Here is a 48,600-nt window from a genome sequence, read left to right on the forward strand (position 1 = left end):
GCGTCGCAAATCAAAAAACGCATGGACCAAAAATATTATGGCCGTTGGTGATTTCAATTTACCCCATGCAACGGATGGCGACCCGATTTTTGCGGCATTGTTGGATCGTGGTTTGCGATTGCCCCAACATGAAACGCGAATCCCCACGAATGTTTCGGATTCGCATGATTACGATCAAATCGCGGTCACGCCCGGTTTGGTGCAACAAACGATTGATACTGGTGTTTTTGATTTTGATGCGGTGGTTTTTGGTGAAATTTGGAACGCAAGTGCACCATCATATTGGCGGACCTGTGCAAAATATTATATATCCGATCACCGCCCGTTGTGGATGTTGCTTCAGTTTTGAACAGTTGCCCAATATTTAGGACATTATTACGGATTACACGCAGTGCGTGTAAAAGATCGATAAAATTTTGACGTAACGAAATCAGAGACTTGCCTTATCGCGAAACTTCGTTACCCTCTGCGCATGCTGTTATGATAGCATGATGACGAAGCTGCGAGGAACGCAAAATGTTCCCGTATCCTAGGGAGGAATTTAATGGAACGTCGGAAATTTTTAACGGGCGCTGCTGTTGCTGGCGCCGCAACAACTCTTGCTGCACCATCCGTGGCGCAAGGCAAAATCGAGATGGCTTTGGTATCTACATGGCCACGTGATTTTCCAGGTTTGGGTCTGCCAGCGCAACGTTTTGCTGCACGTATTCAAGAACTGACAGATGGTGAAATTCAAGTAACATATTACGCCGCTGGCGAACGTGTTGGTGCATTTGATAGCTTTGACGAAGTTGCCTCTGGTAACGCACAAGGTTACATCGGTGCGGACTACTACTGGAAAGGTAAACACCCTGGTTTTGCGGCGTTTACGGCAATTCCATTTGGTTTGACATACACAGAAATGGACGCATGGACGCGTTATGCGGGTGGTCAAGAATTGTGGGATGAATTGGGCGCGGAATTTGGCGTTAAAGCTCTCGCAATGGGTAACACCGGCGTTCAAATGGGCGGTTGGTTCAACAAAGAAATCAACAGCCTTGATGACATGAAGGGCCTGAAAATGCGTATGCCTGGTTTGGGCGGCGATGTTTTGGCCAAAATTGGCGCATCACCTGTTTCATTGCCTGGTGGTCAAATCTATGAAAACCTTGTTTCTGGCGCGATTGATGCGACAGAGTGGGTTGGCCCATTCAATGACTACTTCATGAAGTTTTATGAAGCTGCGAAATATTACTATTTCCCAGGGATGCACGAGCCGGGCGCACAGTTGTGTGTTGGCTTTAACAAAGCGTTCTGGGATGGTTTGTCAGATAATCACAAGGCGATTATCACGGCTGCGGCAGCAGAAGAAAACACCCAAACAATGGCAGAAACAAATGCCAACAACGGTGCGTATTTGACACGTTTGATCAATGATCACGGTGTTGAGCTTCGTGAATTTAACGATGACGTTTACGAAGGCTTTGGCGAAGCAGCAGAAGAAGTGATCGAAGAAGCACGTGATCACTCTGATCTGTCGAAACGCATTTACGACAGCCACCTTAAGGCGCGCGCCGAAATCGGTGCTTGGACTGCGTTGTCTGACACGGCGTATGTTCAAAAACGTAACCGCGTTTTGAACCGCTAGGTTTTTAGATTAGTGAAATCTGGGCCGAGACAGGAAACTGTCTCGGCCTGTTTTCGAAACGCAATCAACTCTGTTGTGAATCAGGAGTGTTTTATGGCGACGACAACGTCACCTGTTTCGACAGGACTTTTTTCTAACCCTTTGTTTATTCGTGCGCTTGGCTGGTCAAATTTGGCGGTCATGTTTGCGTTTTTGGCAAATACATTTGCAACCTTTTGGATCGGATTGCCTGGTTCATCGTTTAGCGGTGGTGCCGTGGCGATCATGCAAATGTTGCTTTACCCCGCGGCCGTGATCATCGCGATCATGTTGGTGCTGCGCAGTTCTGATCGCACCCTGCGCCAAGACAGTTTTCGCATATCCGACATGAATGTATTTTTCATTCGTGCAGCATTCTGGATTGTCTTGTTGATCGGACTGGTCGATTCCGTAATCTCGTTCTTACGGATCGAAGAATTGTTGCTGCCACTTGTTGGCGAAGAGTTAGAAAAAAACCTTATCCGTCCACTGTTTCGCGGCCCATACGTGCATGTGCCGTTGATGGTTTTGGGTATAATCATCGCAATGTTTACCAAAACCAAAGGGTTTCATTGGTTGGCATTGCTGATCGTGGTCGCTGAATTATTGATCGTTATCTTTCGCTTTATCTTTTCCTATGAACAAGCATTCATGGCCGATTTGGTGCGGTTCTGGTACGGCGCATTTTTCCTGTTTGCCAGTGCGTTTACGTTGCTGGAAGAGGGACATGTTCGCGTCGATATTTTTTATGCAGGTATGGCGGAAAAAACCAAGGGTTGGATCAACGCGATTGGATCGATGTTTCTGGGCATGACATTGTGCTGGACGATCTTGATTTTGGGCATGGCGCAAAAGACATCCATCATCAACAGCCCGATTTTGCGGTTTGAAACGACACAATCTGGGTACGGGCTATATGTAAAATATCTGATGGCCGGATTTTTGGCGGTATTCGCGATTTCGATGATGATTCAATTTGTCAGTTATCTGATGGGGGCCGTTGCGGATTATCGCGGCGAAGAAGGTAAATACGAACCAAACGGTTCAGGAGCACACTAATGGAACTGTTTTTCCTACTTATTTTGGTTGTATTAATGGCAACGGCGCTTGGCTCTGGCTATCCCGTTGCGTTCGCATTACCGGGGTCTTCGATCATTACGATCATGTTGGCGGCGGCGTCTGGATATTTGTTTACAGGTGATTCAACCGCCTATTTCGATCAAGGTGGCGCGTCACAATGGCTATCCGCTGGGGTCACAAACCTGCGCGGGGTTTATTGGGAACCTGAACGCGATACGTTGATCGCGATCCCGCTGTTTATTTTCATGGGGATCATGTTGCAACGATCCAAAATCGCCGAGGATTTGTTGATCACAATGGCCAATCTGTTTGGCCCCGTTCCAGGTGGTTTGGGCATTTCGGTTGTGTTTGTTGGCGCGCTTTTGGCGGCGACAACGGGGATTGTTGGTGCAACAGTTGTGGCAATGGGCCTGATTTCATTGCCCGCAATGTTGCGCAATAACTATTCACAAAGCTTGGCCACGGGGACAATCGCGGCTTCGGGCACATTGGGGCAAATTATTCCGCCCTCAATCGTGTTGATTATCCTTGCCGACCAGCTGGCATCAGCCGCTGATCAGGGTTCGAACCTGCGCAAAGCACTATACAAGGCAAACACGGGTGATCCCGCAATGCCAACCAGTTTTGATGTGGTGTCGACATCCGCGGGTGAAATGTTCCTTGGTGCGTTTATCCCAGGCTTGGTTCTGGTTGGGCTTTATATGTTGTATATTCTGGTCGCGGCTTGGCTGCGCCCCAACATTGCGCCACCCGTTGAATACACGGGCAAATATGATCGTGCATTTGCGTTCAAGGTTGTAATTACCTTGGTGCCACCTTTGTTGTTGATCTTCTTGGTTTTGGGTTCGATTATGGCAGGGATTGCCACGGTGAACCAAGCGGGTGCGATTGGTGCTGCGGGTGCATTGGTCATGTCTGGCTATCGCTTGCAAGAGGGTAAATCGCGCGCATATTGGCCTGCAATCATTTCTGTTGTCAGCATTGTTGCGATTTCACTTATCGTATCCAACTTTGACACCAATATCAAAAATATCAAATCATCCGCCGATATGCTCGGTGTTACCTTGGCGATTATTGCGACCATTGGTTTGATCACTGGTTTGGTCTGGAGCGGTTATCGCGCGTTGGTTACCGAAAACACTCTCGAAGGTGTGATGATCGAAACAGCCAAAGCAACATCATTGGTGTTTATCATCCTGTTGGGTGCGGCCATTTTGACGGCGGCATTTCGTGCCTTTGGTGGTGAACATCTGGTGCGCGAATTTTTAGAAGGCCTGCCAGGCGGGTTCTGGACAAAATTCGTGATCGTCATGGCGGTTATCTTTGTACTGGGCTTTTTCCTTGATTTCATCGAAATCGCGGTGGTTGTAGTGCCAATCGTTGCACCAATCCTGTTGGCCGATCCATCGGCGAATGTAACGGCCGTTTGGTTGGGTGTTATGATCGGTTTGAACATTCAAACATCATTCCTCACGCCTCCATTCGGTTTTGCGCTGTTCTATTTGCGCGGTGTGGCACCGGCTGTGGTGAAAACCATCAATATGTACAAGGGGGTAATCCCTTATATCCTGTTGCAAATTTTGGCGCTGATCATTGTATCTGCGGCACCACCATTGGTGAACTATCTGCCAAACCGCGTGGCGCTATTGTCGGAAAACGCACCACCCCCACGTAACCCCAAGCTAAACTATTGTGTTGATCAATACGTCAGCAGCGAAATCGCAACATCGGGTGATGCAATTTTGGCAAGCGTTGAAAGCGCACGTCAAATTGATCTGACGGCATTGCCACAAAGCATGCAAAAAGATATCGGCGATAGCTTTGATAGCGTCACAGAGGCGATCGCAAAATTGGGTGAGGCTGAAACGATTTCAACAACCGTAGCGTCCGCATCCGATGGTTTCCGCCCATTGCATTCAGAGGTTCGTGCAATCGAACGTGACATGCGCAGTTTCGACAATGAAATTGACGAAATTAATGGACGCATGCGTCGTCTAGACGATGAAGATCGCAAGGCAGTGCTACAACACGAAATCGATGAATTGGCAAAGGAACGCGATGCGTTGGCGCAAACCATTCCATCGGATTGGGATGCCAAGCTGAAAGAATTCCGTGATCTACAAAAGACGGAAACGAGCGCCTATCGCGGATATTCATCTGCGGCGAACAAAGGGTACGAGCCGATTGCCCAATTGATGGTTATTTTAGAAGGTAACGAAGATTTCGCCGCGTTGAAACCCGCACTAGAAGACTTGCAAAAACGTGTTGGTGTGGATGCGCCAGATGACTTGGTCGATCCCCTAAAAGATCTCTCAAGTGAGTTTAACGCGGTCGAGGGTGCATCTGATGTTGCTCGCGCAATTTCCAATGCACGCAGCGCTTTGCGTAAACGGACGCCCGAGGTTGAAGATGCGATTGAAGATATGCAAACTGCGATGGCAGAGTTCGAAACCCAGATCGTGTGGCGTGCCAGTGCCAAAGAGAAAATTGCACCACAACTTGCCAGTTACGAGGACAGTTTACGCAGCACAATCGGCATTCGGAATCAGGCTGATTTCACCCGTGATCAAGCGTTATTCGTAGCAGGGTGTCAGGCGCATCACCGTGATATTTCTTTGAACTTCTAACTGGAAAACTTGGGCGATGAAAAAGTCTGTAAAATCGATCCTCAACGGTTTGGTTGTGCCTATCCTGATCGTTGATGGAAAGATGCGTATTTCATATATGAATGCCGCGTCTATGGCGCATTTCCGTGATGCCAAGGCCGACATGTTAATGAGTGATATTATTGAAAATCAACGCTGTCTTACGGCGACCAAACGTGTGTTGGATGGCGATCCTGAAACACAAGTCGAAGTGACGTTACAAGGTGTGGTTCCTACGTCATTTCGCGTGAATGTGGCACCGATGACCGTTGAAAGCGAAAAGGATGGGCTGCACGCGATCCTGAGCTTTGAAGACATTTCGCATATTCGCGAAGCGGAACAAATGCGCCACGATTTTGTTGCCAATGTGAGCCATGAACTCCGCTCGCCACTGACCGCACTGGTCGGGTTTATTGAAACATTGCAAGGGCCAGCCAAGGGTGATGCCAACGCCGCAGAGCGGTTTTTGGGCATGATGGAACGTGAATCTGATCGGATGGCACGCCTGATTAATGACCTGTTGTCATTGTCCAAATTACAAGCGCGCGAACGCGATGTTCCATCTGCGATTGTCGATATTGCTGATGTGATCAATGAAATCGTTATCTCATTTGGCGGTGCGAACGATCATTTGCGTGAACGCATCAAAGTGTCCATTACCAAGGGTGAAACAATGGTTGTTGGGGATAAAAATGAGTTGGGGCAGGTGTTTCAAAACCTGATTGAAAATGCGGTGAAATACAGCCCCGATGGATCAAATGTTGTGGTTACCGCCTCTTTTTCCGAAAAATCGGATGATTATGTATGTGTCTGTGTGACCGATCAGGGTGATGGAATCGACCCTGTACATATTCCGCGCCTGACCGAACGGTTTTATCGCATCGACAAAGGACGGTCGCGCGCGATTGGGGGCACGGGGCTTGGGCTGGCGATTGTGAAACACATTTTAATTCATCATCGCGGATCGCTCAAAATCAAAAGCAAACTGGGTGAGGGCAGCACGTTTTCGGTTTACCTCCCCGCGGCCAAGAACAGATAAAGTTTTCCACAACTCGCATAATTTTGTTGTTCTGATGTTACATCAACAGGTTATTCGCTGATGCATACAGGGATAAAATCCCACAATGGCAAAGGCGGAATAGATGAGTGAGTCAGCCAAACAATTGGTATTGGTGGTCGAAGACGAACCCGCACAGGCGGAATTGTTGCGATACAATCTGGAAAAAAACGGTTGGCGCGTGGTTTGCGTTGATAGCGGTGATGATGCACTGTTGATGTACCGCGAAACCATGCCTGATCTGGTTATCTTGGATTGGATGTTGCCACATCTGTCTGGGATCGAGGTTTGTTCTGAAATTCGTAAAACCGAAAATGGCATACGGGTGCCGATTTTGATGCTAACCGCGCGTGGGCAGGAAGAGGATCGCCTGCGCGGCATTGATGTCGGCGCAGACGATTTTATTGTGAAACCTTATTCAGTGGCCGATTTGATGGAACGTGTGGCGCGCAATTTGATTGTGAATTAACCCTTGCTCTGCCCCTTGATGAATGCGGCAGCTTCGGCCGCTGTTTCAAAAATATTTGGGCTTAACGCACGCGCTTTTAAATCTTGGCCCATTTTTTGACGCAAGAATGCACTGGTGGTATATCGCGCGGCATCCAAGAAATATTGTTTTTCCAATTCGGCCTGAAAATCCGCATATGCGGCACGCAGTTTTGGTGCGATTGTACGTCCGTCAAAATTGGAAATGATGTTTACCTTTTTGCCCAATGCACCGAAAAATTTATGCATCACAGTGTAATGTTCATCCAAATCTTCGCGTGTGTTAATCGCGGTGCCAGCCAAGTTGATGAATACCGTATTTGTGGACGCGTCATATGTTAAACGATCCTCCATCCGTACATTGATCAATGTATTTTTCAGCTTCATCCGACGTTCATCGAATATCTCTGGGTCCATGGTTTTGGGATTGTTTACAATGGGTCTGAACGCCATATGCGCAAGGATATCGCGTTCAATATCGATGCCTGGGGCGACCTCTGACAATTCCAAACCATCAACTGTCATGCGGAACACACACCGCTCGGTGACATATAATACCTGTTGGCCCATCTGCGCGGCGTATTTGCCGTTGAATGTAATTTGTTCCACCTGATCGATGAATTTGGGCATTTGGCCTTCGGCGGTGATCGACAATTCGCGATCCTTGCAATCGACACGTAAACCGCGTGCGGTGAATGTGCCAACAAACACTAATTTACGCGCGTTCTGGCTAATGTTGATAAACCCGCCAGCGCCGGCAAAGCGATCTTTGAAGCGGCTGACGTTAACGTTGCCGTGGCGATCTACCTCGGCCATGCCAAGAACGGCCAGATCCAACCCGCCGCCATCATAAAAATCAAACATCTGGTTGGTTTGGGTTATCGCGTTTGCGTTGATCGCAGCGCCAAAATCCAAACCCGATTGGGGAACGCCGCCCATCACACCCGCTTCGGTGGTGAGGGTGATATGATCGAGAATTTCCTCTTCGTTGGCAACGGCGCCAACGCCCTCTGGCATGCCAATGCCAAGGTTTACCACACCATTGATCGGTAATTCCATTGCAGCGCGACGTGCGATGATTTTGCGATCGGAAAATGGCATTGGTGTCAATTCATCAACAACACCGCGCAAACGCCCCGTGAACGAATGATTATATGGCGTGTCATAGGTTTGCAAATGCTCACTTGCATCCGCGACCACCACACAATCCACCAGATTACCGGGCACGACAACCTCGCGCGGGTTCATCGAACCCTCGGCGCAGATGCGTTCAACCTGTGCAATCACCAAGCCACCACTGTTTTTGGCAGCCTGCGCAATGGACAACATGTCCAACGTCAATGCTTCGCGTTCCATTGTGATATTGCCAGCCTTGTCGGCGGTCGTACCACGGATGAACGCCACATCAATTGGGATTGAACGATAGAAAAGCCATTCTTCGCCGTCCAATTCCATCAATTCCACTAGTTTTTCTGTCGAACTTTCGTTGATTGCACCGCCAATTTGGCGTGGATCAACAAATGTGTTCAGGCCAACTTTGGAAAACATGCCCGGTTTGCCCGCCGCGATGTCGCGGTACAGTTGTGAAATACAGCCCAACGGCAAATTATAGGCCGCGATTTTATTGGCCACCGCCAGTTGCCCCAATTTAGGAACCAGGGACCAATGTCCACCGATGGCGCGTTTCACCAATCCAGGTGCAGACAGACGGTTCAACCCGCGATCCTTGCCATCACCGGGTGCGGCTGCAAACAAAAGAGATATATCCTTGGGCTCGGCCTGTTTGTCATAACGTTCGGCAAGACCGCGCAACAATGCCTCTGGCGTGCCGATGCCCACAAAACCAGACACGCAAATTGTGTCTGAATCCGCGATTACCGCGACGGCATCCTCAAGGCTTACGATCTTGTCAACCATTTGTATTTCCTCCCAGAAATTTATTTCTTCTTCTTTTTTATCTGCGTTTTATTGACCCAATCGACAAAACCTTGGGCAACAACGCCTTGTGCTTTGCGGCTTACGAAAACACCGACATGGCCACCTGGAAATCCGATTTCAGTGTATTTTTTTGGTTTGATGTAATTGGATAATGGTTTGGTACAGCTCACAGGAACGATATGATCTTGGAGCGCGTAAATATTCAAGACAGGGCAGGCGATGTTTTGCAAATCAACCACGTCCCCATCCAACGAAAACTTACCGTTTACCAATTGGTTTTCACGGTAAAATTTATTGAACCATTCCTTGGCTGCAACACCGGGGTGATCGGGGCGATCGGCGATCCATTTTTCCATACGCAGAAAATTAAGCGTTGCATCCGCGTCGCCATCAAGACGTTGCAAGCCAAGACTATATTTCGTCATGGAATTCATAGGAGTCAGCGCGGAAAACATCGCACCCGTAAGTGCGCCTGGCATATTGCCATGGGTATCGACCAGATTATTCACATCATCTTCGCTAAAGTTTGCAAGCCATTGGTTTAAAAAACCTTCGCCGCGCCAGAAATTTTCGGGATCGCCCTTAAAATCAATGGGTGTGATCGTGAGCGCAAGCCCTGCAAATAATTCGGGATGTGTTGCAGCCAAACAGGTGGCGAATGTACCGCCTTCGCAGATACCAAACATGGTAATCGGACCACCTGATTTTTCGACCAGAAATTCGATGCAATCACGCAGCCAGCCATTAATCATGTCGTCCAAGCTGATGAATTGATCCGCACGTGTGGGGTTGCCCCAATCCACAACATATACATCCAAACCTGCCATCAACAAATTGCGCACCAATGAACGATCCTCTTGCAGATCAATCATGGTTTGGCGGCCAAACATGCCGTAAGAAATCAAAACGGGGGGCGCATCGATTGGGTTGTCGTTCAGTGGCCGATAGCGGCTGACGGTGACTTTATCGACTTGAAACACAACATCGGATGGGGTTTGTGCAATTTGCACATCATCCTTGTTGATATTGCGCAACATGTCACTGGAACGAAACGATTTTATTCCAGCCTCCATCATCTGCGCCATCGCGTATTGATAGGCTTGCATGAATTCTTCGGGTTGGGATGTATCAGACATTTTTATTTCTTTTGAGCCAATTCGCGTTTCAGGTTACGAATTTCACGTTTCAATTCGGTGACGGTTTTTGTTAAATCGTCAACTTCTGATCGGGTGGGCATTTGATAGGCATCTGACCATGCCTCGGCCAATTTGGCCTGTCGTTGTTTTAATCCGTTCGACGCCAATATCATGTTGCGCTGTGCATCCATAAATTTTTGCGTGGATTGTGTATCTAACAATTCTTCGTTTGCGGTTTTCACCCATGCATCCAATGCTTTTTGCACATTGCCAGATTTCAAATCCTCGACGCTGAATTTTTCGCTATAGCTTTTATAGGCACGTTGCCATGCTTCGTGCATGACCTTTGCGAAATCGGTCGTGGCTTCTTGGAAATCCAGATATTCCTGCCATTGTTCGGCGCCTTCCGCTTGTGGTGCGGCCATGTCTGCGAATTTGGGGAATTGCACAACGCTTTCCAGAATGGATCGCAATTGATCGGGTGCCTTGCTCATCCATGATGATGGATCATACATGGCATAAAACGCGGCGGGGTTGTTGGGCATATAGGATGGGTTTTTCATCATTGCCGATGGATCCCAACCCGGTGCCCATGCTTTGACGAAATCTTGCCATGCTTCGTATGATTGTGTCATCGGGTCTTTGGGTTTGGGGGCAAAGGCGCGGCCAAAAGTTTCGGCCATTTCTTTTTGTGCGTCTAAGAACGCGTCTTGGCTATTTTGCCAGAACTTCATAATTTGATCCATTCCGTCATTTTTATCGGCCATAACGCGTTCTCCTTTTGTTATTTTATAATGCTGCTGTGTAAATCGCCAACGCATCGTCATATGTGACTTCGCGTGGGTTGTTTACCAACAGACGGGTTTGTTTCATGGAATCCTCGGCCAATAGGGGTAGATCGTTGTGATTAACGCCGACCTCTTTTAACGTTGATTTCATGCCAAGCTCTGGTCCCAAATCCTTGAACCCTTGGACCATGCCAGCACAGATTTCTGCGTTTGATTTACCTGCAAGTTCTGGGAAAATGATCGGTGCGATTTCGGCGTATTGTGATGCGCCCAATTCGTCCGCCATGTTGAATTCCAAAACATGTGGCAATACCAGTGCGTTGGACAAACCGTGTGGCACGTGAAAATGACCACCGAGCGGATAGGCAAGAGCGTGCACCGCTGCCACGGGGGCGTTGGCAAATGACATGCCTGCAAGCATGGAGCCAAGCAACATTTCTGAACGTGCTTCACGGTTTTGTCCGTCTGTACAAGCCGTGCGAATGGAACCGCCCAACAATTCAAGCGCTTGTCTTGCCAGTGTATCGGACAGGATGTTTTTGGCGTGTTTGGTTGTATATGCCTCGATCGCATGAACCATCGCATCGATACCTGTCGCCGCTGTAACATGTGCGGGCAAACCTACGGTCAATTCCGCATCCAACACCGCCCAGTCAGGGTAAAGCTGTGGTGAAACCACGCCTTTTTTCTCGGATGCACCTGTGGTGACGATAGAAATTGGTGTGACCTCGGAACCCGTACCTGCCGTGGTTGGGGCAAGGATCAGGGGCAGGCGACCACCCTTGACCAAACCAACGCCATACATTTCGCTAATGGGTTGTGTTGAATTACACAAAACGGCGATCAATTTGGCCGTGTCCATTGAGGAGCCACCACCAACAGAAACAACGCCATCAATGCCAGCTTTTTTGGCTTCTTCAACCGCTGTCAGGATCATTTTTTCAGGCGGATCGGCAACAACATCGTCGATCACATGCACACCAAGGCCTGCGTCTTTGATGCCTTTGAGTGCTGCATCAGCAAGACCAAGTTCAAGGATGATTTTATCGGTCACAAAGGCCACGTTTTTACAGCCCATGTCGGCCATCAATTGGCCAATTTTTTGGGTTGAACCAACCTCAGAGAGGATGGAACTGGTTGTTTGAAATTTAAACGGCTTCATTTTGATTTTCCTTCGAGGGGGGATTCTAGGGTTTTCAAGCGCGCTGTCAGTTTCATATTTTCGGAATAATCAACTGGACAATCGATGATTGAAACGGTGCCATCATTCATTGCGGTTTTCAACACGTCTTGCAAATCTTCTGCTCGTTTCACGTAATAACCCTTGGCGCCAAAGCTTTCGGCGAATTTCACAAAATCAGGGTTGGTGACGTCGATATGTGATGAACGCCCATATTCACGCATTTGATGCCATTCGATCAGGCCGTATTTATTGTCGTTGAAAATGATAATCGTGATGTTCAATTTCAAACGCAGCGCTGTTTCGATTTCCTGATTATTCATCATGAAACCGCTGTCGCCAGCAACGGCCAAAATGTTGCGCTCTGGGTAAACCAGTTTCGCAGCAATCGCACCGGGCAGGGCGATGCCCATGGATGCAAAACCGTTCGAGATGATACAGGTGTTTGGGCGTTCTGCTTGGAACATCCGCGCCATCCACATTTTGTGCGCACCCACGTCGGAAATTACGATGTCTTCTGGTTCCATCACTTTGCGCAGATCACAGATGATTTTTTGTGGCTTCACGGGGAAACCAGTGTCGTCTGCATGCGCACAAAGCTCTGCTTTGATGCTGTGATGCAAATCGGTAATTGTGTTATCAGTATGTGCATTTGCGCGTTTTGCTAAACGTGACAGGCTGTCTTTGATATCGCCAACCATGCCGATGTCTGGAATGAAATGCGTATCCACTTCGGCAGGGGATGCATCAATGCTGACGATACGGATATCGGCATTTGGGTTCCAGAAGCTCGGCGTGTATTCAACCATATCAAGGCCGATACAGATCACCAGATCGCTTTCTTCGATGCCAAAGGCGACCAAATCATGTGCTTTCATACCCACGGTGCCAATTGACAACGGATGGGATGATGGAATTGCACCTTTGGCCATAAAGCTGGTTGCAACCGGTGCGTTCGCAGCCTCTGCAAATGCCAGCAATTCGTCACATGCATCGAAACGGATCACGCCGTTACCCGCGATGATCACAGGGTTTTTCGCTTCTGACAACGCTTTCAGAACCCGTTTTGCGCTGCCAAGTGGGGCAACGGGGTGCTGTGGTGATTGCACCTTTAGTGGTTCAATATATTCATGTTCCATATCCGCGACATTTTCGGGGAAATCGATGAAAGCGGCACCTGGTTTTTCGGCCTGTGCGTTTTTAAACGCTTTGCGCACCACTTCGGGAACGATTTCGGGTTCAAGAATTTGCACGGAATATTTTGTGATTGGATCAAACAGGTTCACCAGATCTAAAATTTGGTGGCTTTCTTTGTGAAGACGTGTTGTCGCCCCTTGACCCGCTATCGCAACGATGGGTGCGCGATCCATATTCGCATCTGCTACGCCAGTCACAAGGTTGGTTGCACCTGGTCCCAATGTGGACATGCAAACGCCTGCACGGCCGGTCAAGCGTCCATAAACATCGGCCATAAACGCGGCACCTTGTTCGTGGCGAGTGGTGATGAATTTGATTTTGCTAGAGAGCAGTGCATCCATGATGCCAATATTTTCTTCGCCTGGAATTCCGAAAATATATTCAACACCTTCATGCTCCAAACATTTGACCATCTGTTGTGCTGCGTTCAACGTATTCTTCGACATTCTTGTTCCCTTCATGTCTTGGTGGGCATTGCGCCCAAGTATCCCAATTACAATCATAACACGAAACATGTTGCCGCGACATCAGGCAGTTTTTGCATATCTGCCATTTGTTTTGCGTATTTCGTGTGCATTGCCGCATTTATAAGCAGTATCTAGCATGAAATTGTGCACTGCACAAATCCAAAATGACGCACTGCACAAAAAATATATTGCAATGCACAAAAATCGTGTTATGTAGGGTGTACAAATTAACAGAATCACAATGTGGTTCACCCGAAACGCGTTACTCCTCCCGTGGCGCATCAGAAAAGGAAAATACAATGGCTAATAAAGTTGACGGCGCAGAAGCAGTATCAAAAGCAACAAACACTGCGATCGAAAAAACACAAGAAATCTTTGCAAAATCTACAGCAGCGTCTGAAAAATTTGTTGAAGGTTTGATCGAAGTAAACGCATCTGCATTTAAAGGCGCAGAAGTTGTCGCGAAAAAAGCATATGACAACTATGTTTCAAACGTAACAACATCATTTGACGATGCAAAAGCATTGGCAAAATCTGCTGACGTAGCTGAATTTGTAAAAATCGCATCTTCTACTGCTACCAAATCTGCTGAAAAATATTCAGCACAAGGTAAAGAGCTTGCTGAATTGTCACAAAAGATTTTCAAAGACAACTTGGAAATCAGCAAAAAATTCTACGCATCTGCGTTCAAAGCTGCTTAACAACTCACTACAACTTTAGTTGTAGTTTTGGACGCCGCCCTTATCAAAGGGCGGCGTTTTTTGTGCGGTTGCGTAAAAAACGTTGCTGCGAAGAGGAATATTTGAACTATTGTGGGTTCTATTTCCAAAATCTATCGTCTAATCTTTTGCAGTTGCACAAAGCAGGAAGATGAAATGACAGCGGATAAGACAAAAAAACAAACGAGTCCCGATTCGTCTGATTCTACCGATCAGACGGATAAGCCGATTGTGATAAAGAAATATTCCAATCGGCGTTTGTATAATACGGCTGACAGTAAATACATCGTCCAACAAGACGTGATTGATCTGATCAATGAAGGCGTGAATTTCAAAGTTGAAGACGCCAAAAGCGGCGAAGACATCACGCGTGCCATCCTGAACCAAATTATCTTTGAGCAAGAAACCCAACACCAAGAGTTTTTGTTCCCGTTAGAGTTTCAGAAACAATTGATCCGTATGTATAACGACACATATCGCCATATGGTTCCTGGGTTTTTAACGCAATCAATCAACTATTTCACCCAAGAACGCTCGCAAATGTCGCAAGCTTGGCAACAGATGATGACCCACAATGCGGGTGCATTTGTGAAACAGTCACAGGACATGGCAAAGCAAAACATGGAAATGTTTCGCAAAACATGGGACGTTTTTGGGTTGATGAAGACCACCCAAGAAGATGATGCGCCGCCAGAGCAAGAAGAAGCCCCCGAAGGTGATCGCAATGATGCCTTGGAGCAAATGCAAAAACAGATTGATGCATTACAGTCGCAAATCAAGTCGATCAAATAGCAGGGAAAAGTGATGTTGAAGACCAACACGCAAACATACGTACAAGATCATGTTATGGGGCTGAATTTTAACGGTTTTCACCGAATAAAATACCTTGATTGGGGAAATCACGATGACGGTGCAGATACGTTGGTCTGTGTGCACGGTGTGACCCGAAATGGACACGATTTTGATAATCTTGCGGAAAGATTGTGTAAGAAATACCGCGTGATTTGCCCAGATGTGGTGGGGCGCGGTGAAAGCGATCATTTGATCAACGGCGAGGGGTACGATTATCTGCAATATAATGCGGATATGAATGTGTTGCTTGCGCGATTGAATGCGCCCAAGGTTGACTGGTTGGGCACATCAATGGGCGGGATCATCGGCATGGTTTTGGCAAGTCTGCCACAAACCCCCATCCGTCGTTTGATTTTAAACGACATTGGCCCCGAAATCCGCCGTGATTCACTGGTGGAAATTGGCGAATATATCGGCCGTTCTGGTGAATTTCGCAATCGTAAGGATTTGGAAAATTATATGCGTAAGATTTACGCAGAATTTCATCCCATGTCCGATGATGATTGGGCGCATATGGTCGAACACGCCAGCGTGCGCACGCGCACAGGTAAATACCGTCTGCGTATGGATCCCGCAATTGGTGATGCGTTTCGCAGCCAAATTTCGCTGTTTGATTTGGATATGTGGGACACATGGGAAAAAATCCAATGTCCTGTTCTGATCCTGCGCGGGGAAAATTCGAAATTCTTTTCCAAAGATACTGCGGAAAAAATGTTGGAACGTCACCCGAATGCATCATTGGTTGAATTTGCGGATGCTGGACACACGCCAACATTGCGCAACAAGGAACAGATGGATGTGATCGAAAAATGGTTGAAAGACACCAAATTTTGATAAAACAGTTAACACTGTTAATTAGTTCTTCCCAAACGCGATATCGCGAGCTAGGCTTGCGATATGAAGCTATTTTCCGACAAAAATCGACCCGCACATTTGGGGCCCTATCCGCTTGAACGTCTGAAACGTGGGGCAATGCCCGATCTTGGACAGGTGAACTCGTCACAACGACTTTCTTTTCACCGCGAAACAGATCCTGTGTCCATTGTGAATGCGATGGGAGAATATCAGGCGATGCTGGACGCCATTCGCATTGGGATCATTGCGAAAGTTCAATCTGAAATCCCGGCGAACCGGAACGAACGTAGCAACCATTTGAAATCATTTGGATATTTTTCAGATGCGTCAATGGTTGGGGTCTGTGCATTACCCGATATTGCACGGCTCGAAACGCCCATGCGCAACCCAGGTATTGATCATTTGGCGGCGGATTTGAAAACCCGACAAGTGAAAACACTGGCGTCTGGCGTTGACGTCATCATGGCCGATCTGAAAGAAACCATGATGGCACCCGCCAGTTCCATTGATGCGCATAAATTTGGCATTGTTTTTGCATATGACATGCCGCGCGATCCAGAACATGATGAACAGGGCGCAGATTGGATACAAGATGCACAGGCGCATCGCGCAGCACTACGCGCCAATGAAACCGCCTGTGTTATTGCCAATTATCTGCGCATTTTGGGTTTCGATGCACGCGCACACAGCGCATCATGCGCGGATGTTGATCTGAATAAAATGGCTGTAGCTGCGGGAATTGCCACCATGGACGGGCAGGGGCAGGTGATTGTGCCCTATCTGGGGCAGAAATTTGGGTTAGCCGCGGTCACAACAGAATTAGAATTGGCACCCGATGCACCCTTGGCGCCACTTGATGAGCAAAACACGCAAAGCTGGGCATGGCGTTTGGGCATTGGGTCGCAAAAAAACGGGCGCAATTTCACCGCATTTTCCAAGCGTAAATTCAAAGACGGGGATCATCCGTTTGAAACACTGAAACGCGTGGATGAACCCACAACATTTATCGACGAACCACGCATTCCACGGGTTCCCAAACGCACCGATATGTTCGCGCGTGCGTTGCTGGGTGACATGGGCAAAAAGGTACAAGATGGTGCGCGAAACGGTCACTATGCGCGCAAGGCGGCACCATCCGCCGCACAGCGCCGCGCATTGGGTGCATTCATTCCGTTGCAGGACGGCGACCATGCGCCAACGATTAACAAAACCACGCAAAGCGCCAATAAAAACGCTGATAATATCAAGGCCGCATGTTATTTTTTAGGTGTTGATGCAGTTGGTTTATCGCGCTGTCCAGATTGGGTTTGGTATTCCCACGATGCACGGGGCAACGAAATTGTTCCACCTCATGATCAGGCGATCAATATGGTGATCGATCAAGGGTACGAAACAATGGAAGGCGCATCGGGTGATGATTGGATTGCCTGTGCACAATCGATGCGAGCATATCTGCGTTTTTCTCTGCTTGGCGGGGTAATCGCACAACATATTCGCAACCTTGGATATCCGGCCAAGGCGCACACGGTTATGGACGGTGAAGTCTTGCAACCACCGTTGTTATTGCTGTCTGGGCTGGGCGAAGTCAGCCGTATTGGCGAAGTGATTTTGAACCCCTTTTTAGGGCCGCGATTGAAATCGGGTGTTGTGACCACAACCATGCCGATGACCCATGACAAACCGATTGATTTTGGCCTGCAAACATTTTGTGAATCTTGCAATAAATGCGCGCGTGAATGTCCATCTGGTGCCATTACGGCGGGGCCAAAATTGATGTTCAACGGTTATGAAACGTGGAAATCAGACAGCCAAAAATGTACAACTTATCGCATTACCAATATGGCAGGGGCGATGTGTGGGCGGTGTATGAAAACCTGTCCGTGGAACCTTGAGGGCATTTTCAAAGAACGCCCATTCCGCTGGTTGGCGATGAATATGCCAAAGGCCGCGCCATTGCTTGCACGTCTTGACGACGCTGTTGATAACGGCACCATGAACAGCACCAAAAAATGGTGGTGGGATTTGGAATGGTGTGATGATGGCGCGTATCGCCCAACAACAAATGGTGTGAATGAGCGTGACTTGCAAAAAGATTTGGATTTGAAATTTGAGGATCAAACGCTCGCGGTGTATCCTGCGAACCTTGCGCCTATTCATTTGCCATATCCCGATCCGATGAACCGTGAACAAGGCATTGCAGCCTATAACGCGATGATTACCGCAGAACATTACAAAATTAAATTGGCAAACGGTGAAACCGATTTGGCACCACAATATCGCGTATCATCCGATTTACCCGTAATCGAGGTTGTCGTCAGCCACGTCGAAGAAACCGCACAAGATGTGGTCAAATATGAATTTAGCAGCATCGATGGAACTGCGCTTCCGGAATGGACAGCGGGTGCGCATATTGACATCGTTGTCGCGCCAGAATTCTTGCGCCAATATTCGTTATCTGGAAATCCCGCCCAACGTGACAAATATCAAATTGCTGTTTTGCGCGAAGATATGGGCAAGGGTGGTTCGGTTTTGATGCAACGCATATTTACCGTTGGGCGGCGCGTGTTCATTTCAAAACCGATCAACCATTTTCCATTGATCGAAACTGCCAAAAAGACATTTTTGATGGGCGGGGGTATTGGTGTGACGCCAATGATTGCAATGGCACACCGCGCCCATACACTCGGGCTTGATTTTGAATTGCACTATTGCGCGACATCACGCAAGACGGCTGGTTTTTTGAACGATTTGCCAACATTTCCATGGGCGGATCGGGTGCATTATCATTTTTCTGATGAAAACACGCGTGCCGATCTGGATGCGGTGCTGAGCGGATACCAAGATGGCTGGCAAGTTTACACATGCGGCCCAGATCGGTTCATGGATGGGGTTATGACTAGTGCTATCAACCAAGGTTTTACGGATGATGCGCGCCATTTGGAATATTTTGCGCTGCCAGAAACGCCTGAATATGTGAACCATGATTTCACGCTGCGATTGGCAAAATCGAACCGCGAAATCCATGTTCGCGCTGATCAAACCGCCACGGATGCCTTGATCGAGGCAGGAGTTCACATTGATGTAAAATGTTCGGATGGAATTTGTGGGGTGTGCAAATGTGGATTATTGAGCGGCGAGGTTGAGCATCGCGATTTTGTGCTGTCTAACAAACAGCGCGAAGATGCTGTAATTTTGTGCCAATCACGCGCTGCGAAACACAATGCAACAATCGAAGTTGATCTATAACGATTTTCAATCCTATAGTGAAATTAGGATAATAGGAGGCGTATATGTCTGGTTCAAACGTCACCCCAAGAGGCATGCGCGATGCGCTTTCTAATTTTGCAACGGGCGTCACAATCGTGACGGCGGTTGATCAAAACAACAATCCGATTGGCATGACCGCCAGCAGCTTTAATTCCGTATCAATGGATCCACCTCTTATTTTATGGAGCGTTACGAAAACCGCGCTGTCGGCGCAGGGGTTTCATGATGCGAGCCATTTTGGCGTACATGTATTGGACGCGGGGCAAACCGATTTATCCAACACGTTCGCGCGCAGCGGCGAAGATAAATTTGCGAATATTGATTTCAATCTATCGGCGCAAAATATCCCGCAAATTCCTGGTGCGCTTACGCGTTTTGATTGCGAAACTTATGCAATTTACGAAGGTGGCGATCACTGGATTATCGTTGGTAAAGTGTTGGATATTACAACCACCAAGGGTCAAGGATTGGTGTTTAGCCAAGGGTCATACGCGACAGCCAGCCCCATTCAGATGCACAATCAATCTGGTGATGGCCGTGCGCCAGAAAACGGCGAAATCGATCAGCTGCTTTTGTATCATCTGTCACGTGCGTATCACCAATTATCGCAAGATTTCTATGTAGCTGTGCGCGAAAGCGGAATATCTGTGCCAGAATGGCGTGTGCTCGCATCACTTCATGGGCGGGCAACGCATGAATTGGCAGAACTGTCCGCACGGACTTTTGTTGATAATTTGCCGTTGCAAGATTTGGTACTTAAAATGCAAGACGAACAGTTGTGTACGGTTCAAGGCCGCGGTGCAAAAATGAAGGTTACGGGCACAGAATACGGTCAATCACGCGTGGAACATTTGTTTGAACTGGCAAAACAACAAGAAGCAATAGCCGTAGGAGTGGACAATCCCGCGGGTGTTGGCGCGCTGAGCGAATTGTTGATGACCCTTGTGCGTAACACCAATCGTTAGCTTACCCAATTCACTAAAATTGAATCGATAACATCACTGCTGAATTGGCGGTGAAGAGGTTTTGTTAATGTGTTTTTGGTTCAATCAGTCGGAATGAATTGTCGAAATTCCAAATCCGAGGTTGAACATGAATACACTAAAGTTGCACCCAAACGCGAGTAAGATTAATTTGGCGAAATGGGGTTTGAAAGCGTTATGCTCCGCGTCGCTAATTGCGCTTTCAACAGTTCAGGCACAGGCCGATATTCAACTTGTATTCGGCACATATGCTGCGGACAAACCAACCGAAACGGTACGAAAATTCAAGCCTTTCCTAACTTATTTGGGCAATGAATTAACCACATCACTTGGTGAGCCCGTATCGATCAAAATGCACATCGCGCCAAGTTATGACGATGGCATCAATGACTTGGTTGAAGGCAACGTTGATTTTTCTCGCTTTGGTCCCGCGTCATATGTGGCTGCCAAAGAAAGCAATCCAAATGTTAAAATCATCGCGATGGAATCTGAAAAGGGATCAAAAACATTCAAAGGTGTGATCGCCATCCACAATGATAGCGATATCACTGAACTGGCCGATCTCGCAGGGCATCATTTCGCATTTGGTGATCCGCTATCCACCATCGGCCGGTATTTGGCACAAAGCAATTTAATGGAACACGGCGTTTATGGGAAAGACTTGAAAGGTTACGAATTTTTGGGTCGCCACGATCGTGTTGGCGCTGCCGTTGGAACCAAAAAATTCGATGCCGGTGCTCTCAAAATTGGGACATTTGACAAACTCGTTGCAAAAGGTGTGCAAATTAAAATTCTGTTTGATTTTGATAATGTGACTAAGCCGTGGATTGCGAAATCTGAATTGGACCCACGCGTGTTATCCGCGATGCGACAAGTGTTTATGGATGCCAAAGATCCCAAAGTTTTGAAAAACATCTCGAAATCTGGGTTTCTGATGGGCGACGACTCTGATTTTTCCCCCATTCGCGCGGCAATCCAGAACAGCACTAAGTTCGACTAATCAAGGTTAAAGAATTTGCGAAACCTTCGTCTATCGTTTCAAATAGCCATGTCATTGTTTTTGGCCGCAATCTTCATCGGATTTGTTGCGGGTGAATGGGAGCGGCGAGTCGCCACGAGCCAATTACAAGATAATTTGGCACGCCAAGCGGATTTAACCGTTAGCTTGATGAATGGCTTGATGTTGGAGGCAATCATTGTAGAAGACATCCCGTTAATTAACACAGCGTTGGAACAAGCGGTGACGCGCATTCCAACGCTGCTTGCAATTGCGGTATTCAATGAGACGGGGCAAAAAATTACCAATTATCCATTGGACCCTATCACGACCAATGATGACACGACCAAATTCGAACAGGCCGTTACGTTTGAGGGCGAAAAATTTGGAAGCATGGAAATTTTGTGGTCAACAAGAGAGGGAAAAATCGCGGTCGCAAAAAAAGTTCAACAAACACATCGTATTATGACACTTACGATTTTTTGCTTGGCATCACTGATCTTGTTTTTAGTTTCACGCATGGCGATGCGCCCCCTTTCAATTATACATCAACGCATGCAGGCAACCATTGCACGTGAACGGGTGAATGAGTTGAAACTGCCCGGTTATGCCGCACAAGAATTCAAGGAATTGGATGGCTCCGTTGGTATGCTGGAATTGGTGCTGAGCGAGCGTGACGAGCGCGAAACCGCTCTTAATTTCGCCAAGGATCGCGCAAATGCGGCGAGCAAGGCAAAGTCAGAATTTTTGGCAACAATGAGCCATGAAATTCGCACTCCCATGAATGGTGTAATTGGCATGGCAGAGCTTCTGCTAGAAACGAAACTGTCGAAAATCCAACGAGATTACGTCGATACAATTTCTGGATCGAGTGCAAATTTGATGGCGATTATTAATGATATCCTCGATTTTTCAAAAATCGAAGCAGGCCGATTAGAATTGCTTGAAGAACCTTTCGTATTAGAGGAAATGGTCAATGGTATTATTCGCACGATGCTTCCGGTTGCAGCCAAGAAAAACATCGAAGTCATTTTGCAAATAGACCCCGATTTACCAACGGTTTTCGAAGGCGATAAGGTGCGCATGCAACAGATTCTGACGAATGTTATCGGAAATGCTGTGAAATTCACGGCAAAAGGACACGTCATGGTTCACATTTCAGGAGAGCCAAATGATGATCTGATAAACGTTACATTCGTTGTAAAAGACTCAGGGGTTGGAATACCCGAACATAAGCTGGATATAATATTTGACGCATTTCAGCAGGTTGATGGAGCAGAAAACCGCGCGTTTGATGGAACTGGGCTTGGGCTCGCGATTACACAAAGGCTTGTCCAACAAATGAACGGCATAGTTTGCGTAACATCTGAGGTTGGGGTCGGAACACAATTTAGTTTATCCATCCCGCTTCCAATCAGCGATCAATCTGTCACAAAAACCATATTGCCGGTACAACTGAACGAACATAAAAAAATACTTGTAGTGGATGATTTGGACATCAATTGCACGATATTATCTGAACGTTTGCGATCAATTGGGTATGAAAGCTCTTCTTTTTTATTGGCCAGTGATGCTTTGCGTGAAATGAAATCGAATAGAGAATTTGATCTCGCAATTTTGGACAATAAAATGCCAGAAATGTCTGGGTATGAGTTGGCCCAAAAAATACGTAAAATTCCAGATTATGAAACGCTGCCGATTATGATCCTATCATCTGCCGATGATTTGTCATCGCTGAACGATGCGAAAGACCTTCAAATTCAGGACGTGTTGTTAAAGCCGGTTCAGTTGAATGTCCTTCGTCAATCTATTCAGGATCTGTTTGCAGTGTCGGCCGCAAATATTTTGTCGTCAAAATCAGAGCCGGCAACAACGCCTTCGCAATATACGTCCACAGATTTAAGCAATAGCCACATTTTAATCGCCGAAGACAACAAAACAAATCAGACGGTAATTAAGACCATTTTGAAGAAAACAAAATGCAAGGTAAGTATTGCAAAAAATGGTAAAATTGCGCGTGACATGTATTTGTCATGTGCGCCGGATTTTGTGTTAATGGATGTCTCGATGCCGGAAATGGATGGTTTACAAGCCACCAGTGAAATTAGGCGACTTGAACGGGAAAACGCAATTCGAAGACGCCCAATTGTGGCACTTACCGCAAATGCGATGCCAGGGGATCGGGAGCGATGCCTTGACGCAGGTATGGATGATTATCTTACGAAACCTGTGCGTAAAGGTGTATTATATGAATGCTTGGATAAATGGCTCGCCGATAGACCAGCCTAGGCCTGTTTATTGATTGCAGTTTTTAAATCGTTAGATGTGATGCAAAGCTCGCCCGTTATGTGAACAGATACCTCGGTTCCCGTTTCTATTTCGGGAGCTGTTTGGCAATCTACCAACATTGTGATGTTTTTTTCCCGTGCCACAATTGACATGTGGCTGAGCCAACCGCCCACTTCACAAACGACACCACCTGAACGCAGCACATAGTTGAGCCATGCTGGATGTAGTATGGTACAGATTAATATGTCTCCGTCGTGAAATCCATCAAGTGCCTCGCCACTTTCGCTTTGGTGTGATGTGGCAACATATGCGCGGCCCAACATATCCTTGTCACCGGCGACACAAACCCCGAAATTCAATTCCCGGTTTTGAATGGAACCAAATTTTTCGCCCAAAGAAGCAATCTCGCAATCGAATAAAGACAGTCTTACAGGTCTTAGCGGGGTTTCTTTAAGTTTTTTCAGATGTTTCTGTCGCGCTTTCGCCTTTGAAATGTGTTCGTCTTGGATACGCACCCCAGAATTGCAGATTTCATCAATCTCGAAATCAAAAATTATTCCCTCAATTTCAGAACGTTTTGAAATGTTCAACAATAGTTTGCGAAGCAATGAAAACTGCTTGAGCGCCTCGTGCTTTGCGTGTTCTTTCAGGGCTTGTAATTGAAATACCTGTGTCCACTCATTTAGTAATGATTTTGGCTGTTCATGTTGTTGTTCACCCTGCGCCGCAAGGGTGCCCTTAACAAAACGATTTAGCAATTTTGGCGTTTCATGATACCTTGGCGTGCTGATTTCATAGTCAAACAAAGCACGGTGCCCGAGATTTTGCGCCACGAATTCAGCGCGGTCACGTTTTGCAATTCGCTGGCCTTGTGCGATCCATCCACTCGGTGAATATGGTGATTCAGGTTGTTGTTGTGTTATGCTGGATTCAGTTTTGTTTAGCCGCGCTTGGCTGGTTATAAAACTGGTTAAAATGTTTATGGTTTCAATCCAAACATATGTGTCTTGGATGAAATCTGAATAAATCTCCTTCAGCAATTCGACGCATTGGCGATGATTTAACCGATCTAGCTCGATGGCATCCCAGCGCGCGATTTTGTCGACAAAATCGGGTAAAAACACAGATTGAAATTCTGTTTCAATCGTATTTGCTGCGTTCAACAATCGTTTTTGAGAAGATTTATTTAGGGTTAATGCCGTCACAGATTTGATAGCAACATCGCAATATGTTTTGCCAAACAACAAAGCCAATGAGCCAGGGGTATTTTCGGGAACATCATATCGCAATCCAAGCTGGCGACATGCTATATCAACGGGTCCACCAGCGCACCAAATTCGTGACATTATGGAAAATGACATTGGTGTCGGGCGTAGCAATAATTCTGACATCTCGTCTTGTTCGAATATTATTTCATGCGGATCATCGACGTCGATCAGTTCAAAAATGCGGTTCCATTCACCAAACGCGACGGATTTAACATCATCACCCAATACACGCGCGGTAATGTCCCGGCTTTGAACGATGTAAAATCGGTTATCTGCATAGGCCCATTCGATGTCCTGTGGTTGACCAAAGAGCTTTTCAATCTGCTGTCCCATTTTCACCAAGGGCTGCAAATCAATTGGCGCGGTTTCATCCCCAACGGGTGTGGTTGAAAATCGCCCAAAGCGAAAACACAATGGTGTTTTGCGCCCCGAAACCAGATCGTCACCCGTGCCTGCGACCATTTCCACCATGGCGATACCTGCAGCTGTTGGGTCTTGGGTAAACAGAACACCTGCATATTCAGCACCAATCATTTGTTGGATCAATATATTCCCATCATTGTTACCATCAGTGTTGAAATCATAAAGATCGGTATGGGATGCGGAAAATGATGCAACCACTTGGTCAAGCGCTATGGGTAGATTTTTACGCGTTACGTTCAGAACGCTTTCGAAGACCCCGGCAAAGCTTTGATTGCTGCTGTCTTCTTTCGCGGCGGAGCTTCGCACAGCACTGGTTTTTTGTGATACGAGGTTCCATATTTTATCGCAGAATTCTGATTTATTGCGAACAGAAAGATTGAGATACGCGCGAATGGTATCTGTGCGCAAAACAACACCATCTGGAACGGGAAAACCGTGGTATTTTAACAATGAGAGCCGATACGCTTTGTTCCCGCTCAATTGTAGTTGGTCACTATATGACAGGGGGCAAATATCACGATAGAAATAGCGAATTTTAAAATTTCGAAACAGATTTTGCGCGCGTGCAAAAACGCGTTTATGCACGTTGACGACATACGCTCGTTGGATCAACAAAAACAATATCGCAAGGTTGAGATAAATATTGCCTGCCGCGCTGATTTTGGCGGTAAGCGCGAATAGGGCAGGTGCGGCAATAAACCAACACAACATCAAATGGAGACGTGTTCTTGCCATCGAAAATTGCAGGTATGCACCAGCCAGTATTGCAAAAATGAGTGGCAATAAATAGCGAGGATCTGGTGTGGAAAGTGACAAAACCCACAAAAAATCAGTTTCAAAATGCACCGCAGATTGTTCCACGGATTGCAAGCCAAGCGCCATTAAAGGCAAAAACAGTAATGCCAACATATTGCGAAACGGTGTCAGGCCCAGATCGCGTTGAAACTTTCGCATCGCGCGGGCGCGCCGTTCGGGATGATCGGCCAGATCCGTTTTTATCTTGGCAAGTGTTTTTGCGTTTTTTGCTGATAAAATCTGATCTCTTTCAGATTTCAGCGCGATGGGCAGCACTGCGATACGCGACAACATTGCAAGTAGTGCGATGGCGATCATGAAATGGGTGCGATCGGCAACCCAAACAAGAGCGTTTGAAATTCCCGCGACCATCTGTTGCCAATATGATGTGTTTTGATCAACCAGCCATGCCTGAACATGTGGTTTTGGGGGCGTGGGGATGAAATAATCCCACGGAGTGGTGTAGCGCCCCAAAAATGGTATGCCATGGCGTGACAATTCGTATCCCAAAACCTGTCCCATAAAACAACTTCGCCGATCATAGCAGGCGGCGATGGTTGGTGTATTGCTCAGTGCGTTTATCTTGCTTTGTAATGTGTCGCTTGGTAATGCGCGCAACGGGATGTTGATAGCATTTGGTAAATGTGAAACGGCAAAATCTGCGGGGTATCGCGCATCGATAATTTGCAACTCGCCCTGCGTAACAAGGGTTTGAAATGTGTTGGTATCAATCAATTTATCCTTGTTCGGATAATCTGGAATGGCGCGCAAGTCATGCAAGCCGCGTACATCTGAATTGGAAAATACGCGCCCTTCGACGATCCACTTTTCGATGCCCCCTGCGATGAAGCGACAATCAATTCCTAGCGCAGCCAGCTTGGCACAAGTTTCGGAGCTTCGATTGCCGTTATGACAATATAGCACGACAGATTTATCCTGAAACTGTTCCAAATTTTCGGCGATATCGGGGAATCGGATGTGGCTGGAATTTGGCAAGCGTCCCATCTGTGTTTCCGCCGTTTCGCGGATATCCAAAAATAATGTATCGGTGCTTTCCAACAACTGGTTTGCATCAGTGGTGTTAATCGCTAACGGATTTGTTGATTGGTTTTTATAAGGTGTTTCAATCAATGTGGCGTCTTGAATTTTTGTGCCGTCAAATTGGGCGGGACGCAAAAGCGTTGCTTGCAATCGGGTTTTTTGCGCCTGCTTTTGTGTTGTATATTGCCAAATATTTGCCCCCGCCAACACGACACATGCCCCAAATAATCCAAACATTATCCAACCGGTTATTTTGGAGTTTTGTTTACGTTTTTTACGCATTCCATATGCGGCACTGCCACCGGTAAGCATGGCAAATCCGACCGCAAAGAGTTGTGTAAGTGATGAAACCGACCCGATGACCAATTCGGGCGAGGGGATTGCAACCGCAGGTGTCGAGCTACAAAAAATAACGCTGAATAAGACCAAAGTGAAAATGAAGCGGTGAAAATCAAAATTAATTTGCATAGTCGGACTTTCATATTGGGTGGCCAACGCTGGGGCATGGCTCACGGCAGTATGATGAACAACTGGTTAACAAAGCCTGAAGCAGTTTAGTAAAAATTAACGGTTTCAAGGGATCGGCGAAAATCGGCGGGTGAAAAATTTGTGTTTTGGTATTTGAAATAATCTTGGCTACATTGATCGAAGTAAGAGTAGGGGTGATTATGCGGTGCATTTTGTTGGTGATGTTATTCTTGGCCGCCTGTGGTGGGCGTGCCCCCGAACCCGTCAACGCACCGTTACAGCCAAATGGAACCCGATTTGCGGATGCCGATCCCCACGATTGGCAAGGAAGAAAGCCGTGGCAATATACAGTGCATGGTATCGACGTTTCCAAATACCAAGGGACGATTGATTGGCGAACGGTGCGCCGATCCGGGATAAAATTCGCCTATATCAAGGCAACCGAAGGTGGCGATCATCTGGATGAAAAATTCAATGAAAACTGGCGAGGTGCTGCGCGCGCTGGTGTAAAACGCGGCGCATATCATTTTTACTACTTCTGTCGCCCGGCGTATCAACAGGCGAATTGGTTCATTCAAAATGTGCCAAAATCGCGCGGGGCATTGCCACCTGTTTTGGACATGGAATGGAACCATCGTTCACCGACTTGTCGTTTTCGCCCAGAACCAGCAAAGGTACGCAGCGAAATGCGGGTATTTTTGGATCGGGTTGGCACGGCATATGGCCAGCGCCCAGTGATCTATGCCACCGTAGATTTTTATCATCGAAACGAGCTGTGGCGCGTGCGTGGATATGAATTCTGGTTGCGTTCCGTCGCAGCACACCCATCCAAAATCTATCCCAACCGGCCTTGGGCATTTTGGCAATACACAGGATCAGGAATTGTGCCCGGTGTGCCGCGCCCGACGGATATAAACGTCTTCTCTGGCGGCACACAGGCTTGGTCAAGTTGGGTTGTGCGAAACGCGCGTTAACGCGCGCCTTATTCGGCTGCGTCTTGGTATTCATCCATTGGCGGGCAAGAGCAGATCAAGTTACGATCACCAAACGCATTGTCCACACGGTTCACAGGCGCCCAGTATTTATCCACCTTGAATGATCCAGGAGGGAAGCAACCCTGTTCACGTGAATAGGGGCGATCCCAATCGCTAACCAAATCGCGCATGGTGTGTGGGGCATTGTGCAACGGGTTATTGTCGGCTGGGTATTTGCCAGATTTCACATCCTGTGCTTCTGCGTGGATGGCAAGCATTGCATCGCAAAAACGATCAAGTTCCGCCTTTGGTTCGGATTCAGTTGGTTCCACCATCAATGTGCCCGAAACGGGGAAAGACATGGTCGGCGCGTGAAATCCGCAATCAACCAAGCGTTTCGCGACATCGTCCACCGTAACACCGTATTCGGCCATGGGGCGGGTGTCCAAAATGCATTCATGCGCCACACGGCCCTTGGGGCCCTTGTAGAGCACATCATATGCACCTTCCAATCGCTTGGCGATGTAATTGGCATTTAAGATTGCGAATTTGGTTGCTTGTGTCAGGCCATCCGCACCCATCATCAAGCAATAGGCCCATGAAATGGGAAGCAAGCTGGGTGAACCATATTGTGCCGCCGATACCGCACCTGACGTGCCTTCGCTGTGATGCCCAGGAAGGTGGGGAATAAGGTGTTTTTTAATGCCGATGGGTCCCATGCCGGGGCCACCACCACCATGTGGAATGCAAAATGTTTTGTGCAGGTTCAGGTGCGAAACATCAGACCCAATTTCACCAGGTTGGGCCAAGCCCACCATCGCGTTCATATTCGCGCCATCCATGTAGACCTGTCCGCCATGTTCATGGGTGATGTCACAGATTTCGCGCACGCGCTCTTCGAATACGCCGTGAGTGGATGGATATGTGATCATGCACGCGGCAAGGTTTTCGGAATGCTGTTCGGCCTTGGCGCGGAAATCATCCACGTCAATATCGCCATTTTCCGCCGTTGCCACGGCGACAACTTTGTAACCCACCATTTGCGCACTGGCAGGGTTGGTGCCGTGTGCCGACATTGGGATCAAACAGATGTCGCGGTGATCATCGCCATTGGCGCGGTGGTATGCAGCGATGGTCAACAACCCAGCATATTCGCCCTGTGCACCAGAGTTAGGTTGCATTGAGATCGCATCGTAACCCGTTATTTCACAAAGCTTTTTCGACAAATCTTTGATCAAAAAATCGTAACCCATGGTTTGCGATTTTGGTGCATAGGGGTGAATATTGGCGAAACCTTTCCATGTGATTGGCATCATTTCCGCCGCCGCGTTGAGCTTCATCGTGCAAGACCCAAGCGGGATCATCGCGCGATCCAATGCCAAATCACGATCGGCAAGACGGCGCATATAACGTGTCATTTCTGCCTCTGATCGGTTCATGTGAAAAATTGGATGGGTCATATATTCAGACGCACGCGCCATACCATCTGGCAGGCAATGTTTCGCATCGGTTGGGAATGCAGCATCATCCAAACCAAAGGCACGCCAAACGGCACCCAACGTTTCATCCGTGGTCATTTCATCCACAGAAATACCAATTTTTGTTTTGCCAACTGCGCGTAAATTCACGCCTTCATTTAATGCGGACTTGATGATGACAGATTGTAATGCGCCAACCTCCACCGCGAATGTGTCAAAAAACTCTGGAGCATCAATGGTAAAGCCAAGCTGGGCAATACCAGATGCCAGTTTTGAGCCCATCAAATGAATACGCTGCGCAATTGCCTTTAACCCCACGGGGCCGTGGAAAACCGCGTACATTGATGCCATCACTGCCAATAATGCTTGGGCGGTACAAACATTGGATGTCGCCTTTTCACGGCGAATATGTTGTTCGCGGGTTTGCAACGCCAAGCGATAGGCCTTGTTGCCACGTGCATCGACAGACACACCGACAATGCGCCCTGGCATGTTGCGTTTAAATGCATCGCGCGTGGACATATATGCCGCGTGCGGGCCGCCATATCCAAGGGGCACGCCAAATCGTTGGCTTGACCCGACACAGATATCAGCACCCATCGCACCCGGTTCTTTGATCAAGGTTAGGGACAATGGATCGGCGGCAACAACACCAATGGCCTTGGCCGCGTGCAGGGCTTCCATTTGTGGTGTGAAATCACGCACATGCCCATGCGTTCCTGGGTATTGGAAAATCGCCCCAAATACTTCGTCTGCGTTCAAATCATCAACTGATCCAACCACAATTTCAATGTTTAGCGGTGCAGCGCGTGTGCGCATCACATCAATGTTTTGCGGGTGACAGTTTTCGTCGATGAAAAACTTGGTCGCTTTGGATTTTGAAACACGTTGCGCCATTGTCATTGCTTCGGCACAGGCGGTGGATTCATCCAGCAGTGATGCGTTGGCCACTTCCATCCCTGTTAGATCAATGATCATGGTTTGATAGTTTAACAATGCTTCCAATCGGCCTTGGGAAATTTCTGGCTGATACGGGGTATATGCCGTGTACCATGCAGGGTTTTCCAAAATGTTGCGCTGAATGGCGGGGGGAGTGAACGTGTCGTAATATCCTTGCCCGATCAAAGAAGTGACAACGCGGTTCATTTTGCCAACATCACGCATATAGCTCAGCAATTGCCATTCTGACATGGGTTCACCCGTATCCAACGCCTTTTTTTGACGAATGCTTTTGGGCACAGTTTCATCAATCAGCGCATCAAGGGACGCAGCCCCCACAACCTTTAGCATTTCTTCTGTTTCTGCGGGCGATGGGCCGATGTGGCGTCGGTTCGCAAAATCATATGCTTTGTAATCTGTCATATCGTAAGTCATAGGGGCATCCTTGGGTTAGCCGATCAACTCTTTGTATTCGTCTTCTTCCATCAACTCGTCCATGTCGGACGGTGTGGTCAGTTTCATTTTGAAAAACCAAGCGGCACCCAATGGGTCTTCGTTTACCAAGGCTGGGTTTTCGACCAAGGCTTCGTTGACCTCAATGATTTCGCCATCAAGTGGGGCCAAAATATCGGATGCAGCTTTTACGCTTTCGATCACGACGACATCGTCACCCTTTGATACATTGATGCCCGCCTCTGGTAATTCAACGAATACCAATTCGCCCAATGCTTCGGCGGCGTGTGGTGTGATGCCAACGATTACGTGGTCGTCATTTGGTTCCAGCCATTCGTGTTCTTCGGTGAATTTCATCTGGGTGTTCTCCTTGTTGATGTGTTTTTTTAGCGTTTGAAATTTGCGGGGGTGAACGGCATTTTTGTGACCGTTGCCGCCATGCGTTTGCCACGTATTTCGGCGAAAATTTCGGTACCGATTGCGGCGAGCCCCGTTGGGACATATCCCATGGACATCGGGCCTTCGATTGTAGGGCCAAATCCACCAGACGTGACCGCACCGATTTGTTCATCGTCTGTTTCGCTGGCAAATAATGGCGTGCCATCGCGCATTGGGGCGCGACCTGCGGGCAGCAATCCAACGCGTTTACGCGCAGTACCGTTTTCCATTTGATCCAAAATAATTTCAGATCCAACAAATCCACCTTCACGTTCGCCACCTTTACGGCGAACTTTTTGAATGGCCCAGTTTAATGCGGCCTCTATCGGGGTGGTTTCGGTATCAATATCGTTTCCATAGAGACATAGCCCTGCCTCCAGACGTAATGAATCGCGCGCACCCAATCCGATGGGTTCCACATCTGCATCCGCCAATAATGCGCGCGCCAATGCGTCGGCGTCGTCTTCGTGTACAGAAATTTCATAACCATCTTCGCCAGTGTAGCCGGATCGCGAAACCACACATTTCGCGCCGTTCAATTCCAACTCGATCACATCCATGAATTTCATGTTTGCCACTTCTGGATTGATTTTGGCCAATGCGGTTTCGGCCTTGGGGCCTTGCAATGCCAATAGTGCCCGATCTGTGATCACCTCGACCATACAATCGGCTGACAGGTTGTCTTGCATGTGCATGATATCGGCGTCTTTGCATGCGGCATTTACCACCAAAAAGATATGATCGCCCAGATTGGTAACCATCAGATCGTCCTGAATTCCGCCCTGATCGTTGGTGAAAAACGCATAGCGTTGGCGCATGGGTTCAAGGCCAAGAACATCAATGGGAACCAATTTTTCCAATGCTAATGCGGCGTCTTTGTATTCTTTGGAACGTGGCCATAACACGACTTGGCCCATATGGCTGACGTCAAATAAACCAGCACCTGTTCGGGTTGCCAAATGTTCCTTCATCACGCCCATCGGATATTGCACGGGCATGTCATACCCCGCAAATGGCACCATTTTGGCACCCAGTTCGACGTGTAGATTATAGAGCGGTGTTTGTTTTAATTCAGCCAATGTTCGTCCCCGTGTTTGGCTGAGTGTTCCCAGCACCATTTAACAAAGCGTGATGCCTTGCGTTGATGCCTCCTCTGTCATGGGTGCCTGAGATCGCTATCCCTTCGGCGGGTGCATTCGCACCACTCTCCAGAGTTTGTGTCCGATACGGTCCTTTTGCCTGAGAGTTTCCGAGGCGGTTGCTCCTTCGGCCTTGATTGGGATCAATGTCTCCCGAACCAGACAGAATCTATTTAGCGTCGATATGCGACGCGATCAATCAAAATTCGACGCATTGCGTTAAATCATCTGTTGCCCGACCTGATCAACCGCTTTTTCAAGGATATCAAACATCAGATTAATTTCATCAATTGTGATGGTGAGCGGGGGCGAAAACACACACATGTTAATCAATGGGCGTACCAACAATCCCATTTCCTCGCAGGCATCATCCAGCATTTGCCCAATCTGGCGTTCATCGGACAATCGCGATCCGTCTTTTGATAATCGCCCCTCGATACAGCCCAGTAATCCCATGCCTCGCACATCGCCGACGATGGGATATTTGCGCAAATCTTGCAGGCGTTTTTGAAAATGCGGGGTCACGGTTTTGACGTGATCCAACAGGTTTTCGCGTTCCATAATTTCAATGTTTTTCAATGCCGCGGCACAGCTGACGGGATGGGCGGAATATGTATATCCATTGGAAAACAGCACGGGATCGTCGCTGGTCATACGTTCCATGACTGAATCGGAAATAATACAAGCACCAAGGGGCATATAGCCTGATGTCAAACCCTTGGCACAGGTGATCATATCGGGCTCAATCCCAAATTCATCATATGATGCAAACCAATGGCCAAGCCGCCCAAAACCTGTAACCACCTCATCAGAGATATAGAGGATGTCGTTCGCACGACAGATATCGAATGTGCGTTTGTGATACCCTTCGGGGGGAATAATCACACCGCCGCTGCATAAAATCGGTTCGGCGATAAATGCCCCGATTTTATCCGCGCCATGCGTATCAATTGCGCTTTGCAAATCCGCAACCTTGGCATCGCACCACTGATCAACCGACATGCCATCAGGGCGATGATATGGGTTCACATCTGGCAAAAAATGCACCAAGTCGCGCGCGGTATCAAACTGGGAAACATCGCGTTCCTTGCCCGTAACGCTGGCCGCCAAATAGGTGGAACCATGATATCCTTTTTCACGCGCCAGAATGATCTTTTTATTTTTGCGCCCAAGGTTGTTATTCATGAAATGCATAGCACGCAACGCGGTATCAACGGCCGTGGAACCACCAGTTGTAAAAAACACATTGTTCAAATCGTTTGGGGCAAAATCCACCAGTTTTTGCGCCAGAATCGCCGCAGGTTCTGTGGCATTTGTGAATGGCGATGCATAGGGTAATTTCATCGCTTGCACTGCAATGGCATCGGCCATTTCTTGGCGTCCATAACCGATCTGAACGCACCACATCCCACCGGGCCCATCAATAAATTTGCGCCCCGTACCATCGTAGAGATAAATTCCATCAGCGGTATCAACCAACATGTTGTCATAGCCGCGCCACGCATCCATCGCATGCCACGGGTGGACAACATGTTCACGATCCAGACGGTGAATTTCATCGAGCGAGGGGGTGTTTGTCATTTTTGCAGCCTTTTAATGTCACCTGATAGAACCATAAAAATGATCTGGCTGCCAAGTGCTGAGGTTGAGATTATGTTTTTGGGGCGACCACGCTTTTGCGTTCAATCAATTCCACGGGGATGATTTCTGATGCACAGCTCATAACCCCATCGTCAATCATGTTCATTACCATTTGCCCCGCATGTTGTCCGATCAATCGGCGGGGCTGGCGAATGGTGGTCAGGGCAGGGGTTAGATGTTCGACCACCTCGATATTGTCAAAGCCAACAACGGATACATCATTTGGGACATCAATGCCCGCATGTTGCAGCGCACCCATGAAACCTGTCGCCATTTCATCGCTGGCACAAAAAACGGCTGTGGGGCGATCATCTAACGCCAACCATTGCTTGGCGGCAAATGTACCTGAATCCATGCTATAATCGCCATTGAATATCCATTCCTTGCGCACAGCAAGCCCAAGCTGTTCCAGCGTGTTTTTCATCCCGTTTAATCGGCTGTCGGCCAACACATTGCCAAGCGGCCCCGTGATATGCCCAATACGCCGATGCCCGTTATCATACAGATGTTGAATGGCGATTTGCGCACCTTTTGCGTTATCAACGCGCACCGATGGCAGATCAAAATCAACCCATTCACAGGCCAATACAATGGGGGGGTGTTGTGGAGGTAACATTTGTTTTTCGGGCAAATGCCCATCAAAAATTACGATCCCATCCGCAAGACCATTTAGGATATAGCTGCGCAATCGTTCCTGTGGGTTGTTATCGGTTTGGGTATCCGCGATCAACAACCCATACCCCGCTGGCGATAACACAGATGAAAGCCCAGCCAAGATTTGGGAAAAAAACGGGTTGGCCAAATTGGGTACAAGCGCAAGGATGCTGCCGCTGCGCTGGCGGCGCAAATTTCGCGCGGCGTGGTTTATCCGGTAACCCGATTCTTCAACGGCGTCCATCACCGCCTTGCGCGTGGATTCGGCGACCAAATCAGGGTTGGATAACGCACGGCTGACGGTGGCGGTTGATACACCCGCAATGCGTGCAACGTCTTGAATTTTCGCTGTTTTTGCCTGCACGGTTCCGCCCATTTGAATTGCAATCTTTTGCCATAACAAAAAAAACTTGTAAACGATTACATTTGAATTATGGTTCCATGTAAACGATTACATTGCAAGTTTCGCAGCGTATTTCGTGTCTTGGAGGAGACTACATTGAAAAAGATTAAAGGCCCTGCGCTATTCTTGGCGCAATTCGCTGGCGATGATGCGCCGTTCAATTCTTGGGATGAAATTACCAAATGGGCGGCCGATTGTGGCTATGCTGGCGTGCAGGTGCCATCGTGGGATGCGCGCTTGATTGATCTGGAACTCGCCGCGTCGTCCAAAGATTATTGCGATACATTTGTCGGCCAAGCATTGGACAACGGTGTGGATGTGACCGAATTGTCTACGCATTTGCAGGGGCAGTTGGTTGCGGTGCATCCAGCCTATGATTTGCCAATGGATGGGTTTGCAGCGCCAAGTGTTCAGGGTGATCCAAAGGCCCGCCAAGAATGGGCCGTCGATCAGGTGAAAAAGGCGTTGAAAGCATCGCAAAACATGGGGATCGGTGCAATGGCATCTTTTTCTGGCGCATTGGCGTGGCCTTATGTTTATCCATGGCCACAACGCCCCGCCGGATTGGTCGAGGCGGCGTTTGACGAATTGGCAAAACGCTGGCGCCCGATCTTGGATTACGCCGATGATTGCGGTGTTGATGTTTGCTACGAAATCCACCCTGGCGAAGATTTGCACGATGGTGTCACGTTTGAGATGTTTTTGGAACGCGTCGATAATCACGCGCGGTGCAACATGTTATACGATCCATCCCATTACGTTCTGCAATGTTTGGATTATCTGGACAATATCGACATCTATGCCGATCGCATCCGCATGTTTCATGTGAAAGATGCGGAATTTAATCCAACGGGACGCCAAGGCGTTTATGGTGGGTATCAGTCATGGGTTGATCGGGCTGGACGCTTCAGAAGTCTTGGCGATGGACAGGTTGATTTTGGTGCCGTGTTTTCCAAACTGACAGCAAATGATTTTGATGGCTGGGCTGTAGTTGAATGGGAGTGTGCGTTGAAACACCCCGAAGACGGCGCACGCGAAGGGGCCGCATTCGTGCGCGATCACATCATTCGCGTGACCGACAAGGCCTTCGATGATTTCGCCGATGGCGGCACGGATGATGCTCAGAACCGCACGATGTTGGGGCTGGATTAATGGGCAAGTTTGAAAACCGTACCGGCAAAATTCGTCTTGGCATGGTCGGTGGGGGCAGCGGCGCATTTATCGGCGGCGTGCATCGCATCGCAAGCCGCATTGACGATAAATATGAATTGGTTGCGGGCGCATTATCATCCACTCCAGAAAAGGCAGCAATTTCTGCGCAAGAAATTGGGCTTCCGAACGATCGCAGCTATGCCAATTATGTGGAAATGGCAAAACGCGAAGCACGGCTTAAGGATGGGATCGAGGCGGTTTCAATCGTCACCCCCAACCACATGCATTTCCCTGTGGCGCGCGAATTTTTAAAACGCGGCATCCACGTGATTTGTGATAAACCGCTCACGTCTACCTTGGCTGATGCCAAGAAAATGGCGGCGGCGGTTGATAAGTCAGACGCATTATTTGTGCTCACGCATAATTACACTGCCTATCCAATGATGCGCCAAGCGCGTGCAATGGTGCGCGATGGCACACTTGGTAAAATCCGTGTGGTACAGGTGGAATATCCCCAAGATTGGATGACCGATCCCGCCGAGGCGGACAATAAACAGGCCGATTGGCGCAATGATCCCGAGCGTAGCGGTGCAGGTGGGGCAACGGGTGATATTGGAACCCATGCCTATAATCTTGCGCGGTTTGTGACGGGGTTGGAACTCGAAAGTCTTGCTGCCGATTTGCAATATTTCGTTGATGGGCGTCTGACGGATGACAATGCGCATGTGATGTTGCGATTTCATGGCGGTGCGCGGGGTATGTTATGGTGCAGCCAAGTTGCCCCTGGCAATGAAAACGGTTTGCGCATTCGTGTGTTTGGCGAAAAGGGCGGGTTGGAATGGGCACAGGAAAACCCAACCAATTTATGGTTCACGCCAAATGGCGATCATAAACGGCTTATCACACGAAATGGTGTCGGCAATCACACCGACGCAATGCGCGTATCACGTACACCTGCGGGCCACCCCGAAGGATTTTTCGAAGCCTTTGCCACGATTTATAGCGAGGCCGCGCGCGCCATCATCGCCCATCGCACAGGGGATGCACCGCCAAGCGATGTGACTTTCCCAACCATTCATGATGGGGTTGAGGGTATGGCATTTATCGATGCCTGCGTGCGTTCGTCCAAACGCGATGCTGCGTGGGTGACTATCAAATGACCACCCCCGTATTAGAAATCCAAAATGTTTCACGCAGCTTTGGCCCCGTTCAGGTGTTGCACGAAATCGATTTTGCGCTGCACGCGGGGCAGGTTCACGCATTGATCGGTGAAAACGGTGCAGGCAAATCAACCACGATGAAAATCCTCGCAGGATATTTGCAACCAAGTGCGGGGCAAGTTTTACTGGGTGGAACGCCTGTGCAATTCGCATCATCACAGGCGGCAGAAGACGCTGGTGTGATTATGATCCATCAGGAATTTAATCTGGCTCAACAGCTTAGCGTGGCGGAAAACATATTTCTTGGACGTGAAATCAAACGCGGCTTATTGCTGGATCACGCCGCCATGCATGACCAAAGCAGGGCATTATTGGAACGTCTGAACTGTCCAATTGATCCGCGCGCGAAAATTTCCGAAATTTCCGTGCCCAACCGCCAGATGGTGGAAATCGCCAAGGCATTGGGGCGCAACGCGCGCGTGTTAATCATGGACGAACCCACCGCCGTTTTAACCAGTCGTGAAACCGATATTTTGCTTGAACAAATTGATCGGCTGCGAGAACAAGGCACGGCGATTTTATATACGTCGCACAAGCTTGATGAAATCGCGCATATCGCGGATTACGTCACCGTTTTGCGTGACGGTCATCAGGTTTTTGCCGATCACGCCAAAGGATTGAGCGAAGATCAAATGGCTGAAACCATGGTCGGGCGCGAATTGTCCAATCTGTTCCCGCCACTGCAAACACCCCAAGATGAAACCGTGTTAAGTGTTGAAAACCTGTCCGTTACGGGCTGGGTTGAAGACATATCATTCACTTTGCACAAGGGCGAGGTTCTGGGCATCGCAGGGCTGGTTGGATCTGGGCGCACCGAAATGATGGAAGGTGTGGTTGGTTTGCGCCACGCCACTGGGCAGGTTGCAATCAACAATAAACCCCTCAAATCAAACTCCGTTTTGGCGGCACGTCAGGCGGGCATGGTTTATTTGACCGAGGATCGCAAGGAAAAGGGTTTGTTGCTGCAAAAAAATCTGCGCGAAAACCTCACGCTGTTAGCACTTGATCAATTGTCTGGATTGTTCATCAACAAGGCCGACGAAGAACGCGCACTTGATACCGCCATCGCTGACTTTGATATTCGTGCGGGGGATCGCGAAATGAATGCGGGCAACCTATCGGGTGGGAACCAGCAAAAACTATTGCTGGCAAAAACTATGTTGGCCGAACCCGATATTGTCATCATCGATGAACCCACACGGGGGATTGATATTGGCACCAAACAACAAATTTACGAATTCATCAATCAACTGGCCGCCAGCGGCAAATCCGTGATCGTGATTTCATCCGAAATGTCAGAGGTGATCGGGTTATCCAACCGCGTGATCGTTATGGCGTCGGGGCGTGTCGCGGGCGAATTAACGGGAGATGATATCAACGAGGGCACGATTGTACGTCTTGCCATGGGCATGACACAAAATAAGGCAACAGCAGCATGACAGATACAACAACCACCGCGCCACAGGCGCAAAAACGCAAATTGAATTTTCATCTGCTTGGGCCATTATTTGCGCTGATCGCGTTGATCATTTTGGGTGCATGTTTGAATTCAAATTTCCTAAGCTACGGTAATGTCACCAATGTTTTGGCGCGCTCTGCATTCATTGGCATCATCGCGGTTGGCATGACATTCGTGATTACATCAGGGGGCATTGATTTGTCTGTTGGATCAATGGCCGCGTTTATTGCGGGTGTGATGATCCTATCGATGAACTCGTTAATCCCAATTATGGGGGTTGGGGTGCCGGTGATTATCATGGGCATGTTGATTGCCGCGATTTCAGGGTTTGCCGCAGGTTGGTTGAATGGGTTTCTCATTGCCAAGGTCAGGATAGAGGCATTCATTGTCACCCTCGGCACAATGGGGATTTATCGATCATTGGTGACATGGCTTGCCGATGGTGGCACGCTATCGCTCAGCTTTGATTTGCGGGGTATTTACCGCCCGGTATATTACGATGGGATTTTTGGCATCAGTTGGCCGATCATCGTCTTTGCGGCCGTGGCCATCATTGGTGAAATCACCATGCGCCACACACGTTTTGGCCGCCATTGTTCGGCCATTGGTGCAAACCAACAAGTCGCCGTTTATTCCGCGATCAAGGTGAACCGTGTGCGTATCGCAACGTATGCATTGCTGGGTGTTTTGGTTGGTCTTGCCACGATTATGTATGTGCCACGTCTGGGTTCCGCATCGGGATCAACGGGTGTTCTTTGGGAACTAGAGGCGATTGCCGCCGTGATTATTGGTGGCACTGCGCTCAAGGGGGGAACAGGGCGTGTTTGGGGCACCGTGATTGGTGTTCTGATCCTTAGCCTCATTGATAATATTTTAAACCTCGCGTCGATCGTATCCCCGTATTTGAACGGCACGATCCAAGGCGTGATTGTCATTCTCGCTGTTGTTTTACAGCGCGAAAAAAAGACCGCTGATTAGCGGTAAACCATGGGAGAAGAAAAATGAAACGCAGAGAATTTCTGACAACAGCCGCGGTTGCGGGTGCGGTTGGCACGGTTGCAAAGACCGCCAACGCACAAGAGATAACGCATCGCATCGGTGTGGCGATCCCTTCGGCCACACACGGGTTTATGGGTGGGTTGAATTTCCACGCCCAAGACACGATTAAACGTGTCAAAGAAACCTATCCTCAGCTTGATTTTGTACTAGCCACGGCGGGTGATGCATCCAAAATGGTCAACGATATCGAAGATATGGTTGCCACACGCGACATTGATGCGCTGGTTGTTTTGCCATTTGAAAGCGAACCACTAACATCACCGGTTCAGGCCGTGGCGGAACAAGGTATTTGGGTTACGGTTGTAGACCGTGGTCTGTCTGTTCCGGGCATCGAGGATTTATACGTCGCTGGTGACAATCCTGGATTTGGCCGTGTTGCGGGTGAATATTTCCGCGAAAATTTGCAATCTGGTCAAAAAATCGTTGTTTTGCGCGGCATTCCAACCACGCTTGATAATGAGCGGGTGGATGCATTCACTGCCGCGCTTGATGGATCTGGTGTTGAAATTTTGGACATGCAGCACGGTAACTGGAACCGCGATGATGCGTTCAACGTGATGCAAGATTTCTTGTCGAAATACAGCGAAATCGACGCGGTCTGGGCGGCGGATGACGATATGGCCATCGGCGTGATGGAGGCAATCGCACAAGCCGGACGTAAAGAGGAAATGTGGATTGTTGGCGGTGCCGGCATGAAAGAAATCATCGGGCGCATCCGTGATGGCGATCCACAGTTACCTGTGAACGTCACATATCCACCTGCGCAAATTTCATCGGCGATTGAAATGACGGCGCTTGGGCTTGTCTCTGCGACACCCGTTTCTGGGCGGTTTATCATCGGGTCACAATTGGTGACACCTGAAAATGCTGCGGATTTCTACTTCCCAGACAGCCCATTTTAATTGGAAAAAAGGGTGTGGCGGTTTTCGCCACACCCGTTCATTATCCGTTGCTTTTGGGATCAAGCAATGCGCCAAGCGCGTCTTGGGCGGTTATCTGACCAATCAATTCCGATCCATCACTGACACAAATACAATCAACACCGCTGGACAATTGCGCCATCACATCGCGCACGGGCGTTTTGCTATCTACGGTGTCTTTGGACGTTTTGCGTTTTGTCGGTTGCATAATATCCGACGCACGCAACACGCCCATCGGATTCATATGGGCCACAAAATCGGCCACATATTCATCCGCAGGGTTGGCGACGATTTCTTGGGGTGTGCCACATTGCACAATGCGCCCGCCCTCCATAATTGCTATGCGATCGCCGATTTTGAACGCTTCGTCCAAATCATGGCTGACAAAAATTATCGTGCGTTTCAGTGTTGCTTGCAATTCCAACAATTCATCCTGCAAACGTGTGCGGATCAACGGGTCAAGTGCAGAAAACGGTTCGTCCATCAATAAAATCGGCGCTTCGGTTGCGAATGCACGGGCCAGCCCAACACGTTGCTGCATGCCCCCTGACAATTCGCCCACCTTGCGATCGGCCCAGTCCGACAGGCCAACCAGATCAAGTTGGTTTTTCACCCGAGTTGCCATTTCGCCCGCATCCATCCCGTCCATTTCCAGGCCAAAACCAACATTTTGCGCAACCGTGCGCCACGGCAACAGACCAAATTGTTGAAACACCATCGCCACACGATGCAGGCGGATTTGGCGCAATGTCGCCTTGTCTGTTTTTGTGACGTCGATCATTTCATCGCCGTTGTTCACATGTACTGCACCGCGCACCACGGGGTTCAACCCATTCACCGCGCGCAGCAATGTGGATTTGCCCGAACCCGACAAACCCATCAGCACCAAAATTTCGCCCGTGCCAACGGTTAATGAACAATTGTGCACGCCCAGTACTTGGTTGGTTTGTTCTTGGATTTCTGCGCGGGTTAAACCTTGGTCCATCAGTGGCAATGCCTGTTCAGGTTTGCCGCCGAATACAATATTTACATTGTCGAAAATGACTGCAGCGCTCATTTTTTCGGCTCCTCTACACGCAACATACGATCAAGCATGATTGCGACGACAACAATGATAAATCCGCTTTCAAACCCAAGTGCGGTGTTCACCGTATTCAACGCGCGCACCACTGGCACGCCTAAACCATCGGCACCAACCAATGCGGCGATCACCACCATCGACAGTGACAACATAATGGTCTGGTTCAACCCCGCCATGATTTGAGGCAGGGCATAGGGTAATTCAACCTTGAACAGCTTTTGTCGCGGTGTTGCGCCAAAACTTTCGGCTGATTCCAACAATGCGGCGGGCGTTGACGATACGCCAAGATGGGTTAAACGAATGGGCGCTGGCAGGACGAAAATCACCGTGGCCATCAATCCTGGCACCATGCCAATACCAAAAAACACAATCGCAGGGATTAGGTAAACGAACGTGGGAAGGGTCTGCATCAAATCCAAAACGGGGCGTGCCCATGCGTATAGTCTGGGGCGGTGTGCCATGGCGATCCCGATGGGAACGCCCACGGCCATACACACCACACAGGCGGATAAAACCAAGGTCAAACTCTCTGTCGTTTCTTCCCAGTAATCTTGGTTCAAAATGAACAAGAACCCGATCAAGATCATCAAACAGGTTTTCCAAGAGCGTTGAAAAATCCAAGTGAGCGCCACAAATGCCAGCACCACCAACAACGGGTGGGGCGTTTGCAAAACCCATAAAATACCATCAATCAATCCTTCGAGAGTGATTGATAAGAAATCGAAAAACCATTCAAGGTTTACTTGTAGCCAGTCGAAAACCGCGCTGGCGGTCTTTCCAACTGGAATTTTGTTATCTGTCAGCCATTCCATGGCGCCACCCCCGCGTGGTTTGCCAAAAACAAACCCCGCCAACTTGGGCGGGGTTTGAAATTTGTAAGTTGTATTATTTAAGCGCTGCTTTCACCGCTTCCATAGCATCGCCACCGTCCATGGTGGTAACACCGTCCAGCCAACCGTCCAACACGCCAGCATTCGCGCTCAGCCAAGCCGTTGCGGCCTCTGCTGGATCAGTGCCATCATTCAGGATCGCGCCCATGATTTCGTTTTCCATGGCCAATGTAAATGTTAGGTTGTTCAATAATGCGCCAACGTTTTTGCATTCATCAACGTAACCCGCACGTGTGTTTGTAAACACGTTTGCGCCACCCAAATTCGGGCCAAAGAAATCATCGCCACCTGTCAAATATGACATATCAAAATTGGCGTTCATTGGATGTGGTTCCCAGCCCAAAAATACGATCGGATCGCCTTTTTTATCTGCACGCGCAACCTGCGCCAACATGCCTTGTTCCGAACTTTCTGCAACTTCGAAATCTTTCAGATCAAACGCGTTGTCATCAATCATGGATTGGATCAAACGGTTGCCGTCATTGCCAGGCTCGATCCCGTAAATTTTACCCTCAAGCGCATCGGCATGTGCCGCGATATCGCCAAAACCGTTGATGCCGAGGTCGGACGCAGCCTTGTTCACCGCCAGTGTATATTTCGCACCTTCAAGGTTCATGCCAACCGTATCAACGGTGCCAGCCTCGCGATAAGACGCGATATCGCCTTCCATTGTTGGCATCCAGTTGCCAAGAAAAATATCGATGTCACCCTTTGCCAATGACGCATAGGTCACAGGAACGGACAAAACCTTGATATCCGTGTCATAGCCAAGCGCATCTAACACAACAGTGGTAGCCGCTGTTGTTGCGGTGATGTCTGTCCAGCCCACGTCGGAAAACGTAACTTCGCCACAATCGGCCTGTGCCATGCTTGCCGCAGCTGTCAGTGCAACCGCACTAATGGATGTGTTGAATAGATTCATGATGATCTCCCTGTTTGTTGTTTTTGTTGCGAAAACGGTACGCAAAATTTTCATGCTGTAACAAAACATGTGCAGCATTTGAATCATAGGGGAAAATTCGGCGCAATTGATCCGATTGCGACATACCGCGCCACCTAGGGGGGTATTGAATGGTTGTATGAGGATTTGGTGGAGCCTAGGAGGAACGCGATACACGAGTAGGTTTCTTTTGAAATCAATAGCTTAGTATCTATGTCTTTTCAAGGATGTAACAGCCTTCTGTAACACTTTTTGTCTAAATTTGAGGTGACTTGGAATGAGAAATGCTTCGGAGTGGATTTTTACTAAAATCATCATCCGCATTTGTCTGCGAAATCAGTTGCTCAATACCAAAGAAACGGAATCTAAATAACTGGTCTGATAATGACGTTACTAAACTAACATAATCTCTCGCTTTTAATGCTTTCCACGACTTGTGGCATAGTTTCGAAGCAAGAGAAGGTGAATAGCTTCATATATCAATCGAAAATAACCAGTTTTAGTAGTGATTTTTTTTGTGAATTCGTCTATTTACCCACAAACAAGGCGCAAGCCAACACGTAAAGATATAGATATGGGGTTATCAGTGAATGAAGATAAGCGAATGACTGAAACTCTGCCGAAGCTAGCGCTTATCGTTCCAGTTTTTAATGAAGAGCAAGCAATCGCACCGTTTGTTAATAAAATTGCTGATGTATTGGTTGGCTTTTCAAACAAAGCAACTATTGAGATTTGCTTTGTCAATGATGGCAGTACTGACAAAACTGAACAGATTATTGACGAAATTTCACAATCAACTTTGAACATAAAGACAATCAATTTGTCACGTAACTTTGGCAAAGAAGCTGCGCTTTCTGCGGGACTTGATTACACTGATGCAGATGCGGTGATCCCGATTGATGTCGACTTACAAGATCCGCCAGAATTGATACCAGAGATGTTTAACCTTTGGATGAATGGTGCGCAGATTGTGAATGCACGACGAATAACCAGAGATCAAGATACTTGGTTAAAACGCACAAGTGCAGGTGCTTTTTACAAGATATTCAACATTCTGGCTGACCACCCAATCCCTCGCAATGTTGGTGATTTCCGACTTCTTGATCGTGAAGTAGTGGAGGTTGTGCGACAATTGGGTGAGCGTTCGAGGTTTAATAAAGCTTTATTCAGTTGGGTTGGATTTGAAACTGCGGAACTTACACATGAACGGCCTGCTCGTGCTGACGGGGAAAGCGCGTGGAGCTATTGGAAGCTTTGGAAACTTGCGCTTGATGGTATATTTTCTTCATCAACAACACCGTTGCGCGTTTGGTCTTATATCGGTGTGCTTATGGGAGTAATGTCCTTCACCTATTCTGCGTATATACTGATAAAGACCTTAGCTTTTGGGGGGGACGTTCCAGGCTACGCTTCCACTATCATCTTAATATTAACCTTTGGTGGCTTCAATCTGTTCGCACTTGGCATAATTGGCGAGTATGTTGGGCGCATCTATACAGAGGTGAGGCAGCGGCCACTCTATGTGCTTCGCCAAGGTAGGTTACGAGGGAAAAATGATATGCACTTAAACGAAATTAAGCAGACGAAAATAGAACGAAAGCAGACCTAACAAATGCCGAAACAACTTCTTTGGTTTGGTGCGGTGGGCATCACCGCTACTTTGGTTCACATTATTGCAGCTCTTATGTCGGGGAAGTTTTTATTATTCCCTGCTCAACTTTCCAATTTGTTCGGATTTTGTTGTGCAGTCATTTTTTCGTACGTTGGACATTCACGTTTTACGTTTAATGAATCCTCAGGCGGTATGGATAGCTTTGTTCGGTTTTCTGTCTCTGCAATCACAGGGTTGATGGTGAGTGCGCTCGTTACATATATGATTTTTACGGTGCTCGAACAGCCGTACTTTATCGCGCAGGTTTGTGCGGCAGTTACAGTACCTATCGTTAGCTTTGCCCTGTTAAAGACTTGGGTATATAATGAAAAAGCTACTGTTAGTGCAGATTTTACGAAAGGGTTATTAATCGCTGTTGCTATTGGAGGGTTGGTGCTCACAGTTTTTTGGGGGCGCATGATCAATCATGATACAGCTTGGTATTTAATTGCCACACGGCGCTGGCTGGAGGGAGCTAAGCTTTATGTCGATGTGATTGAAGTGAACCCTCCGATCAACTTTTACTATACTGTCCCAGCGCTTATAGCTGCTGATATATTGTCAATAAGCGAAACCAATTCTCAATACCTTGTCTTTTCAGCGCTGCTATCTTTTAGTCTGTTATGGTGTTGGAGCATCATTTTAGGTGTTCAATCCATCGTAGAAACACGACGCATCATCTTTATTATTGGTGTTGCAGCGGCGGTTGTAATCCCTGCAACGTCAAACCTAGTTCAACGCGATCATGTTTTAGTTATATTCATGTTGCCGTGGCTATTTGGACAGCTTCCAATTACTGGCGTCCATAGTACTCGGTCACAAATTGCTCGGGCTTCTTTTGGTAGTCTAGGGATGCTACTAAAGCCATACTTCATCGTGATACCGTTAATTGTGTCTATATGGAAAGCAATCTCTCAGCGATCATTTGCACCTATTTTCAGCGCGTCGAATTGGACGTTTCTTGTATTTGGATTAGGTTATATTGGGTTCGTTTGGTTGGTACACCCAGAATACCTCACATACATTGTTCCTATCGCCAACGATATATACGGGTCTGTAGGTCATCACGGTACAGAGGTGTTGCGCCGTTTCTTTCCAATGGTGACAATTCCATTCTCATTGTTAGTGATTTACACAACATTAGCGCCCCAACGTGACGGGAACACAGGCGTATTGGTCGCGGCATGTTTGGGTGGCCTTGCAGTCTACTTTACGCAGGCTACAGGTTTTCAGTATCAGATTGTACCTTTCACAGCTTTTGCGTCAGTGTTGGCGGTCTGGATTGTCGTGGTATCAACAAGTTTAACTAGGCTTGTGGTGTCTAGCCTTTTTGTTTTGTGTTTCTGCTTCACTGTGTTCCTCAATAAAGGACCTTATCGAAATGCGATGGCAACGTACTATTCTGATTTTGTTGCGAAACATGGCACGGTTTCAGTTCTAACAACACATGTTTCAGCTGGGCCGCCATTAGCATTAGCCGCTGATGTTACTTGGGGGATTCGCCATTCAAGCCAATGGTTAGTACCAGGTGTGGTAAACGGACTGCTTAACTCTGATTGTGAAGTGCAAAGTGAATATTGCGAACGATTGAGAAAGATCGGAGAAATTGCGCGTGATGATGTTGTTCTGGATATTCAACAATTTACGCCAAGTGTGATTGTGGTCGATAAGCGCTCTGGATATATTAATACACCTGATTTCAACTGGATCAGTTTTATGGAGCAAGACAATCGCTTTTCCCTAATTATGGACAGCTACGTTTTGGAAAAGTCTACAGGTAGGTTCGATTTCTATTTGCGGTTAAGTGACGAAAACTCTGCTCCTCATTAACATTGCGCAAGTTTTGAAAGAATTATATACAAAATGGTGGTATGACGCCAAGAAGCGCCCGCATGGTCTTAACGGCTTTGGAGCATACCAAGACAGGGACTGTCCTTGGAGATGTCATTAGGTGGACACACTGTGTCACTGACGGGGTTAGCGTGTCGCGCTTGAGGGTGGGCGTGGCAGACAGTCATCAATGACTCTCAGCGGTCTTTATTTGCGCTCCAGCCATCTATCTAGTGTAAGACCCGATCAACCAAACAACCTCAATTGAATGAGCCAATTCAGTACTGCCTACCTTAAGGGTAACTTTAAAGGTAACCCTAGAGGTTTTTTTGAATTAGAGGATGACAATGATCCTCTTCATAAACCTTAAAGGTATCCCTAAGGGTATCCCTTAGAGTTTCATTTCCTGCTAGTGTGCAACCTATTGTCATCATGCTGTAATAAGGCTCAATCACTAATCAAAAAATAAAGAAGATACACGATCCCAACTACATCCCCCACCTAATCAAAGCTGCTTCACATCCTTGAGGGTCTCCCACAATCCTCAACACGGTCTGTCGGGTCAATCCTGTAGCCTTAGCAATCTGTGAAGTTCCTGCACCAGTACCACTCATATCCTGAACCTTTGTGAATGCTTCACGATCATAGCTGTGCTTCTTCCCTCTGTACTTACTCCCATCACTCTTGGCGGCCTCTATATCCG

At 48.0% G+C, this 48,600-nt stretch carries 36 protein-coding genes and 2 riboswitches (1 of these 38 cut by a window edge); of the genes, 21 read left to right on the top strand and 15 right to left on the bottom strand.

Annotated elements, in window-relative coordinates:
• The 6 genes from IE094_RS13990 to IE094_RS14015 form a co-directional block, all read left to right on the top strand.
• On the top strand, positions 1-349 hold the end of the coding sequence (locus IE094_RS13990; RefSeq protein ID WP_189641326.1) for an endonuclease/exonuclease/phosphatase family protein. The gene continues 647 nt to the left of window position 1, outside the view; the window shows 349 of its 996 coding nt (coding positions 648-996); the start codon falls outside the window, past its left edge; its stop codon occupies positions 347-349.
• A gap of 195 nt (positions 350-544) precedes the next feature.
• The gene (locus IE094_RS13995; protein ID WP_189641327.1) at positions 545-1,627 is read left to right on the top strand and encodes a TRAP transporter substrate-binding protein; all 1,083 of its coding nucleotides are present in this window, start codon (positions 545-547) and stop codon (positions 1,625-1,627) included.
• A gap of 93 nt (positions 1,628-1,720) precedes the next feature.
• Positions 1,721-2,704: a TRAP transporter small permease subunit gene (locus tag IE094_RS14000; protein WP_189641328.1), complete on the top strand. Its 984-nt coding sequence runs from the start codon at positions 1,721-1,723 to the stop codon at positions 2,702-2,704.
• Positions 2,704-5,352, top strand: a complete 2,649-nt coding sequence (locus IE094_RS14005) for a TRAP transporter large permease subunit (RefSeq protein ID WP_189641329.1) — start codon at positions 2,704-2,706, stop codon at positions 5,350-5,352. The genes IE094_RS14000 and IE094_RS14005 overlap by 1 nt, the downstream gene beginning before the upstream one ends.
• 16 nt (positions 5,353-5,368) lie before the next feature.
• On the top strand, positions 5,369-6,409 hold the full coding sequence (locus IE094_RS14010; protein WP_189641330.1) for a sensor histidine kinase: 1,041 nt from the start codon (positions 5,369-5,371) through the stop codon (positions 6,407-6,409).
• Positions 6,410-6,512: 103 nt separating this feature from the next.
• The gene (locus tag IE094_RS14015) at positions 6,513-6,896 is read left to right on the top strand and encodes a response regulator (protein ID WP_189641331.1); all 384 of its coding nucleotides are present in this window, start codon (positions 6,513-6,515) and stop codon (positions 6,894-6,896) included.
• On the opposite strand, the gene IE094_RS14020 is transcribed toward IE094_RS14015, so the two are convergent.
• From IE094_RS14020 to IE094_RS14040, 5 genes are read right to left on the bottom strand one after another with little or no spacing between them, the layout of a single operon-like run.
• Positions 6,893-8,830 carry an acyl CoA:acetate/3-ketoacid CoA transferase gene (locus tag IE094_RS14020; protein ID WP_229802363.1) on the bottom strand — a complete coding sequence of 646 codons (1,938 nt, stop codon included), beginning with the start codon at positions 8,828-8,830 and terminating at the stop codon, positions 6,893-6,895. The two genes, IE094_RS14015 and IE094_RS14020, sit on opposite strands and share 4 nt — an antisense overlap.
• 20 nt (positions 8,831-8,850) lie before the next feature.
• Positions 8,851-9,987, bottom strand: a complete 1,137-nt coding sequence (locus IE094_RS14025) for an alpha/beta fold hydrolase (RefSeq protein ID WP_189641332.1) — start codon at positions 9,985-9,987, stop codon at positions 8,851-8,853.
• 2 nt (positions 9,988-9,989) lie between these two features.
• Positions 9,990-10,754, bottom strand: a complete 765-nt coding sequence (locus IE094_RS14030) for a poly(R)-hydroxyalkanoic acid synthase subunit PhaE (RefSeq protein ID WP_189641333.1) — start codon at positions 10,752-10,754, stop codon at positions 9,990-9,992.
• A gap of 22 nt (positions 10,755-10,776) precedes the next feature.
• Positions 10,777-11,937 (bottom strand): iron-containing alcohol dehydrogenase, encoded by a 1,161-nt coding sequence (locus tag IE094_RS14035; RefSeq protein ID WP_189641334.1) that lies wholly within the window; start codon positions 11,935-11,937, stop codon positions 10,777-10,779.
• Positions 11,934-13,598 carry an acetolactate synthase large subunit gene (locus IE094_RS14040; RefSeq protein WP_229802364.1) on the bottom strand — a complete coding sequence of 555 codons (1,665 nt, stop codon included), beginning with the start codon at positions 13,596-13,598 and terminating at the stop codon, positions 11,934-11,936. The genes IE094_RS14035 and IE094_RS14040 overlap by 4 nt, the downstream gene beginning before the upstream one ends.
• Before the next feature lie 239 nt (positions 13,599-13,837).
• Here IE094_RS14040 and IE094_RS14045 point away from each other — a divergent pair, with 239 nt between their 5' ends.
• The 7 genes from IE094_RS14045 (at position 13,838) to IE094_RS14075 (ending at position 23,581) form a co-directional block, all read left to right on the top strand.
• The gene (locus IE094_RS14045; RefSeq protein WP_189641336.1) at positions 13,838-14,320 is read left to right on the top strand and encodes a phasin family protein; all 483 of its coding nucleotides are present in this window, start codon (positions 13,838-13,840) and stop codon (positions 14,318-14,320) included.
• 249 nt (positions 14,321-14,569) lie between these two features.
• Entirely contained in the window at positions 14,570-15,130 is a 561-nt protein-coding gene (phaR, locus tag IE094_RS14050) for a polyhydroxyalkanoate synthesis repressor PhaR (RefSeq protein ID WP_189641337.1), read from the top strand.
• Between the two features lie 12 nt (positions 15,131-15,142).
• Positions 15,143-16,024, top strand: coding sequence for an alpha/beta fold hydrolase (locus IE094_RS14055; protein WP_229802365.1), 882 nt, complete (start codon positions 15,143-15,145; stop codon positions 16,022-16,024).
• 63 nt (positions 16,025-16,087) lie between these two features.
• Positions 16,088-19,291, top strand: coding sequence for a 2Fe-2S iron-sulfur cluster-binding protein (locus tag IE094_RS14060; protein WP_189641338.1), 3,204 nt, complete (start codon positions 16,088-16,090; stop codon positions 19,289-19,291).
• Between the two features lie 44 nt (positions 19,292-19,335).
• A complete protein-coding gene (locus IE094_RS14065; RefSeq protein WP_189641339.1) occupies positions 19,336-20,277 on the top strand; it encodes a flavin reductase family protein in 942 nt (313 codons plus the stop codon).
• A 127-nt stretch (positions 20,278-20,404) separates the two neighbouring features.
• Positions 20,405-21,295 carry a PhnD/SsuA/transferrin family substrate-binding protein gene (locus IE094_RS14070; RefSeq protein WP_189641340.1) on the top strand — a complete coding sequence of 297 codons (891 nt, stop codon included), beginning with the start codon at positions 20,405-20,407 and terminating at the stop codon, positions 21,293-21,295.
• A 48-nt stretch (positions 21,296-21,343) separates the two neighbouring features.
• The gene (locus IE094_RS14075) at positions 21,344-23,581 is read left to right on the top strand and encodes a response regulator (RefSeq protein WP_229802366.1); all 2,238 of its coding nucleotides are present in this window, start codon (positions 21,344-21,346) and stop codon (positions 23,579-23,581) included.
• Here IE094_RS14075 and IE094_RS14080 read toward each other — a convergent pair.
• Complete coding sequence (locus IE094_RS14080) at positions 23,578-27,345, bottom strand: PEP/pyruvate-binding domain-containing protein (RefSeq protein WP_189641342.1); 3,768 nt, start codon at positions 27,343-27,345, stop codon at positions 23,578-23,580. The two genes, IE094_RS14075 and IE094_RS14080, sit on opposite strands and share 4 nt — an antisense overlap.
• A 431-nt stretch (positions 27,346-27,776) precedes the next feature.
• Between IE094_RS14080 and IE094_RS14085 the strand changes: the two genes are divergently transcribed.
• Positions 27,777-28,550 (top strand): glycoside hydrolase family 25 protein, encoded by a 774-nt coding sequence (locus IE094_RS14085; protein WP_189641343.1) that lies wholly within the window; start codon positions 27,777-27,779, stop codon positions 28,548-28,550.
• A gap of 8 nt (positions 28,551-28,558) precedes the next feature.
• On the opposite strand, the gene gcvP is transcribed toward IE094_RS14085, so the two are convergent.
• The 5 genes from gcvP to IE094_RS14110 all read right to left on the bottom strand — a co-directional run bounded on the left by gcvP (position 28,559) and on the right by IE094_RS14110 (position 35,656).
• A complete protein-coding gene (gene gcvP, locus IE094_RS14090) occupies positions 28,559-31,402 on the bottom strand; it encodes an aminomethyl-transferring glycine dehydrogenase (protein WP_189641344.1) in 2,844 nt (947 codons plus the stop codon).
• A gap of 15 nt (positions 31,403-31,417) precedes the next feature.
• Positions 31,418-31,777 (bottom strand): glycine cleavage system protein GcvH, encoded by a 360-nt coding sequence (gcvH, locus tag IE094_RS14095; protein ID WP_189641345.1) that lies wholly within the window; start codon positions 31,775-31,777, stop codon positions 31,418-31,420.
• Between the two features lie 29 nt (positions 31,778-31,806).
• Positions 31,807-32,937, bottom strand: a complete 1,131-nt coding sequence (gene gcvT / locus IE094_RS14100) for a glycine cleavage system aminomethyltransferase GcvT (RefSeq protein WP_229802367.1) — start codon at positions 32,935-32,937, stop codon at positions 31,807-31,809.
• Positions 32,938-33,009: 72 nt separating this feature from the next.
• Positions 33,010-33,072: riboswitch (glycine riboswitch) on the bottom strand.
• 3 nt (positions 33,073-33,075) lie between these two features.
• Positions 33,076-33,163, bottom strand: a riboswitch (glycine riboswitch).
• 53 nt (positions 33,164-33,216) lie between these two features.
• Positions 33,217-34,578 (bottom strand): aminotransferase, encoded by a 1,362-nt coding sequence (locus IE094_RS14105; protein WP_189641347.1) that lies wholly within the window; start codon positions 34,576-34,578, stop codon positions 33,217-33,219.
• A gap of 70 nt (positions 34,579-34,648) precedes the next feature.
• On the bottom strand, positions 34,649-35,656 hold the full coding sequence (locus IE094_RS14110; RefSeq protein ID WP_189641348.1) for a LacI family DNA-binding transcriptional regulator: 1,008 nt from the start codon (positions 35,654-35,656) through the stop codon (positions 34,649-34,651).
• A 135-nt stretch (positions 35,657-35,791) separates the two neighbouring features.
• On the opposite strand from IE094_RS14110, the gene IE094_RS14115 reads away from it, so the two are divergent.
• The 5 genes from IE094_RS14115 to IE094_RS14135 are packed head-to-tail and all read left to right on the top strand — an operon-like array spanning position 35,792 to position 41,487.
• A complete protein-coding gene (locus tag IE094_RS14115) occupies positions 35,792-36,847 on the top strand; it encodes a sugar phosphate isomerase/epimerase family protein (RefSeq protein ID WP_189641349.1) in 1,056 nt (351 codons plus the stop codon).
• A complete protein-coding gene (locus IE094_RS14120) occupies positions 36,847-38,007 on the top strand; it encodes a Gfo/Idh/MocA family protein (protein WP_189641350.1) in 1,161 nt (386 codons plus the stop codon). The genes IE094_RS14115 and IE094_RS14120 overlap by 1 nt, the downstream gene beginning before the upstream one ends.
• The gene (locus tag IE094_RS14125; protein ID WP_189641351.1) at positions 38,004-39,506 is read left to right on the top strand and encodes a sugar ABC transporter ATP-binding protein; all 1,503 of its coding nucleotides are present in this window, start codon (positions 38,004-38,006) and stop codon (positions 39,504-39,506) included. The genes IE094_RS14120 and IE094_RS14125 overlap by 4 nt, the downstream gene beginning before the upstream one ends.
• Positions 39,503-40,504, top strand: a complete 1,002-nt coding sequence (locus tag IE094_RS14130) for an ABC transporter permease (RefSeq protein WP_189641352.1) — start codon at positions 39,503-39,505, stop codon at positions 40,502-40,504. The genes IE094_RS14125 and IE094_RS14130 overlap by 4 nt, the downstream gene beginning before the upstream one ends.
• Before the next feature lie 23 nt (positions 40,505-40,527).
• Positions 40,528-41,487 (top strand): ABC transporter substrate-binding protein, encoded by a 960-nt coding sequence (locus tag IE094_RS14135; protein WP_189641353.1) that lies wholly within the window; start codon positions 40,528-40,530, stop codon positions 41,485-41,487.
• A 40-nt stretch (positions 41,488-41,527) separates the two neighbouring features.
• Here IE094_RS14135 and choV read toward each other — a convergent pair whose 3' ends face one another.
• From choV to choX, 3 genes are all read right to left on the bottom strand, one after another.
• Positions 41,528-42,562 (bottom strand): choline ABC transporter ATP-binding protein, encoded by a 1,035-nt coding sequence (gene choV / locus IE094_RS14140; protein WP_189641354.1) that lies wholly within the window; start codon positions 42,560-42,562, stop codon positions 41,528-41,530.
• A complete protein-coding gene (choW, locus tag IE094_RS14145) occupies positions 42,559-43,398 on the bottom strand; it encodes a choline ABC transporter permease subunit (protein ID WP_189641355.1) in 840 nt (279 codons plus the stop codon). Before choW ends, choV begins: the two co-directional genes overlap by 4 nt.
• A 73-nt stretch (positions 43,399-43,471) precedes the next feature.
• The gene (gene choX / locus IE094_RS14150; RefSeq protein WP_189641356.1) at positions 43,472-44,398 is read right to left on the bottom strand and encodes a choline ABC transporter substrate-binding protein; all 927 of its coding nucleotides are present in this window, start codon (positions 44,396-44,398) and stop codon (positions 43,472-43,474) included.
• Positions 44,399-45,002: 604 nt separating this feature from the next.
• On the opposite strand from choX, the gene IE094_RS14155 reads away from it, so the two are divergent.
• Positions 45,003-46,025, top strand: coding sequence for a glycosyltransferase family 2 protein (locus IE094_RS14155; RefSeq protein ID WP_189641357.1), 1,023 nt, complete (start codon positions 45,003-45,005; stop codon positions 46,023-46,025).
• A gap of 3 nt (positions 46,026-46,028) precedes the next feature.
• A complete protein-coding gene (locus IE094_RS14160) occupies positions 46,029-47,897 on the top strand; it encodes a GtrA family protein (RefSeq protein ID WP_189641358.1) in 1,869 nt (622 codons plus the stop codon).
• A 488-nt stretch (positions 47,898-48,385) separates the two neighbouring features.
• On the opposite strand, the gene IE094_RS14165 is transcribed toward IE094_RS14160, so the two are convergent.
• Positions 48,386-48,600 (bottom strand): helix-turn-helix domain-containing protein (locus tag IE094_RS14165; RefSeq protein WP_189641359.1); only part of this gene is annotated, 215 nt, incomplete at its 5' end.

This window comes from Paramylibacter ulvae, assembly GCF_014652655.1.
GTDB classification, from domain to species: Bacteria; Pseudomonadota; Alphaproteobacteria; order Rhodobacterales; family Rhodobacteraceae; genus Amylibacter; species Amylibacter ulvae.

Bases quoted from the DNA above. Each gene is read 5' to 3' on its own strand.
- IE094_RS14070 (WP_189641340.1), top strand. From the start codon at position 20,405: ATGAATACACTAAAGTTGCACCCAAACGCGAGTAAGATTAATTTGGCG.
- IE094_RS14020 (WP_229802363.1), bottom strand. From the start codon at position 8,830: ATGGTTGACAAGATCGTAAGCCTTGAGGATGCCGTCGCGGTAATCGCG.
- choX (WP_189641356.1), bottom strand. From the start codon at position 44,398: ATGAATCTATTCAACACATCCATTAGTGCGGTTGCACTGACAGCTGCG.
- gcvH (WP_189641345.1), bottom strand. From the start codon at position 31,777: ATGAAATTCACCGAAGAACACGAATGGCTGGAACCAAATGACGACCAC.
- IE094_RS14055 (WP_229802365.1), top strand. From the start codon at position 15,143: ATGTTGAAGACCAACACGCAAACATACGTACAAGATCATGTTATGGGG.
- IE094_RS14035 (WP_189641334.1), bottom strand. From the start codon at position 11,937: ATGAAGCCGTTTAAATTTCAAACAACCAGTTCCATCCTCTCTGAGGTT.
- IE094_RS14010 (WP_189641330.1), top strand. From the start codon at position 5,369: ATGAAAAAGTCTGTAAAATCGATCCTCAACGGTTTGGTTGTGCCTATC.
- IE094_RS14030 (WP_189641333.1), bottom strand. From the start codon at position 10,754: ATGGCCGATAAAAATGACGGAATGGATCAAATTATGAAGTTCTGGCAA.
- choV (WP_189641354.1), bottom strand. From the start codon at position 42,562: ATGAGCGCTGCAGTCATTTTCGACAATGTAAATATTGTATTCGGCGGC.
- IE094_RS14160 (WP_189641358.1), top strand. From the start codon at position 46,029: ATGCCGAAACAACTTCTTTGGTTTGGTGCGGTGGGCATCACCGCTACT.
- IE094_RS14075 (WP_229802366.1), top strand. From the start codon at position 21,344: ATGTCATTGTTTTTGGCCGCAATCTTCATCGGATTTGTTGCGGGTGAA.
- IE094_RS13995 (WP_189641327.1), top strand. From the start codon at position 545: ATGGAACGTCGGAAATTTTTAACGGGCGCTGCTGTTGCTGGCGCCGCA.
- IE094_RS14135 (WP_189641353.1), top strand. From the start codon at position 40,528: ATGAAACGCAGAGAATTTCTGACAACAGCCGCGGTTGCGGGTGCGGTT.
- IE094_RS14120 (WP_189641350.1), top strand. From the start codon at position 36,847: ATGGGCAAGTTTGAAAACCGTACCGGCAAAATTCGTCTTGGCATGGTC.
- IE094_RS14085 (WP_189641343.1), top strand. From the start codon at position 27,777: ATGCGGTGCATTTTGTTGGTGATGTTATTCTTGGCCGCCTGTGGTGGG.
- IE094_RS14025 (WP_189641332.1), bottom strand. From the start codon at position 9,987: ATGTCTGATACATCCCAACCCGAAGAATTCATGCAAGCCTATCAATAC.
- IE094_RS14065 (WP_189641339.1), top strand. From the start codon at position 19,336: ATGTCTGGTTCAAACGTCACCCCAAGAGGCATGCGCGATGCGCTTTCT.
- IE094_RS14005 (WP_189641329.1), top strand. From the start codon at position 2,704: ATGGAACTGTTTTTCCTACTTATTTTGGTTGTATTAATGGCAACGGCG.
- IE094_RS14040 (WP_229802364.1), bottom strand. From the start codon at position 13,598: ATGTCGAAGAATACGTTGAACGCAGCACAACAGATGGTCAAATGTTTG.
- IE094_RS14015 (WP_189641331.1), top strand. From the start codon at position 6,513: ATGAGTGAGTCAGCCAAACAATTGGTATTGGTGGTCGAAGACGAACCC.
- IE094_RS14000 (WP_189641328.1), top strand. From the start codon at position 1,721: ATGGCGACGACAACGTCACCTGTTTCGACAGGACTTTTTTCTAACCCT.
- choW (WP_189641355.1), bottom strand. From the start codon at position 43,398: ATGGAATGGCTGACAGATAACAAAATTCCAGTTGGAAAGACCGCCAGC.
- IE094_RS14130 (WP_189641352.1), top strand. From the start codon at position 39,503: ATGACAGATACAACAACCACCGCGCCACAGGCGCAAAAACGCAAATTG.
- gcvP (WP_189641344.1), bottom strand. From the start codon at position 31,402: ATGACTTACGATATGACAGATTACAAAGCATATGATTTTGCGAACCGA.
- IE094_RS14125 (WP_189641351.1), top strand. From the start codon at position 38,004: ATGACCACCCCCGTATTAGAAATCCAAAATGTTTCACGCAGCTTTGGC.
- IE094_RS14080 (WP_189641342.1), bottom strand. From the start codon at position 27,345: ATGTTTGGATTATTTGGGGCATGTGTCGTGTTGGCGGGGGCAAATATT.
- IE094_RS14060 (WP_189641338.1), top strand. From the start codon at position 16,088: ATGAAGCTATTTTCCGACAAAAATCGACCCGCACATTTGGGGCCCTAT.
- IE094_RS14105 (WP_189641347.1), bottom strand. From the start codon at position 34,578: ATGACAAACACCCCCTCGCTCGATGAAATTCACCGTCTGGATCGTGAA.